Raw genomic sequence first — 57671 nt, forward strand, 5'->3', positions numbered from 1 at the left:
GAGAAATAGAGAACTACCTAGATGTTGAAACTTTAGAAAATTCTATTGCTAGTGCTCATGGTCACTTTTACAAGATAGAAGATATAGGGAGATGGTCTAACCTTCTAAAATACAAAATAAAGAAGGATGATAAAACGAGAACAGCCAACAAAGTAAAAGTAGCCAGAGCATACGTAGATAATTGTCATAATAACGTAATTTACACACCAGAATTGAAAGAAAAAATCAAATCTATAAATGATTTTATTGAACGGTCTGGGAATTAAACATAACAAGTAAATTCAGATGACGCCTACGGCGCACCTGATTTAAGCGTTACACGTCATTCATCACATCTCTAGCATTCATAGGTAGTATTTCATGAAACAAATTAAAAAGATAAAACTAAAAAACTTCAAAAAGTTCAGAAGTAGTGAAGTCAATTTCCATGAAGAAAAAAATATATTAATAGGTGATAACGAAGCAGGTAAAAGTACAATTCTAACTGCTATAGAGTTAGTGCTTGGCGGTAGTAAAAATAAAGTTGAGTCTATTGGATTGGAAAGTATCTTCAATACAGATGCAGTCAAAGAATTTCTATCTGGTGATAAAAAGGAAAGTGACTTACCAATACTCCATGTAGAGATATTTCTCAATGAACAAGATAATCCTGATTTGAATGGAAGAAATAATACTGATAATGTAGATTCAGATGGCCTTAAATTAGTTTGTGAACCTATTGAAGAATTAGGTAGTGAGATTCGTGATGTACTTGCTCAGGACGAAAGCAACTTTCCATTCGAATACTACAGTGTGAAATTCAGTACATTTTCTGGTGAAGCTTACTCAGGGTATCGAAAATTTTTAAGGCATTTGTCAATTGACAGCTCTCAGATTAATAGTGAATATGCAACAAGAGAATATATAAAAACTGTTTATGAATCTCTTGCAGAGCAAAACCAGAGAATTACACTGAGAAATGAGTATAGGCTTCAAAAGAAGAAATTTGTTGAAGAAGCTTTGGAGATAATCAATAAAGATATCGATAAATATCAGTTTTCAGTAAGAACAGGGAGTAAATCAAATCTTGAAGCAGATCTAACAATCACTGAAGATGACATTGCTCTTGAGAATAGAGGAAAAGGACGGCAGTGCTTCATAAAAACAGAATTCGCACTTACTAGAAATGGTGATGGACAAAGCATAGATGCACTTTTGCTTGAAGAGCCAGAAAACCATTTGAGCCATACAAATATGAAAAAGCTGATAAATAGAATTTCAAATTCAGAAGCAAAACAAATATTTATTGCAACTCATAACAGCTTGATTAGCACAAGACTTGATTTAAGAAACACAATCTTACTCAATAGCAATAGTGCAAGCCCTATAACCCTCGAGGCTTTACCTGAAGATACTGCCAAATTTTTTATGAAGGCACCAGATAACAATATTCTTGAATTTATATTGTCTTCGAAAGTTATTCTGGTTGAAGGCGATGCAGAATACATTCTAATTGGTGCGTTATATGAGTCAGTCACAGAAAGGACTTTAGAAGATGATGATGTTCATATAATTTCTGTTGGCGGAACAAGCTTTAAGCGCTATCTTGATTTAGCAAAACTTTTGAATATTCGTGTTGCAGTCGTCAGGGATAATGATGGTGACTATGAGAATAATTGCGCCCAAAACTACAATGATTATTTAAATGACAATATAAGCGTATTTTATGAAGAAGATAACGATAAAAGTACTTTTGAGATTTGTTTTTACCAAGATAATAAAGGTATTTGTGATGAGCTTTTCCTTCCAGGAAGAAGAACTCTCACTGCTTTAGAATTTATGCTAAAAAACAAAGCGGATTGTGCTTTTGAATTGCTAGATAAAAAAGCAGGCGAACTAATCTCACCAACTTACTTAACTCGAGCTATAGAATGGATAAACGAGTAGTTTTAGCCGTTGCTGGATCAGGAAAAACCAGTCATATAATCGATAATATTAGTGAAGATTCTCGTGCGTTAATAGTAACCTATACAGATAATAACTATAAAAATATAAAGTCAAGAATAATTGACAAGGTTGGCTTCATACCCTTAGGTGTAAGAGTAAAAACCTACTTCAATTTTATTTATGCATTTTGCTTTAAACCATTGCTAGGCAATAAAATCAAATCAAAAGGAATAAACTGGAACATTCCGCCTGCATTCACGCTCAAGTTAAAGAGAAGCAGTCCTAAATTTTATTTAGATGGCCATGGCAGGCTCTACCACAACAGAATTGCTAAGCTACTTGATCAGTGCAACATGATGAAAGAGGTTTCAGAGCGGGTAGAAAAATATTTTGATTTAGTATGTTTTGATGAAGTTCAGGACTTTGGCGGCCACGATTTCAATTTTATATGTAAACTTTCCCCAAAAATCGAAAGTTTGCTTTTAGTTGGTGATTTTTTCCAACACACTTTCGACACCAGCCGAGATGGGAACGTCAATTCAAACATCCATAAAAATATTGATACTTATACAAGAAAGCTGACTCAAGCTGGATATGCATTAGATACAGATTTACTATCGCATAGCTATCGTTGCAGTCCAACCACTTGTAGTTTTGTCTATCAGAATACAGGAATACAAATTGAATCCCATAGGGATGATGAAACAATAATTCAGTTTGTACAGTCTGCGACTTTAGCTGAAGAAATCTATTTCGATGAAGATATCGTGAAATTATTCTTTAGGGATAGTAAGCGATACAATGGATTCACAGAGAACTGGGGTGCAACTAAAGGGCTTGATTGCTTTTTAGATGTATGTGTCGTTCTAAACGCTACAACGTTGCAGCATTATAAAAAATGTAAACTGCATGAATTAGCTCCGCAAACAAAGAATAAATTTTACGTTGCATGCACTCGAGCTAAAAGGAATATTTTTTTCGTTCCTGAGAGTCTTTATAAGCACCATAAACAATGAGCATACGACGTGTAACAAGAAAATCCAGGTGACACCTACGGCGCACCTGATTTAGGTGTTAAATCCCCTCCACCTCACTCACCCTCATCACCTCCCTAGCCACCGCATCATTCAATATCCCGCGTTTGGCTTCGATCAGCGTCAGCCATTCGCGGGCGCGGGTGATGCCGGTGTACACCAGCTCGCGGGTGAGGATGGGGTTGGGCGTTTGCGGTAGCAGCAGAGCGGTGTGCTGAAACTCCGAGCCTTGGGATTTGTGTACCGTCATCGCGAACACGGTTTCTACCGCGTGTAGGCGGGAAGGCAGTACCCAGTGAATTGGGTTGTCTGGGTCACTGGTCGGAAAGGCGACTCTTAATAGCGTTCTTCCTGGTGCTCCTGATGAAGAGCGGGGATCAGGCACCGCCATGGTGATGCCGATATCGCCGTTCATCAGTTTTAGGCCGTAGTCATTTTGGGTGACCAGAACCGGGCGGCCTTCGAACCAGCCTTTCTCTAGCGTGTGGTCGTTGCCGAACAGCAGCTTTTCACGGCGCAATGTTTTGGCGATGCGCAGGTTTAAGCCTTCTACTCCCCAGGGGCCTTTGCGTAGCGCGCACAGCAGCTGAAAGCGGCTGTAAGCCTTAAGTACTTCCTTCGCCCAGGCATCATAAGCTTTACCGTTCTCTTCAAATGCCAAGGTGGTATCAGGCCGTTCACTCGCTAGGGTATTCAGGTAGTGCTGGTAGCCGGTGGGCGGTGCCATTGGCTCGCCCTTGAAATTGGTGCGGCCTTCGCCTGCGTTGGGAAATCGTTCCGGGCTGCCGGTGATCACCAGGCGCTCCAGGGCGCTGTCTTCGTTTTGTGCGTCGGGCTTCAACACCAAGTGGTGCAGGTCGGCGTAGCCGTTATTCAGTACGCCATGCACGGCTTGGTGTTTATCCCGTTCCCCCAATGCCTCATTTAGCGGCTGGTTAATCGCCTGGGCGAGCTGGCCGATGCCGCTTGTTTCAGTAAAGCGGTGGCTTACCCGCAGCATGGTAATGGCTTGGTCTAGCGGCTGGCCGTCCGGGTCGATTAATGCCTCTGGCAGCGGGTGGTCGGTGAGTTCGGCCAGCCACTGCGCCGTGGCGGGTGTGTAGTGGGCGGCGTCGGCACGGCGGCATAGGTCGCCCAGCACGGCGCCTGCTTCCACGGATGCCAACTGGTCTTTATCCCCCAGCAGCACCAGCTTGGCGCTGGTGGGCAGGGCGCTGAGCAGCGCCGTCATCATTTCGATATCCACCATCGAGGCTTCATCTACCACCAGCACATCCAGCGCCAACGGGTTGGCGGCGTTATGGCGGAAGTGGCGGGTGTCGGCGCGGGCGCCAAGTAGTCTGTGGATCGTGGTCACTTCCGTCGGAATTTCTATTGCGTTCGATGTGGAGTTGGCTGATTGCTCAGCTAATAAAGATTCCAACCCGCTAAGGGGTAAGTCTTTCACCTGCCCGGCAATGGATTCATTAAGCCGTGCGGCGGCTTTACCTGTGGGGGCGGCTAGGCGAATGCGCAGCGGGTGGGCGTTGGGCTGGGCCAGTTGCAGGGTTTGTAGCAGGGCCAGCAGGCGCACCACGGTGGTGGTTTTGCCGGTGCCGGGGCCGCCGGTGATGATCGCAAAGGGGCTGCGGGCGGCGAGGGCGCAGGCGGTTTTTTGCCAATCCAGGGTACCGGTAGCGGGGAATAACGCATCCAGCGCGCTTTTGAGTAGCGGTGATTCCTCTGATTTATACTTAGGGCTATCCACGCTAAGCCGAGCGGCAATTTCTTGGTGCAGGGTTTGCTCGAACTGCCAGTAGCGGCGCAGGTAGAGTTTGCTGGTGTTGATGCTGTGGCTTACCACCAGCGGCGTATTGCCGGGGCCGTCGCTGATCAGCGTGGGGTGATTAAGTGCGGCTTGCCACTCGGGCAGCGTTAGCGTGGCCAGCACATGGCTGGGTAGCGGCGGCGGGTCGTTCAGGTCGTCGCCTTCCGGCGGTAGCGAAAGCGCAAAATCCGGGGCTTCCAGGGTGGCGGCTATATCCAAGCACACATGGCCGCGGCCTAGCTGATGACTGGCCAACGCCGCACCCAGCAACAGCAGCGGCGGGGCGTTTTGGGTTTCGCGGTCGAGAAAGCGCACCAGGGCCAGATCCAGATCCCGTAGCCAGCCACGAGAAACCCACCGCTCACACAGTAGGAATAGCGCGGTGGTGTCGCTTAGCGCGGGGTGCGGCTGGGTAGCACTGGCGGCTGATTCTGTCGGTGGTGTTACCGATGCGGTTGAATCAGGTGCAGCGGGCGGCGCGTCATCGGCGAACAGGTCAAGATTCATGGACTCGTTCTTGGAAGCCGTGTCTCGCTTACTCATGCCAGTGCCTCCTGGTTGCTTGCTGCTGACGCTGTTGATGAGCCTGTAAAGAGTGCATCCAGCGCTTCGATCAGCGCGACCGGCGCGGGCACGGCGTGTACGCCGCGGGCGGTGGTGCGGCTGCCGCGTAGAAATACCGTCATCGAGCCGCCCAGGTGTTGGTGCGGGTCGTAGTCGGGCAGGCGCGCTTTCAATAGCCGGTGGAGAGCGAGCATATACAGCGCCGCTTGCAGGTCGTAGCGTTTTTCGAGCATGGCATCGCGCAGGGCGTCAGTGGTGTAGGCGCTGTCGTCGCTGCCCAGGTAGTTGGACTTCCAGTCGAGCACGTAGAAGCGGCCTTCATGCTCAAAGGCGAGGTCGATAAAGCCCTTGAGCATGCCGTTGAGGGTGTCGGCATCCAGTACGGGGCGTGATACCCCTGGCAGTAAGTGGTCACTGACCAGCTCATCCAGCTTGCGCGTTTGTACCTGGTGCGCGGCAAACCAGAACTCCAGTTCCACCTGATAACTTTCGAGTTCACATAGCGCCACTTGGCTGCCTTCGCTGGGCTCTGTCAGGGACTGGGACGGGGCCTGTGACAGTGAGTGAGGCAGGGGAAGCGGTGTGGCGAGCAGTTCTTCCAGCCAGCCCGCCAGGGTGTCGTGCCATGCCTGCCAGCCGCGCAGTTGCACGCGCCGCCGCAGCATGTCTTCTCTGGCGGCGGGGTCTTCTAGCGCTTTGTTGAAGCCTAGCTGGCCCGCCCACTCCAGCAATCCATGCAGGAAGGTGCCGGGGCCTGGGCCTCGCGGAAACCGGTGCAGGTGAAATGCTTCGGTGTTGATGGCGTTGTCGTGGGGTTCATCCAGCACTTCCAGGGTGGTGGCTTCCTGGGGCGTGGTGGGTTCCGGTGTGGGCGTTGGCTGCGCCGCCCCTGGCATCGCTTCTGAGACTGCCCCGGAGGTGCGCAGCGCCGAGTAGCTGGCGATCCACCACTGTTCACGGGCGGGGCGCAGCGGGGTGCGGGCGTGGCCCAGTGCCTGCTGCTCCGGCGCCGGGGTGAAGCGCAGCGCGGTGGGGTCCGGGGCGGCGCTTAGCGCGATATCGCTGCCTTTCACCAGTTCGCCTAGCGCGTGGGTAAACGCGCTGGGGGCGATGGCCTTGCCGCCGTTGATCAAGTGGCCGATGGCGCTGTTCTCGCTGCCTTTTAGCGGCGCCAGCCCCAGCCAAGTGGCGTGACGGGCGCGGGTGAGCGCGACGTAGAGCTTGCGCAGGTCTTCACCCAGGCGTTCGCGGTCGGCGGTGGTAAGCGTAGCTTCATCGGCGCTCAGGCTGAGTTGCAGTGTGCCGTCGCTGTCGTGCCAGCGCAGCGGTAGGTCGGTGTCGCTGACCGGGCGGTGGTTGGCGATAAACGGCAGGAACACCAGCGGGTACTCCAGCCCCTTGGATTTGTGAATGGTCACTACCTTGACCAGATCGGCGTCGCTCTCCAGGCGCAGCTTGTGGCTGTCGCCGTGGCTATCCGGGTCGGCAATGGCCTCGGCCAGAAAGCGAATCAGCGCGTGTTCGCCGTCCAGTTCCTGGCTGGCGTGCTGCAGCATTTCGCCCAGGTGGAGCAGGTCGGTTAGCAAACGCTCACCCTCGGCGAACTCGCCCAGCAGTCGTGCGGCGATATCAAAATCGACCATCAATCGGCGCACCAGCGGCAGCACGCCTTGGCGTTGCCACAGGCGGTGGTAGTCGCTGAACTGCTCGACCCGCGCTTCCCAGGCCAGCTCGCTCTGGTTGAGGTGGTCGAGTGCTTCAAGGCTCAGCCCAAGTACCGGGGTTGCCAGGGCGGCGCGCAGCTTGGCTTCTGCTTGGCGCGAGTTGGCCTGGGGCTCGGCGCAGGCGCGCAGCCAAATGGCTAGCTGCGGAGCGATGGGGGAGCTGAACACCTTGTCGTGATCGGAAAGGTAGACGCTCTTGATGCCCCGGCTGGCCAGCGCCAGTCGAATCGCTCGCGCTTCCTGCAGGCCGTTGACCAGTACGGCCATGTCTGAGGGAGCCAGCGGAGTGAGTGATTGCTCTCCGTTATCGTCATCGCCACCAGCGCCCTTTGCAAAGCCTGCTTGCTTTTGGCGGCCTGCTTCCACAAGCATTGTCATGTGCGAAGCGCAGCGCTCGGCCATCTCCGTTTGGTAGGCGGTTTTGGAGAGCGGCTCGTCGCTTTCCAGTGGCCACAGGGTCATCGCGGGTAGCGGTTGGCCGTTGAGTACCAGCGTTTCCTTGGTGCCTTTGGCGTTGACGGGGTTGAACGGCAGCGGGTTGTCGCCGCCATCGGCACGGAACAGGAAAGCGCCGGCATCGTGTTGGTCGGCGTAGCTGAAACAGTGGTTGACCGCCGCCACCATGGCGCGGCTGGAACGGAAGTTGGTGCCCAGCGTGACGTGGCGGCCATCGGTGTCGTACCGGGCCTGCAGGTAGGTGAAGATATCCGCGCCGCGAAAGGCGTAGATCGCCTGCTTGGGGTCGCCAATCAGCAGGATGGCGCTGTCGCGCCGGGGCGTTGCGACGTCATACACGGCGTTGAAAATGCGGTACTGGATCGGGTCGGTATCCTGAAACTCGTCGATCAGTGCCACGGGGAACTGGCGCTGGATCTGCGCGGCCAGCGCTTCTTTGTTGGGGCCTTTCAGGGCGCGATCCAGATGGGTGAGCAGGTCATTGGGGCCCATCTCGGCGCGGCGTTCCTGTTCGCGCTCTAACCGGGCGCGACACCACTGTACGGCGTGAATCAGCAGGTCGTTGCGGGGCTCGGGCAGGGCATCCAGCGCTTGCTGGAGCTGTGCCAGCGCTTCCCATGCTTGCGGGCAGGGCGGTGCACCGTCTTTCCAGATATCGGCCATGCCGACGGGCGTCATGCGTTTCCAGGCGGCGTCGGTGAGCGCAGGGCGGTCGGCATCTGTATCGCACCACTCGCGCAGTGCGCCTAGCCAGTTGGCGCGGCTTTTGGCGTTGAAGCTTTGGCCTTTGAAGGCTTTGCGCGTGGCGGCGTCTTCCAGGGCGGGCACCAGTTCGTCCAGCCAGGCGGCCCAGGGGGCTTTGAGCTCGTTGAGCTGGGCGGTGCGTTCGGCCTGGGTGGCGGCCAGGGTCTCGCTGGGTTGGGGTTTTTCGCCGCCCAGCGCTTCGCTTTCTGGCAGTAGCCGTTGTAGCGGAACGTGAAGGTCGTCCGGTGATTTCCAGTAGCGGGTGACAATGCCGAGGGCGTTGCTGTCCAGCGGGTAGTAGAAGCTGCGCCAGTAGTCGCGCACCACTTCCTGTTCCAGTTCGCGCTGGTCGTTTTCCAGGTTGAGGGAGAACAGGCTGCCGCTGTCGAAGGCGTGTTCGCGCAGCATGCGGTAGCACCAGCTGTGGATGGTGGACACCGCGGCTTCGTCCATCCATTCCGCGGCCAGCGCCAAGCGCCGTGAGCAGGCGGGCCAGGTGGCGGGGTCGTATTGGTCGCGGAGTTCTAGGAGTAACGGATCTAGTGGAACCGGGGCTTCCCCGGCGGCAAGCCTACGTGGAGGCGCTGTGAACCCATCCGTGGGCGCTACTTGAGACATCTGACCGCCATGGATGGCGGGAATGCCGGAATCGTCGGGAACATTTTCCGGCCCTGTTGAATGACCTCCACTACGGCTTGCCCCCGGCGCCCCTCTTTCTACATCCTCAGCTCGAAATACGTCTGCTGCTTCTACCAGCCGATTGCGGATACGTTCGCGTAGCTCTTGGGTGGCGGCGTTGGTAAAGGTGACGACTAAAATTTCCGGCGGCGTGAGCGGGCGTACAAACGCCGTGTCGTCGTCAATGCTGTGCCCGCCGAGTACCAACCGCACGTAAAGCAGCGCGATGGTGAAGGTTTTGCCGGTACCAGCGCTGGCCTCTATCAGTCGGCTGCCGTGGAGCGGGAGGCTTAGTGGATTGAGTGGTTCAGGCTGGCTCATAAGAAAAGGCTGTCAAACTCAGCTGAAAAGTCAGGGCTGGCGGGGTAGATACTGAGTTGCTCAGCGTTCCAGGCCACAAGACGTTGAGACGTCACTAAGAGTATGTCAGCGAGCTCGTTCAGCAGATTGAAGTGTTCGGCTATCTGTTCGTAGTCGGTCGAGTAGTCATGTGCCGCGATATTGCGGATGGCGCGGCAGCGTTGCCAATCACTTGTCGCGTTAATTACGCCTTGCTTTTCAAATAGAGCCAGTACCTTGAGAAAGCTGTCAGTGGATTCACCGGCAAGCAAAGCACTGTGCCGCATAGTCGATGCTATCGAGTCTTGCAGCTTGGCAAACCGCTCATTAATGGCGGCAAGGGTTTCGAAATAATCCACATCTTTTTTGTGTTCTGCCAGCCACTCACCGTCAATCGGCCAGGTAATTTTGTTGCGTGACTGTTGTAGAAACCAAGCACAGCGTTGGATCGCTTCCAGCAGTTGCGCAAGATAGCGTTGTTGCTCGCTGAGAACATCATGACTCATGCTGCTTCCTCACTATCGATCGGGCGTGACTGTGCCAAGGCGATTGCTTGGAAGGGCGTGGGTTCAGCCGTCGAGGCATAGGCCACTATATCCACAGGCAGTTGGAGGCGCTCTTCAAGTGCCATTTTGAGTTCGGCACGGGTAAGTAGTGGTATTGCTGTCTGGGAGATCAGTAGCAGGTCAACATCGCCGCCCCGCTTGGTATCATCCAGCCGCGAGCCAAACACCTGGACTTGCACAGAAGGCTTAATGAACTCACGTACGCTCGAAAGAATCGTGTCACGCTGTGATTGAGTAAGACGCATCAAGACAGCTCCTAGACTGTATGAGAGCCCCGCCACCTGATAATCTTGTCGCCGAGCCACTCTTGGTGCAATGAGTTTACGCTACCGGCGGCTTCGGTTCACTCTAACGATGGGATCTCATGCTGACATCGCTGCTGGATAATGACTTTTACAAGATCACGATGCAGAACGCCGTGATCAAACGCTTTCCCTATGCCCAGGCGCGCTACGCGTTTATCAATCGAGGCGAGCACGAATTTCCTGATGGTTTCGGTGCTGCGCTGCGCCGCGAAGTGGATCAGATGGCGACGCTGCGCCTGAGTGATGAGGAAAAGCGCTATCTCGAAACGACGTGCCCCTATCTCGATCCTACCTATCTCGATTTTCTGGCCGGGTTTCATTACGACCCTGCCGAGGTGATTATCGAGCAGCAGGGCAGTGACCTTTCGGTGATTATCGAAGGGCCCTGGTACCGCACCATTCTGTGGGAAGTGCCGTTGATGGCGCTGATCAGCGAGCTTTGGTATCGGCTGCGTGGTGTGTCGGTCACCCATGAGGCCGATGCGATGATCGAACAGCGCGCCCAGGAGAAGATCGAACTCTATCGCCGTCTTGGGTTGAAGATTGCCGAGTTCGGCACCCGTCGGCGCTTCTCGTTCGATGTTCATGACCGTGTGGTGGGCGCACTTTGCCACAATGGTGGCGAGGCGTTCAGCGGCACCAGTAACGTGCTGCTGGCCATGCGCCATGGGGTTAAGCCGATTGGCACCCACGCCCATGAGTGGTTCATGTTCCACGGCGCCCGCTTCGGTTTCAAGATGGCCAACAGCCTTGCCCTTGAGCATTGGGTGGATGTGTATCGCGGTGATCTGGGCATTGCCCTGACCGATACGTTCACCTCGCGGGCCTTCTTCGATAGCTTCGATAAGAAGTTCGCCAAGCTGTTCGATGGCGTGCGCCATGACAGCGGCGACCCTATTGATTTCGCCTCCCAAACTATCGCCCATTACGAGCGCCTGGGGATCAACCCGCTAAGCAAGACGATTATCTTTTCCGATGCGCTGACGCCGGAGAAGGTCGAGCATATTCACGCGTTTTGCAAAGACCGGATTGGCATGGCGTTCGGCATCGGCACCAACTTCACCAATGATGTGGGCGTCGAGCCGATGAACATGGTGATCAAGATGGTCGAGGCGCGTCCGGAAGGGCAGCAGTGGCTGCCGGTGATCAAGCTCTCCGATGTGCCGGACAAGCACACCGGCGACCCGGAGATGATTTCGCTGGCGAAGCGGGTGTTAACCCTGGGCTGGAAGAGCCATTAGGCTTGTCAGCCTTTAACAGCACGATGCAGCGGCGAATAGAGCGCTTCGGTTAGCGTGGCGAAGCCGTGACCAAGGGCTCGCTCTTTGAATAGCCTTTCGAAGCTCGGCCACTGGTGGGAAAGGTAGGCGCTTTGGGCGACTTCGCCGGTCTGGAAGCGTCCCCCTTCGTAGGCGGTTTCTGCGGCGGCGTAGGCATCGCTCTCCGGTTCGGATTCCGGCGTGCCTAGCTTCGCCAACCAGGCGAAAGCGGCCTGTGGCGCCAGCGGTAGCGGGGCCTGCATGCCATCGCACCAAGCGCTTAGCAAGTTTTGTAGCTGGTAGCGGGCGTTCTCGGCTTCTAGTGGTTCCAGCCGCACATGGCCCGCTTTGGAGAGTAGTTGGGTGGTCATCGGGCGCTCACTGTTGCCCGCCAGATGCGCAACCCAGGGCCGTAGCAGGTGTTGCCAGCGGTATTGACCACGGCCGCGCCCCTGGCTGACCAGGCTGCTGCTGAGCAGTAACAGGCGGCAGCGGTTGCCCGCTTCATCTTGGCGCAGTTCCCCCAGCCAATCTTCCAGCGCTACCTTTTCTTCAGTTCTCTCAACAACATGCACTTCCTGTGGTGCTGTTACCACGTGTGGCCACTCTTGTAACGCCTCTTCGTAGGCGCCGAACAGTGCCTCCATCGGTTCCGCCAGCGCTTCGCGCATCCGCTCGCCAAAGGCACCCACGGCCAGCACACCCTGACCCTTGAAGCGTTCCAGTGCGGCGTGCAGTGCTTCCATACGCGGTTGGCCGTTATCCACGGCGTGGCGTTGGGCGGCGATCAATTGATCCTGCAACTGCCAGTTCTGTAACCCGTCCAGGGTGAAGGGCTCGACATCCAGTTGGGTAAGCTCCTCCTGCTCGAAATAGACGCCAAGGCGGGTGTTGAAAAATGCCTTCGCGGGGTCGCGTAGAAAGCTGCCTAGCTGGGCCAGGGTTAGCGTGCTCTGCTGTTCGCTGTCTGCCTTAAGCGCTGGTGATTTTGCGTCTTGGGTGCTTTCGCCACTGGGGGTGTGCAGGACGTGCCACTCGTGGGCATAGGTGAATAGCCGTGCCTGGGCGGGGGAGTCGCTGGCCTGGGAAGAGAAGTAGCGGCGGCTAAACGGCTGCAGCGGGTGCTCGGTGGTTAACGCTTCCAGCAGCGGCTCGCCTTTTTGCGTGTGCCAGCCCGCTTCCAAGTGATCGCGCAACTGGCCGACCAGCACCGAGGGCGGCATGGGGTTGTTGTCGATCTGACTGCGGCCGACCCAACTGATATAGAGCTGTTGGCGGGCGGAGAGCAGCGCTTCCAGAAACAGGTAACGGTCGTCTTCCCGCCGCGAGCGGTCGCCGGGGCGGTAGTCGCTGCCCATCAGGTCAAAATCCAGCGGCGGCTGTGAGCGCGGGTACTCGCCGTCGTTCATGCCCAGCAGGCATACGTGCTTGAAGGGAATGGCGCGCATCGGCATCAGCGTGGCGAAGTTGACCGCCCCCGCGAGAAAGCGCTGGGAAAGACTGTGCTCGTCGATTTGCCCCAGCCAGTGCTCGCGCACCATGGAGAGCGGCAGGGGATCATAAAGCGCGGCCTCTTCGGTGCTGTCCAGCAACTGCTGTAGCGCGGTTTCCAGCTTGGTGAGCATCACGCTCTCTTGAGCGTCGTCGGTCAGGAAGTAGGTTTCCAGCAGTTCGCGCAGCCGAGCCACCCAGGTGGCGGTGTCGGTGGGCTGGCAGAAGGTCTCCCAGGTGGTTTCCAGCTTTTCCAGCAGATTTGCCAGGGGGCCTGCCAGGGAGGCTTCCAGCCCGCCAATATCGTCGAATGGCTCGATGCCTTGCCACGCCTCGGCACTGCCTACGGTATACCCCAGCAGCAGGCGACGCAGGCCAAAGGCCCAGGTGTTCTGGGTTAGGCCTTCGGGGAGGTCCAGCCGGGTGCGCTGCTCGGCATTGAGCCCCCAGCGAATGCCAGCACCCTCGATCCAGCGGCTCAGGGTGGGCAGGTCATATTCATCGATGCCAAAGCGTGCGCGCAGTGCGGGGACTTCCAGCAAGTCGAGCAAATCGCTTACCGAGAGGCGCAGTTCCGGCAGGCGCAGCAGTTTTTCTAGCGCGATCATCATCGGCAGGCGGTGGCGGCTGGCCTGATCCGAAAGTGTGTAGGGAATGTAACGCGGGTCGTCGGGTCGCGCGTTCACGTGATAGCCACCGAAAGCAGAGCGGTACTGGCCGAACACGGCTTCAATGTGCGGCGCGTAGCGGTCGATATCCGGCACCATGACGATGATATCCCGCGGGCGCAGATCCGGGTCGGCGCTGAAGGCCGCCAGCAGTTGGTCGTGAAGAATCTCCACTTCCCGCTGGGGGCCGTGGGCGATATGGAACACGATGGAGTCGTCACTGGCCGGGTCTAGCGCGGGCCAGTGAGTTTGGGTTTCTGCTACCGGCCGCAGCTCGCGGATATCGTCCTGCAGTTGGCTGAGCAGGCAGTGGCGCTCTTCGCCGCTGAAGGGCTCGAACATATCAATGCGCAGCGCCTGCTGCTCGAAGAGCGTTTGGTAGTTGCCTGAGTCGTCGTGTTCGTCGAGCAGGCGCAGGTAGTCGCGGCCCTGCTTGCCCCAGGCGGCCAGCAGCGGCTGGGCGTGCAGGTGCAAGGCGTCGTCGGCATCACCGGTGCCGAGCACATCCAGGGCGTCGGGCATGCCTGCCTTGCGTCGTTGGCGGTAGCGGCTGGCGCGGAGCAGGTCTTTGTGTTCGATGATATCCGCCCAGTAGTACTGGCAGGGGTTGTGCACGCAGAGCACTATTTGGCAGCAGCGTGAAAGCGCGGCCAGGGCTTCGAGGGTTTGCTGCGGCAGTGACGAGATGCCGAAAATGATCAATCGCCGGGGCAATCCGTGCGGGCACGCTTGGCCTTCAAGCTGTTCGGCGGCTTCCAGAAAACGGCTGTGTACCTGGGCACGGCTGCTGTTAAGGCCTGCGTCGCCTTGCGTCATCGCCACATCGTCGCGTAGCGCGCGCCATAATGCTGGCTGCCACAGTTGGTGCGCTTCCAGCGGGCGAGTTTCGCCACGGGCGGTGATCAGCACGTCGTTACCCTTGGCCCAGGCGTCCAGCCAGTCTGCGCGATACACCTGATACTGATCGAACAGATCCGCCAGCCGCTCGGCCAGTTGGTAGTGCTTACGCTGGTCGCGATCGACCTCTAAAAAGCGCGCCAGCGGCGCAAAGGCTTCCTGCTCGGCAAGGCTGGGCAGCAGGCGCAATAAGCGCCATATCAACCGTGACTGATCAAACGGCGACGTTTCCGGTACCGCGTGCTCGTCGTGGGTTAAGTGCGTCAACACCGTACGGTAGGCCTGCCATAGAAAGCGCGCGGGCAGCGTGACGTTCAATGCCGCCGCTATGCCCGCACCGCCCTGGGCCGGGTCTTCCGCCAGCGCCAGCTTTAGCCACTGCCCAATGCCGTTGCTCTGCACCAGAATAGTCTCGTTCTCCAGCGGCGAGAGCGGGTGTAGGCGCATCCACTCCACCGCCAAACCGCGCAGGTCTTCCAGGCGATTGGCGTGCACGACCATAAAGCCCGGCGTTAACGGCGTTTGTGAGAGCAGCGAGTTTGCAGACATGCACGAGGTTCCTTAATGGATGTTTCCTTCACGGCCAGGGCGGAGTGGCTAAGTGTATGGTGCCATAAGTTTAGTTCTTAAGCTTGAAACCCTAGCGTCCAGTTTCATAGCTGCTATGATGAAAATATGATGCATATAGGTTGTATATCGGCTGTATAAGCGTAGCAGGAGGTTGCCAATGGCAGTGGGCAATGTAAAAGAGTCATTGAATGAGCCTAACCGGTATCTGGTACCTGATTCGTTCGAGCGGTTTTTGGCTGACTTAAAGGGTGTTGCTCGACAAGAGCGCCACCCGTTGATTAACCCGAAGTTATTTGCCAGTGCATTGAGCATTGATATCCAAACGCTGGCCAGCCAAGCGCATGTTCATCGTACGACAATCTCACGTGCCCAAGGGGCAGAAAAACTTCAACGTTATTTGCGTGATGCACTTCGAGTGCTCGGTGCAGCGGCGGATATTAATGGTGATTTCCATGATGCTCTGTTTTGGTTTCGCAACGAGCCGCTTAGCGCATTTGACTATAAAACACCCGAGCAGCTAGTCAGTGAAGGTCGCGCAGATGATCTTCTGCGCTATGTTCAGGCGCTGCAAGCAGGTGTCGTGGAATGATTTTTTGCGTCCTCTTCCCTTGCGCGAACGCCGTGGCATCGCCAAGCTATGCGGATACCGTGAACAACGCTAAGAGAGATTTCTAATGTCAGATTCATCGCAAAACTCCCGCCGCCACTCTGCGCCTGTGGTTGATGGCCCAGGTAAAGCCGCTAGCCGCGCCATGCTGCGCGCGGTGGGCTTTACGGATGCCGATTTCAAAAAGCCTCAGGTGGGCATTGCCTCTACCTGGAGCATGGTGACGCCCTGCAACAGCCACATTAATGAGCTGGCCGAGTTTGCCCGCGATGGTGCCGATGCTGGCGGTGGTAAAGGTGTGATTTTCAATACCATCACGATTTCCGATGGTATTGCTAACGGCACCGAGGGTATGAAGTACTCGCTGGTATCACGGGAGGTGATTGCCGACTCCATTGAAACCGTAGCGGGCTGTGAAGGCTTTGATGGTTTGGTGGCCATTGGGGGCTGCGATAAGAATATGCCCGGTTGCCTGATGGGGCTGGCGCGTTTGAATCGTCCCAGCGTGTTCGTCTATGGCGGCACCATTATGCCCGGCAAAGGACATACCGATATCGTCTCGGTGTTCGAGGCGATGGGCGCACACTCCCGCGGCGATATCGACCTGATCGAGCTTAAAAACATCGAAGAAACGGCGATCCCTGGCCCTGGTTCCTGTGGCGGTATGTACACCGCTAACACCATGGCCTCTGCGATTGAGGCATTAGGCATGAGCTTGCCGGGCAGCTCCGCGCAGAATGCGATCTCTCAGGAGAAGCGCGATGACTGTAAAGCGGCGGGCGAAGCCGTGCTGGCGCTGCTAGCCGACGATATTAAGCCTTCCGATATCATGACCCGTGAGGCGTTCGAGAACGCGATTACGGTGACCATCGCGTTGGGTGGTTCTACCAATGCGGTGCTGCACTTGATTGGTATGGCGCGCACCATTGGTGTGGAACTGACCCTGGCGGACTTTACCGAGATCGGTAAACGCGTGCCGGTACTCGCCGATTTGCGCCCTAGCGGCCACTACATGATGAGCGAGCTGGTGGCGATTGGCGGTATTCAGCCGCTGATGAAAATGCTGCTGGACGCAGGCCTGCTCAACGGCAACTGCTTGACCGTTACCGGCAAAACGTTGGAAGAGAACCTGGCCAATGTAGCCCCTTACCCTGCCGAGCCGCCGATCATCGCTTCCCTCGGTAACCCGATTAAAACGGAAAGCCATTTGCGCATGCTTTACGGCAACTTGGCACCGGAAGGCGCAGTCGCGAAAATTACCGGTAAAGAGGGCACGCGCTTCTCAGGCTCGGCACGGGTCTTTGGCTCGGAAGAAGAAGCCCAGGCGCGCATTAACGATGGCACTGTCGTCGCAGGTGATGTGGTGGTGATTCGCTATGAAGGACCTAAAGGCGGCCCCGGCATGCGCGAAATGCTCACGCCTACCTCGGCGATTATGGGCCGCGGCTTGGGCAATGACGTGGCGCTGATTACCGATGGCCGTTTCTCGGGCGGCAGCCATGGTTTTGTGGTCGGCCATGTGTCGCCGGAAGCGTTCGACGGTGGCCCGCTGGCATTGGTAGAGAATGGCGATACCATCACCATTGATGCGGAGGCCGATACCATTGAGGTGGATCTGTCTGACGAAGAGTTGATGCGTCGTCGCGCAGCGTGGAAGCAGCCAGAACCCCGTTATACCCGCGGCGTGCTCGCCAAATATGCACGTCTCGTTAGCTCTGCCAGTACCGGTGCGGTAACAGACCAAGAGTAACGATTTATCGGCGGGTGTCATCAAGACGTCAAGCGCAAGGCTTAGCATATAAGCCTTGCGCTTTTTTATTGGGTAAACGGTGAGGATGGATGGTGGAGCAAACGCAGACAAGCAGGCGCATAGGCGAGGTGTTTTGGGCATTCTTAGCGCTGGGATTAACGTCTTTTGGCGGACCGGTGGCACATCTGGGGTATTTTCGTACTGCCTTTGTGGAGCGGCGTCAGTGGTTAAGCGAAAGTGCCTACGCTGATTTGGTGGCACTGTGCCAGTTTCTGCCCGGCCCGGCGAGTAGCCAGGTGGGGTTTGCGCTCGGCTTACTGCGTGCTGGTCCTTGGGGCGCGGCCATGGCGTGGCTGGCTTTTACGCTACCTTCGGCAATTATTCTGCTGTTGTTCGCATTGGGGGCTGCGGTGCTGGATGGTCCGATCGCCAGCGGTATCATCCACGGCTTAAAAGTGGTCGCGGTAGCGATCGTGGCCCATGCGGTGTGGGGGATGGCACGCAACCTCTGCCCGGATAAAGCCCGTGTAGGAATCGCCTTGGCCGCTGTGTTCACGGTGGTGGTGGTAAGCGGCCCGCTGGGACAGGTCGCCGCGATTGTATTGGGTGGTTTAGTGGGGCTGACGCTGTGCCGGAATAGTGCCGCCATAGCAGAAAGCGCACCGCTGCATTTTCCGGTTTCCCGCCGAGCAGGCTTGGTCGCGTTGGGGCTATTCGGCGGGTTGCTGATTCTACTGCCACTGATGGCGGGCGGTGCTGTTTGGCTTAACGTGATCGATGCTTTTTATCGTTCAGGTGCGCTGGTATTTGGTGGTGGGCATGTGGTGCTGCCGCTGTTAGAAGCCGAGGTAGTACAGTCGGGCTGGATAACACCGGATGAGTTCTTGGCAGGCTATGGCGCTGCCCAGGCGGTGCCAGGGCCACTATTTACGTTTGCGGCTTACCTGGGAGCACTTCTGCCCGGCATGAACGCGGTAGTGGGCGCTTTGTTGGCACTGCTGGCAATCTTTATCCCAGGGTTCTGGCTGCTGGTCGGCGTGCTGCCGTTTTGGAACCAATTTCGTCGGTGGGGCAGCGCTCAGGCGCTAATGCGCGGTGCCAATGCGGCGGTCGTGGGTATTTTAGGCGCAGCGCTTTATCAGCCGGTATGGACCAGCGCGATTATTGGCCCTTATGAGTTTGTTCTGGCACTTACGGGCTTTTTGCTGCTTAGCGTATGGAAACTGCCTGCTTGGCTGGTGGTTGCTCTAGTAGCGATAGCGGGAATCTTTATTCCTCTGCATTAAATGCTCCTTCAGCGCGCTGTGTGACGTAACCGGCACTTCTATTTTGTCGATAACCTTAACGCTGAATTTTCCCTACCTCGGCATTCTCTTCTACGCTAAATATGTCGCCAATCATGGCTAACGAGGGAGGGGGCATCATGACGGACATGGGAGTCTGTGCCTGTCCTGGCTGTGAGCATCACGTTTCCAGCGAGCAGGCGGTCATCACAGAAGGTCGCGCCTATTGTTGTAAGGTCTGCGCTGCTGGCCACCCTGGGGGAAGCGATTGTGTTCATAAAGGGTGCCCCTGTAGTGAGCTTAACCGCCCAGCCGAGGGTGAAGAGAGTGCAGGTGAAGAGGTAATGGACGGATTCAGTAACGCGCAATTTTAGCCATAGACACAGCGTAACTGCCCACATTGACAAGGAGACCACAATGTCTAGACAAGCTCGTATCGAACCGGTCATTGAAGCCAGTGATCTTAAAGAAACCATCACCGGATGGTTGGTGATTGATGAAACAGTGCCTGAAAACGAAGTCGTTGTTTCCGAGCACACCTCTAAGAAAGAGGCAATTCAGGCTGCCGAGGCGTTAGAGCAGCGCGAAGACTAACTAGTCCTCAAAACTAGCCCAGCAAATAAAAACGCCTCGCGAGAGCGAGGCGTTGATTAGCTATTGGCTATGGCGCCTCCAGCTCTAAGGTGCGACGCAGGGCGTGAAGTTCATCCACTCCCAGGTGCTCAAGCCTTCCGGCGAGCAGGTCGCTAATTTTCTGAACGGGAAGCCCTGCCCGGCGGGCAATTTCTCGGCTTCCTAAGTCTGATACAGCGATCAGACGTGTAATAATACGCATTAAACGCGTACGTTTTTCTAGTTCCCTGACATCGAGGTCAGGGCTGCTTCGCGGAGGATCTAGCTGTTCCGCAGTGGCAGTTGCGCGTGCCGTGCTCATGTGGCTCCAACAGTCTGAAATGACAAGGACACAATGCCGCCAACTCGTGCGCATTTCAATGCCTATTTTGATGAAAATTTCACGATTTCTGCAAAGCCCGCAAACGCGCTAGCTCTGGTAAACTAGGCGCCTTCCTATTTTGCTGTGTACCTGGGCCGGTACACGCCGCTTTTTCAATTTAGTATCGCTTTTATAGGCCGTTGGGCCGAGGAGTTTTGCATGTCGTCGAACAGCACACCCAAGGTGGGCGTGATCATGGGTTCTAAGTCTGACTGGCCGGTCATGGAGCACGCTGTCTCCATGCTGGAGCGTTTGGGCGTGGCCTATGAAACCCGCGTGGTCTCGGCGCACCGTACGCCGGACCTGCTGTTCGATTATGCCAAGGGTGCGGCCGAGCGCGGCTTACAAGTGATTGTGGCGGGTGCTGGTGGTGCTGCTCACTTGCCCGGCATGGTGGCCTCGCAAACGCCGCTGCCCGTGCTCGGCGTGCCGGTGGAGTCTAAGGCGCTTAAAGGCTTGGATTCGCTGCTTTCGATTGCGCAGATGCCGGGCGGCATTGCGGTGGGGACGCTGGCGATTGGTAAGGCGGGCGCCACTAACGCAGGCTTGCTGGCGGCGCAGATTGTTGGCTTACAAGATGCCACTGTGCGCAGTGCGGTCGAGGCGTTTCGCGCTGAGCAGACCCAGAAAGTACTCGATAATCCGGATCCGCGTCCCGATCCAGAAGCAGAATAAGGAGGCTGTCTATGAATATCGGTGTACTAGGCGCAGGCCAGCTAGGCCGTATGCTGGCGCTAGCGGGTTATCCGCTGGGCAATCGCTTCACTTTTTTAGATACCACGGGTAACCCCAGTGCAGGCATTGGCGACGTCATTGTCGACCCTAATAACCAGCACCTGGCTGAGTTTTTAGCCAAGGTGGATGTGGTGACTTACGAGTTCGAGCACCTGCCGGTGCAACTGGTACGGGAAATTGAGCAGCACAAGCCGGTTTACCCGAGTAGCCGCGCCATTGAAGTGTGCCAAAACCGGGTCGAAGAGAAGACGCTATTTGACCGCTTGGGAATTCCGACGCCTGCTTATCGTGTGGTGGAAAGTGCCGAGCAGCTTGAAGCCGCCGCCCGCGAGCTGGGCTGCCCGGTAGTGGCTAAATCGGTCACGGAAGGCTACGACGGTAAAGGCCAGGCAGTATTGAAACAGCCTGAGCAGGCGGCAGATGCATGGGCCGCTATTGGCCATTCGCAGCTAGTCGTTGAAGCATTTGTCGATTTCGTGCGCGAAGTCTCGATGATTGCCGTGCGCGGTCGTGATGGCGAGGTGGTGTTCTACCCTATGGCGGAAAACCAGCATGTGGATGGCATTCTGCGCTATTCCGTTGCGCCGCTGCCGGATCTGGATGCTAGCGTTCAGCAAACCGCCGATAGCTATATCCGTGCGTTGTTGGATGAGTTGGATTACGTGGGGGTGCTGGCGTTAGAGCTGTTTCAAACCCGCGATGGCAGCCTGCTGGCCAATGAAATGGCCCCACGCGTACATAACTCCGGCCACTGGACGATGGACGGCGCGGTGACCAGCCAGTTTGAGAATCATCTGCGTGCTATTCAGGGCTTGCCGTTGGGCGATACCCAGGCGATAGCCCCCACGTGCATGATTAATGTAATTGGTCGTGAGGGGGATAATGCGGCGATCCTGGCGCTTACAAACACGCACCTGCATCGCTATGACAAAGCAGAACGTGCCGGGCGCAAACTCGCCCACGTCAATATCCTGGCACCCAACCATGCCGAACTGCTTGAGAAAGTTCGCGCCTGTAGCGCTTTGTTGCCCGATGCTCCCCCTCCAGATCTCAGTTTTTCAATCAAACAGTAGTGCTCCAAAGCCGCCTGCCCCGCAAGCGGCTTTTTTGCTTACTTAATGGGTCAGTAGTTGACCGAGTACGCAACTTATATCGCTAAAATTGCCTAAATGCGCTAAAAAGGAATCACAAAAAAATCAGCTTACTAGGCTGAAACCAATAGCACTTTTTCATTAGGCGGGTAGTCGGTATGTCTCAATCCTCAACTACGAGGACTGCGTCGGGGATGCGTAGTGGTTTCCAGCGCGATCATCATGTCACCGTAAAACGCTTACACAGCGAGAAAGTACGCCTTCTGTACGATAACTTATGGCAGCCCGTGCTTAGCAGTGTGTTGGCAGGCATGTTGTTAGTGGCTGCCATGTGGCCGGTAGTGGCGAGCTGGATACTGCTGACTTGGCTTGCCGTTTTGACCTTTGTGTCGTTGGCTCGCCTTGCCTTGGCTTACTATTTTAGCCGCTTACCCGCGCAGCAACAGCAGCGCCGCCGCTGGTTACATCGGTTCAGCATTGGTGCGATTGCGGCTGGCTGCGTGTGGGGTTCTGGTGGGGTATTTCTGTTTACCGGCGAAAACCATGGCCAGGTAGCCGCGCTTTCGATTGTCCTGGCCGGTATTGCCGCTGGCGGCATCACAACGCTTTCTGCCGTATGGTGGGTTTCGCTTGGCTTTGTGTTGCCGATTATCCTGCCCTTGCTGGTGCAGTTTTTGTTGTTAGGGTCATCACTGGCAATTCTCATTGGCGCCATGCTAAGCCTGTTTTTAGGCCTGATTATTACTACCAGCCGACGCCTAAGTCGCATTATTCACGACAATATTGCCCTGCGGGTGAGTATGTCTGCTCGCGAAGTGCAGTTGCAAGAAAGCGAAAACCGCTACCGCTCTATCTTTCAACGTTCGCCGCTGGGCGTGCTGCATTTTGATGAACATGGCCAAGTAACGGACTGTAATAGCAAACTGCTGGATATCCTGGGTGTTAACCGTGCGCAGCTGCTCGGCTATCGCATGCTATCCCATTCGGCGGATAGCAGAGTGGCAAAGGCTGTGCGCAACGCACTGGCCAAAGGCACTGGCTATTACGAAGGAACCTACTATCTGCCCAAGGCTAGCGCGGGAACGCCCCTGCGTGCCTTCTTCAATGGCGTACATAGCGCGGGTAACGAGATGGTTGGCGGGGTAGCGATTATCGAAGATTTTACTGAGCGTAAGCGCGCCGACGCGATTATTTACCGCCAAGCCTACTATGACTCACTCACTGATTTGCCCAATCGTCGCCTGTTTATTGAGCGATTAGCTGCCCTCTGCAATGAGAAGCAAACTGAACAGCAGGGCGGTTTGTTGATGTTTTTAGATTTAGATCGCTTCAAGCTGATTAACGATACCTGGGGGCACGCCACCGGGGATGATTTGCTGGTGCAAGTAGCCCGCCGCCTAGAAGGCTGTCTGCGCGAAGGCGACATGGCCGCACGGCTTAGCGGCGACGAGTTTGTCCTGCTGGCACTGCTTGAAGAAGAGGCAGAGGTAGATATGGAAGCCGCTGCTGAAGTTTATATGTGCGCTGTTCAGCAGGCACTCTCTGAACCTTATCGGCTTGAAAGCCGCTGGGTGGAGGTAACACCCAGCATGGGATACACCTGCTTTATGGCCGCTGATTGTGACGATGAAGAATTGCTTAAGCAGGCCGATATTGCGATGTACCGCGCCAAAACGGAAGGGCGAGCACGCCTACGCCGCTTTAAGCCCTGGATGCGGGATGCCATGCATTAAAGCGGCGTTGAAAGAATCTTTTAGGCTATCTGTCCGCTCAGCAATAGCCATAGCGCGATTAATGCAAAGTGGCCGGGATACCACGCTAACCATAGACGCCGCGGCATCGCCAAGTTAATGGCAGGAATGCGTTGGGCGGCCCCTGCGGCAAGTATCAGCACCACCACACAAGTGCCTACGGTAAATGACTTGGCCATGTCAGACGCATTCATTTGACCGGCAATCCAAAGTGCCGGAAACGCTGCTAACCCGGCCCACAGGCGCGACTGAAAGTCACTGTCCGCTTGGCTCAAGGCATGCATGGCAAACATCAATAGCGGAATCAGCAACAGCCCATTGTGGCCATACTCGACCCAGAACCCCAGCAGATACCACACCGTAACGCCTAGTGCGGCACCAGCTAACAGCCAGGGCATGGTGAGGGTTTGCTGCTGGTAGTGCTGCCAACCTTGGCGCACGAGCGCGCCCAGGGCCAAGCCGCTGGCGAGAGTAAAACAGACATTCAGAATGAAGGCGTCTGACGTCCGCGGCATCATCATATAGGGAAGCTGGGCGACCAAACCGATAATCAAAATCCGCCGCGAGTAGCGTAGCGGATTGCGGGTATTAAACAGCCCGTGCCAAGCCACCATGGCGGCAAACAGCGGAAAGGCGATACGGCCAATGGAAGACCCGGCCCAGCTCAAATCCCAGTCGCCGGGTAATATGTAGCGAGTGAGGTGGTCAATGGTCATGGTGAACAATGCCAGCCACTGGCCCCAGCCTGTCCAGTGAGAAGAGGGGCGAGGTAGCGTGCCTGCATGTGGGATAGTCGGGTGAACCATAAAACCTCCGTGTTGGACATGCGCGATGATACACAGACAGAGGTAGCTTTACCTAGTTCACTGAATTTTCAGCATTAGATAGAAACGCATCACCCCGGCAATTGCCGGGGTGATGGACATTAAGGCGTGCTGTGATGCTTACTCTTGCCCACCGAAATAACGGGTGTAGATCTCGTCGTAAGTGCCGTCTTCTTTCACTTCAGCCAGGGCTTCGTTGAACTGCTCGGCGAGTCCTTCGTCGCGTTGACGGAAAGCGATACCAAAGCCATCACCAAAATACTCTTTAGGTTCGGTTAGCATCTCGCCGACAACAACGTAGTTGCCTTCTTCGCTATCCAGTAACGTGGACTTACCGACTGGGTAGTCGAGGAACAGGATGTCCAAACGCTCGGATTCCATGTCCAGCACCATGTCATCGGCGGTAGAGTAGCGGTTGATGTCGGCGACATCTCCGTACATGTCGGTGACGTAATTGTCCTGCAGAGTGCCGCGCTGAACGCCGATGGTCATGCCGGCGAGCGACTCTTCATTGGTTGCATCAAGGTCGGTGCCTTCAGGAGCAAACCAGGCGGACGGCGGGGTGATGTAGGGGTCAGAGAACAGCACTTGCTCGCGACGGTCATCATTGATCGTCATGGAGGACATAATAGCGTCGTATTTGCGTGCCATGAGGCCCGGGATAATGCCGTCCCAGCCCTGTACCACCCATTCACATTCAACGCCGATACGCTCGCAGAGGGCGTTGCCCAGGTCGATATCAAAGCCGGTCAGCTCGCCATCCGGCGTGCGATATTCCATCGGCTCGTAAGGCACATCAACCCCGATACGTACTTGGTCTTCTTGCGCCTGGGCGGCGCTTGCTGCAACGGCTAAGCCTAGCAGTGAGACAGACAGCAGTTTTTTCATTATGTATCTCCTTGGAAGCAGAGTTCATCTAAGCAAGCACCGCGTAATGATGGCGTTGACCACGTTAGTCACAGGTTGCTTTGTGATGATCATTAATAACTTATCCTAACTCGGCGTTGACGAAAAGCGCTTAATGATTCGTAAACCAACGTTTGTTTCACACTAGGAGTTCTGTGGCTGTAGATGTGCGAGCAACTTTTTCTCTAGATAACGAAAGAAATACAGGATGGTGAAGGTTAAACACAGGTATATCGCTGCCACAAACAAGAATGCGTCAAAAGGTGCATAAAAACGCGCATAGACAAAGCGCGCCGCGCCGGTCAGATCCATAATCGTCACTACGCTGGCAATAGCGCTGGCATGTAGCATGAAAATAACTTCGTTGCCGTAGGCCGGTAGGGCGCGACGAAAAGCGCTGGGGATAATAATGCGCCGCATGGTCTGCTGAGGTGACATGCCATAGGCGCGAGCCGCTTCAATTTCACCTTTCGAGGTAGACTTAATCGCGCCGCGAAAAATCTCGGTCGTATAGGCGGCGGTGTTGAGGGTAAATGCAATGAGTGCTGGAACGAATGGTTCTTCAAGTATCACCCATAGCCAGGTTTCTTGGATTCCGTCCACAAACACCACGCCGTAATAAATCAGGTAGAGTTGGATGAGTAACGGTGTGCCACGAAAAACATAGGTGTAAGCAAAAATAGGCCACTTAATCCAGGCATGTTTTGAACCACGCCCAATGGCAAGGGGGACGGCGGCGATTAAGCCAATGACCAGCGATAAAAAGACCAGTTGCACCGTGGTGGTCAGCCCATCGCCATAGTAGGAAAGCGTTTGCAGCGTGAAAATACTGTTCTCGGCAAGCTGATTTTCTAGCCATGTCATGAAAGCGGTCATTAGTCTGCCTCCCCATAGCCAATGTTGTAGCGTTTTTGCAGACGAGCGAAGATCCACTCCGAAACGCTGGCGATGAGCAGATAGATAAGCGCGACAATAATCATGAAAGTGAAAGGTTCGCGCGTCGCTTTAGAGGCTTCTGAGGCGACACGCACCATATCAGAAAGCCCGATTACCGAGACCAGTGCTGTGGTTTTGAGCAATACCATCCAGTTGTTGGAAAGGCCGGGCAGCGCATGGCGCATCATCTGCGGAAAACGGACGCGACGAAAAACCAGCCCATCGCTCATGCCATAGGCTTTACCTGCTTCGATTTGCCCGTTATCGACCGCCATAAAAGCGCCGCGAAAGGTTTCCCCCATATAGGCCCCGAAAATTAGCCCAATGGTGACAACGCCCGCTACGAAGGCATTAATATTGATAAAAATATCGATATCGAACGAGTAGTAAAGCCAGTCGGTGATCATGTTGACGCCAATTTGGCCGCCGAAAAAAAACAGCATCATCAACACCAGATCGGGCACACCGCGAATAAGTGTGGTGTAAAGCGTGGCAAGACGATGAGCTAACCAGCTGCGCGACATCTTTGCGCTGGCGGTCAGTAGCCCTAAAATAATCGCTAAAATTAACGATAGCACCGCCAACTGAACAGTGACGCCAGCCCCTTCTAATAGCCGGGGCCCATAGCCTTGCAAATCAATCATGGTGAGCCTCGCGGTTCAGTATTTAGGTGCCAGGAACTGCTGCAGGCGCGGTGATTGCGGGTTGCCTAGCACTTGATCCGGCGGTCCCGCTTCTTCCACTAGGCCCTGGTGAAGATAGATCACTTGGCTGGAGACATCGCGGGCGAAGCTCATCTCGTGTGTCACTACCACCATGGTGCGACCCTCTTCGGCCAGCCCGTGCATGACCTTCAACACATCACCTACCAACTCTGGGTCGAGGGCAGAGGTGGGTTCGTCAAATAGCATGACTTCCGGATCCATCGCCAGTGCGCGCGCGATGGCGCCACGCTGCTGCTGGCCGCCGGACATCTGTGCCGGGTAGGCGTTGGCACGGGCGCTTAAACCCACGCGATCGAGCAAGGCGTGGGCGTGTTCCAAGGCCTCTTTTTTGGGCTTTTTCAGCACATGGATCGGCGCTTCAATGATGTTTTCCAGCAGCGTCATGTGTGCCCACAGATTAAAGCTCTGGAACACCATGGATAGCTTGGCGCGCATCTGTACTACCTGCTTCCAATCTTCAGGTTCGCGGCCGTGCTTGGTGGTTTTAAAGCGAACCGGCTCGCCGTGGACAATCAGGTCGCCATCGTCGGGTTGTTCAAGCAAGTTCATACAACGCAAAAATGTACTCTTACCCGACCCAGAGGCACCAATCATGGTAATCACGTCGCCCTTTTGGGCTTGCAGTGAGAGACCTTTCAGAACTTCCGTATCGCCAAAGCGTTTTTTAATATTACGCACTTCAAGGGGAGTAGGCGTAGCGGCCATAACATTGGCTCCAGTACAGAGTTGCCGCAGCAACGGGTTATCAGCGGTAGTTTATCAATAACGGGCTGTGATGCGGCTGGCGCGAAAAAAGGGGCGATTCTATCAGGCTGGACGCATAATGCGCGCCCTACTTATCACATTAAACATTCGACGTTAGTTGTATCAACGCCGAGCAGCCTGTTGTCGCCTCACCATTATTATTGTCAATCTCTCTAACGTTAGGAGGGTCTTTAGGAGCGCCTTAACGCTTAACCCTACGTAACCGGTGCCACCAACAGTGCCGCACGGGCACCCACTTCTACATTGGCGTTAGGGAAGACCACGTGAAGGGGCGTATCACCCACTCGGAACTCTCCAGCTTCTCCATCTTGCGCCAGCAGCGTGCCAGGCTCAAAACGGTTGAAGTTGGCCGTGTCTTCGGCAAAACAGAGCTGAAAGTCATCTGAGTGGCGAATCAGCTCATGCTGTACCTTAAAAAACTGCATTTGCGAGGCTGGCTGGTGGGCCGGAGAGTGCCCTTCACTTAACGCTGTGAGCAGGGCACCCATAGGTTTTAGAGACGCCATATCGTTTTGACCGAAGGGCGCCACGCGGCCCAATTCAAACGTGAAGGCCTGGGCGGCGTGATAGTGCTTGCTGTAGTGGGAGAATGTCCAGCTGTGCTGATGTTGGTGTAGCACCGCCTGCATACCCGCAGCGGCGAGCCAGTCCCATTGCTCAGCGTCGGTAGAGGAGTCGTCAAAAGGTTCGACAACGAAGCGGGGATAACGGCTATCCCGGATGGCGGTGTGTAGGTCGTAGTGCAGTTTGGGTAGCCCTGAATGGCGGTCGTAAAAGTCATCCACGGCGGCCATTAATATTCGGGCGCGTTCCGGTTCTTCGCCTTCAGTGTGTAATTCACGCTTAAACAGCCGGTTCAGATTAGTGGTGATGAAACGCTGCTGTGCTTTAAGCGCGGGTAGGTTCCCAAGGATGACCAGCACGGGCGCGCCAAGTATGGCGCTACCGGCTTCCAGGCGGCTGAGCCATTCACCGATCAGTTCAACGGGCGCGGTTTCATTACCGTGGATAGCCGCTGAAAAAATGCACGCGTGAGCCGCGTTGCTTGCTGTATTTGGTGTGAGCTCCAAAACGCCCGGTGCATACAAGTGGTAGCGACCGCTTGGGAAAACGCCTTGCTTTTTGTCCGGGAGCTGCCCGTCAAGCGACCAGTCGAGCCATTGGTCTAGCATTGTCAGCTCCTTAGTCTCTGTTTTTAGTGTCGTTGTCGTTATAAAAAGTGAGCCTAGCATCACCACGCTAACTGTTTGTCACAAGACACTAGGTCGTTCGCATGTAAAAGCCCAGCGTATTCGTGAAAAGCATAAGGGAACTGGCATCAAAAAAAACGCCCATGCGATGCATGAGCGCTTTTTCAAGCTGTGTGTCGGGTTACGCTGAGCGCTGGCGCTCCATTTCCTGCTGATACTCACTGGCAAGGGAGGTTTTTTGTTTGTCTGGTAGACCTCGGCCTGCCAACTGGAACACTTCCTGCTCTTCTTCATCAAGGTGATGAGTCACTAAATGCTGTAGCTGTTTCGCATGGGTCAGCCAATTAGTGGCGCTATAGTCGGTTTCATCGAGAAGTTCTATAAGCTCATCAATTTCATGATGTTCGGCCACGCTGTGACGAGCTTTCTCCTGGGTCAGATCCATTTCCATCAGCGGAATGTAGAAAGCGCGCTCTTCGGCTGCAGCATGACCATGCAGCTCTTTTTTTACTTGCTTGTAGAGTGAGTCGCGCTCGTCGCTATCTCCATGAGTCTCAATCAAGCGGGCAAGCAGATCACGCTGAATATCATGATCCTTGCGCAGGGCTTCAAAAATCGTCATTCCAGACTCCTTGGATACGTTTAGGTAGGCAAGACCAAAGCTAGTGGGGGTTTGCGTAAAGTGCAAGCTGGCGTTCGTCGATGAAATCGATGCCCGCGGACGAAAACATTCGCTTTTATCTACGTTTGAGTGCGCTATGTTGTAGGTACAGTTTATTGAGAAAGCCCAACGCACTGCTAAGTTAGCTATAAGCCACACATCGCTAAGGAGATATCCATGACAAAGGTTCTGGTACTTTATTATTCCATGTACGGTCATATCGATACGATGGCGCACGCCGTTGCAGAGGGCGCAAAAAGCGTCAGCGGCGTTGAAGTCACCGTTAAGCGCGTGCCTGAAACCATGCCCGCGGAAGCCTTTAAAAACGCAGGCGGCAAGCAGGATTACGATACGCCGGAAGCTACGCCGCAAGAACTTGCTGATTACGATGCGATTATCTTCGGTACTCCAACCCGCTTCGGCAATATGACCGGGCAAATGCGTACTTTCCTGGATCAAACCGGTGGCCTATGGGCTAACGGCGCACTTCGCGGCAAAGTTGCCAGCGTGTTTACGTCTACCGGTACGGGCGGTGGTGATGAAATGACCATTACCTCTACATGGACCACGTTGGCCCACCACGGCATGATCATTGTACCGATTGGTTATGGCCTTGAAGAGCAGTTCGATATTTCCAAAGTGAGCGGCGGCACGCCCTACGGCGCTGCAACCCTTGCTGGCGGCGATGGCTCTCGCCAGCCCGATGAGCGCGAGCTCAAAATTGCTCGTTTCCAGGGTGAGCTAGTCGCCAAGACAGCGGCTAAACTAGCCAGCTGATGAAGTGGTAGCTCATAACGTAAAAGCCTCGCTGGCATTGTCCAGCGAGGCTTTTTTATGGGTGATATCGACACTGCTAGGCGCCGCGAGCCGCGGTGTAAATGGTGTAAACGGATTGGCTGGCGGTCATAAATAACCGGTTACGATTCGCACCAGCAAAACATACATTGGAACAGACTTCAGGCAGCAAAACCCGCCCCAGCAGCGTGCCTTCCGGCGAGAAAACCACGACGCCATCGATACCTTCGCCACCGTTGGCGCTCGACCAGATATTGCCATCCATGTCGCAGGTCATGCCGTCGAAAATGGTATCTTCGCTGGTAACGATCACTTGGCGATCACTGACACTTTTGCCATCTTCGCCAAGCGTCCAGCGAATGATTCGCGCAGGCTCTTCGAAGTGAGTGGGGGCACTGTCACTGGCGTAGAAACCCTTGCCATCCGGTGTTAGTACAATACCGTTGGGTTTAAAAATATCGTCGGTCAGCATGATAGGTTCATCAAGGCTGTCATCGACGTAATAGATGGCGGTTTCAAGTTCCAGATCACGCTTCTTGCCCTCGTAGTCGAAGTGGGCGCCGTATCCGGGATCGGTAAAGATCACACCACCCGACGGGAGCGCCACCACGTCATTGGGAGCATTGAGTGGCTTGCCTTGATAGCGCTCGGCAAGCACCGTGGTGCTGCCATCCCATTCGTAGCGTAACACCCGAGAAGGGTAGTGCTCGCAAGCAATTAGCCGGCCCTGGTGATCAAAGGTATTACCGTTAGAGTGGCCAACGTTGTCTCTTAAAACGCTGACCTGACCAGTCGCTTCGTCCCAACGCATCTGCTTGGCTCGGGGGATATCGCTGAACACAACGTAACGGCCCACGGCATTCCAGGCCGGCCCCTCTGTCCATAGTCCGCCACTCCAGTGGCGCTCCAGCGGGCTATTAAAAATCATGTAGTCACTGAAGCGCTGATCCTCAACTTTCCAGGCATCAATGGGGTAGCGAGCGGGAGCGGGCCCTGGCGAGGCCTGCATGGCAAACAGCTGGGGGGTGGTGCCGACTGCGGCTAGAGCGGCCGTTGCCGAGAGAAACTGACGGCGTCCAAGTTTCATAGCATTGTCCTGAGTTTGTTTGTTGATGTTGTTATGAGCGAAGAGAAACTGACGTTTTCTTCACCTTCAGGACAAATGTAGAACATAGGCGTGTAAAAAACATACATTGTCTGCCCAGTTGGGCTCAGCCGGGCAGACAATCGCTATAGCAGATGAACGTCAGCGCGTAATAGCGTCAGCAATTGCCTTGCCTAAGCTTTCCGTTGTGCCTTGGCCACCCACATCGCGGGTGAGGACTTGGCTGTCGCCTGTGCTCAACACTTCCTCAATGGCGCTTACCAGCGCATCACCGGCTTCCTTGTAGCCAAGGTGCTCAAGCATCATGGCACCGGACCAGATCTGGCCGATAGGGTTGGCGATGCCTTTGCCAGCGATATCCGGTGCGCTGCCGTGTACCGGCTCAAACAGGCTGGGAAAGTGGCCTTCTGGGTTGATGTTGGCTGATGGGGCAATGCCGATTGTGCCGGTGCAGGCAGGGCCCAAGTCGGAAAGGATGTCGCCGAATAGGTTGCTGCCCACGACCACATCGAACCAGTCTGGGTGAAGGACGAAATTGGCGGTCAGAATATCGATATGGAATTTATCCACCGCGATCTCAGGGTAGCCCTTCGCCATTTCGACGACGCGCTCATCCCAGTACGGCATGGTGATGGAAATGCCGTTGGACTTGGTGGCAGAAGTAAGCTTTTTGCGCGGGCGGGTTTGAGCCAGTTCAAAGGCGTACTTCAGGACGCGGTCCACGCCGGTGCGGGTCATGACCGTGTCTTGAATCACCACTTCACGGTCAGTGCCTTCAAACATTTTGCCGCCAACGCTTGAGTACTCGCCTTCGGTGTTCTCACGCACTACATAGAAATCGATATCGCCGGGTTCGCGGCCTGCCAACGGGCTTTTAATGCCGGGCATCAGCTTGCAGGGGCGCAGGTTGATGTACTGATCAAACTGGCGGCGGAACTGCAGCAGCGAGCCCCATAGGGAAATATGGTCGGGTACTTTATCGGGCCAGCCAACTGCGCCATAAAACAGTGCATCGAAGCCTTTTAACTGCTCAAACCAATCATCCGGCAGCATCTTGCCGTGTTCGAGGTAGTAGTCGCAGCTACCAAACTCAAAAGTAGTGAACTCAAGGTCGATATTAAAACGCTTGGCGGTTGCCTCGAGGGCACGAATGCCTTCAGGCATGACTTCGGTACCAATGCCGTCGCCGGCGATAATGGCGATACGATGAGCCATGGTGCTTCCTTCTCTTGTTAGTGGCTGACAATTGCTGGTAAGTACTGGGTCTGGCAAATACTGAGTAAAGTGTAGCGGCTATTTTGGTGGAGATAATCAGGCTACTATTCAAGCTATTGTTGCGTAAAAGTGAAGAGTGGCTAAGGGGTGTATGGCACAACTGGATGATTTGGCGTTTTTTCAACACCTGGCACGGGCGGGCAGCTTAACGGCAACCGCCCGTGAATTGGGGCTATCGCTCTCCGCCGTGAGTAAGCGGCTGAAACTTTTAGAAGCGCGTTTGGGGGTCGAATTGGCCGCCCGTACCACTCGGCGGTTGACGCTGACGGCGGAGGGCGAGCGCTACCTTGCCCGTGGCACGCTCATTTTGGATGAGCTTGCCGAATTGGAGAGCTCCCTGGGTGAGCGTTCCAACCAAGCCCTTAGTGGTCGGTTGCGTGTTAATGCCACGTTTGGCTTTGGCCGCCGCCATATTGCGCCGTTACTATCGCGTTTTTGTGCTGAGCATCCTGAGGTGGAGGGCTGGCTAGAGCTCACCAACTTTCCGCTCAACCTAAGCGATCACGGCTTTGATATCGGCATTCGTGTGGGTGAACCCCCAGAGTCGCGTTTAGTCGCGCGACGCATTTTAGCGAATCGACGCATACTCTGCGCATCGCCTGGCTATATCGCTCACTCGTCGCCCCTTCAGACACCGGCTGGTTTGCAGCAGCATGCTTGCCTAGTCATTCGTGAGAACGACAGTGATTTTCCGCTGTGGCGCTTTGAACGCAGCGAGCCGTCCAAAAAGGAGCAAACGGTAAAAGTCAGTGGCCGGTTAGCCAGCAATGATGGTGAGGTGATTACCCGTTTGGCGTTGGACGGCCATGGCGTGATGCTGCGCTCTTGGTGGGATGTAAACGAGCACCTTGCCAGTGGCGCGTTAGTTGAACTGCTGCCTGGCTGGCAGAGTGTACGAGCGGATTTCTATGCGGTCTATGAGCAGCGCAGGCATGTGCCCGCCCGGCTGCGTGCTTTTATTGCCTTTGTTCAGCAGGAGATGGCGGGGCGGGTGTCGGCGCTGCCGGAGTCTTCCTGACTAGCGATTAGGGCAGGCTTCGCCCTGGGCGACATCGATCAGTTCATCGGTAGGAAAGTCCAGCTCCGCTGCACGCTGGCGCAGGCGGGACTCCGTCGCGCTATCCATTTCCGGTGTACGCGAGAGTATCCATAGGTAGTCTCGGTTAGGTCCCGCTACCAACGCCCACTGGTAGTCATCGTCAAGTTCAAGAATGTTATAGCCGCCGTAAAAGGGGCCAAAAAAGCTCACTTTCAAACGGCCCACATTTTTATCATCAATAAAGTAGGCGCGGCCTTCGGCTTCATCCCACGCTTGCTCTTCCAGGTTGTAGCCACGGTTGATGACGCGTACGCCGTCGTCATCGCGCAGGCTATAAGTGGCGGTGACGCAATCAAGGCCACGCTCAAATGAGTGGTCCAGGCGCGCTATCTCGTACCATTGGCCCAGGTAGCGATCTAATGCAAAGTCACTAACCGGCTCGGTTCCCTCGGGAATGCCGGTGCAACCGGTAAGTAAAGCCATACTGATGACGCTGCTTCCTAGCAAATGTTTCATTTAAGCGCTCCTTGGCGATGAGTCTTTGGCGATCGGCTATGTTGTGTACTATCAGACGTTACATTCTGTCGTCATTTTGCCATATAAGAAGGACACGCTGATGCCGTGTCGCTAATGAGATAGCAAACACAGGAGTGTTTATGTGGTGCCAACAAGAAATTCATTTACCCGAGATGACGCGCGGTTTCCATCTTATTACCGATGACGTAGCCAGGGCGCTGCCGTGTTTAAACGATGTTCATATTGGCACGCTGCACCTTCAGTTGATGCACACCTCCGCCTCGTTAACGCTTAACGAGAACACTGACCCCGATGTGCGCCACGACTTAGATGCCTTTCTGCGCCGCCTGGTGCCGGAAGACTTGCCCTATTTTCGCCATACGCTGGAAGGCCCTGATGATATGCCAGCCCACGTGGCCGCCAGCCTGCTGGGCACTCAGCTCACCTTGGCCGTGCGTGACGGTCGCCTAGCGCTGGGCACCTGGCAGGGCATATGGCTGGGGGAGCATCGTCATCAGGCCGGGCCGCGGCGTTTATTGGCCACCCTAAACGGGTGCGACGCTGGTTAACCTGGGGCATCACCTGAACGCGGGGTTGCTGTATAGTTAGGGCGTTTTAAGGCTTGAGCCGCTGCAGTACCGGTTCATTCTGCATTTACCATGGAAAAAGCGCTTTTAAATGCCACGACGCTCCGTTTTTCATCTTTCCCGCCAGCGATGGTTGCGGCTGTTTTTCTTTCTCAATCTTACCTTGGTGGGTGTGCTCATTGCGCACCAAATTTGGTTATACGTGGCGGAGCCTGAGTTTGAGTCAGTCCATACGCTTCAGGTGGCGGATATTCGCGAGGTATTGACGGAGCGAACCGACTACCGCTTTGCGGTGGTCGGTAATATCAATAACTCGGTGAGCGTCTTTCAAAATGAAATTGTGCCGCTCATCAACCAGGGCGGCATCGATTTTCTTATCTCGGCGGGTAACGCCGTTAATGGCGGGCGACAAGAGAGCTATCAGGCGATCTATCACAGCTTGGAACAGCTCAATGTGCCTTACTTGCTAACCTATGGTGATAAAGAAGACAGTGACTTTGGTAGTTACCTGTTTTATGAATATTTTGGCCCGCATTTCTACTCCTTCGTTGCGGGCGATAGCCACTTCATCTTCCTGGACGGTACGGGCAAGTCGTCCACTTCCTGGCAGCTTGATTGGCTTTCCAGGGAACTGGCTGCATCTGAAGCGCAGCATCGGTTTTTGTTTATTGGTTTGCCGCTGCACAACGTAGTGAGCGATGCGCCGCTGTTTGAAGCCGACAATTATCTCAATGACCCCCGGCTGGCCGAAGGCATTATGGCGCTGGCGGAGGAGTATGATGTTGATACGGTATTCTCCGCTAACCTAACGCTCTTTTCAGAGCAGACGATTAATGGGGTGGATTACGTCACCACGGGCGGTGCGGGCGGTATTCTGATTGATGCCGACAGCAGCTTTCATCACTACGTTATCGTCGACATAGAAGGTGAGGATGTCGCCATTGCACCGGTGCGTTTAAATGTGGATAGCCCCGGTTGGTGGCGGGTAGTGAGTAGCGTTGGATCAACGATTTACGCCTTCTTTTACGTCAGCTATACCCGCTTTTTACTGATTGTTGGTTTGCTGACGCTGTTAGCGCTGCGTTTATATCGGCTGATTTTTGAAGACCGCCATTATTATCCCGATTTTGATATTGATCCGACGCCTTTCCTGGGTAAGTCACTTCGAGTGGCGATGGTATCCAATAATTACTTTCCGTTTGTGTCTGGCGTATCGGTGTCGGTGGACCGTTTGCGCAATGGTTTACGTGATTTAGGGCACTCGATTCAACTGCTAGTGCCCCGTTATCGTGACGCATGGCAGGACGATAAAGCGATCAAACGTATCCCGACTTTGATGGCGTTTGGTGAAAAGAGGGAGTTCCGTTTAACCAACCCGTTCAGTGTGCGCTTTCGCCGCTGCCTGCGTGCCTTTAAGCCCGATTTGATTCATGTTCATCATCCTTTCTGGCTTGGTTCCATGGGGCTGTTTATGGGGTGTCGGCTTAAGGTGCCGGTGGTCTACACGTATCACACTCGCCTGGAGCACTATGCCCACTTTGTACCGTTACCCGGTGCGCTTTTTCGGAATTTGATCTCGCACTCTCTGATTAAGCACTTTTCTAACCGCTGCCAAGGGGTAATCGTGCCTACCTACTCCGCAGAGGAGTATCTCCGCATGATCGGGGTTAAAACGCCCTCGCTGGTGCAACCCACGGGAATTGATGTGGAGCGTTTCGCGCATGTCGAGGCGGGGGAGTTAGAAGCGCTGCGTGAGCGGCTAGCGATTGATCCCGCGCGCAAAATATTGATTAGCGTCTCGCGGATAAGCAAAGAGAAAAATATTGGCTTTATGCTGGAAGCACTTGCCGAGCTGCAGAACCAAGGGCACGAGGATTTTCATCTGCTGCTCATCGGTGATGGGCCAGATCGCGAGGCCATTCAACACCAAATCGATACCTTAAAACTGGCTGCACGGGTAACGTTAGTGGGCGCGGTGCCGCCTGATCAAATGGCGCTTTACTATCACCTAGGCGATATATTTGTATTCGCTTCTACATCGGAGACCCAGGGGATGGTCATTTTAGAGGCGATGTCGGCGGGCTTGCCCGTGGTGGCGGTGCGTTCAAGTGGTATTGATGATGTGGTGCGCCAGGGGGTGAACGGCTTCAAAACGCCGCAAAATCGTCAAGCGTGGGGGCAAAAAGTCGTCGAGCTAAAAGATAGTGAAGAGCTACGCCAGCAGTTGGGTAAACAGGCCAGCCACTTTGCTGAAGAGTTTGATATTGCCAACTTTGCCACCGCGGTAGCCACCTTTTACGCCGAAGTGCTCGCTAAGTATCACTCCCCTTCACGCTGAGGCCGTTTTTTGGCTGCTTGGCGCCGGTTGGCATCTTGACGCTGACTGGTATAGTACTTAAGCCCGACAAGCAGACCAACGCCAGCGGCAAGCCCTACGCCTGCCAACACGAGTTCTTTTGTGGAGGCCGCAGTGAAAAGGGCGCCTAACTGGCTACCCAAAAGAATCACCGCTGCGAGCCCTGGCACAATGCCGAGGGTGGAGCCGATCATATAATCGCGGAACTTAAGGTGGAAAGCGCCTGCCAGCATATTCGTCAGCGTGAACGGGGCGAGGGGCAGCAGGTTGATGACCGTCATGGTGCGAATGCCACGCTTGGATAAATAGCCCGAAAGGCCACGCAAATGACGGCCGCCATAGTGCATCAGCGCCTCTCGACCTAGCCAGTGCCCCACCCAATAAGACACTACCGATGAAGTCAATGTACCGAGCGTGGCGTACGCCAGCCCCCATGCTGGGCCAAACAGTAAGCCTGTCACTACCACCAGTAGGCTAAGCGGAAACATCACCAACAGCGCGCCAGCGTAAACGGCCATCACCGCCGCAAACATCCAGGGCGCGTTACGCCACTGGCGGATGGTATCGATCAGCTCGCTCAGGCGCGCCTGGGTTAGTAGGTCGTAGCGCTGTAGCAAATGCCACATAGCACCTAACAGCACGACGGCTACCAGCAGGCCAACGCCCTTGCTCAATGTTCGCGACATGCCCACTCCCATCGACTAAAAAAGCGCTAGCATACGCTAGCCGTGCGATGGGATGAAGGCGCTTATTAGGCGAACGATTAGTTGTTGAGTTCTGCTTCAATCACCGGCCAGGCGGGCTCACCGTCGGTGGTGGTCACGTCAGCCAGCATGGCTTCAATGCGCTCGGGGTGATCATTGATCCACTGCTCGGCGACCTCAGTAAGATCGCGCTCTTCCTGGCCAAATGCCTGAATCATCCAGCTCTGCTCTTCGGCGGAGAAGGTGAATTGCTCAAAGAACGCCACGACGTTGGGATTGGCCTCGGCATAGTCACTGCGCAGAAGGGTCAATACGTCGCTTTCGCCGTTGTTCTCGCCGAAAAGATCTTCGGGATCTTCCAGGTAGCGCATCGGCAGTTCAAGGTTCATCCAGTGAGGCGTCCAGCCCACCCAGACAATCGGCTCTTCCCGGGAGATCGCATTGCGTGCGGCGGAAAGCATGGCGACTTCGCTGGTATCGACTAATTGCCAGTCGCCGAGTCCCCAGGTGTCGTTATCAATGGCGTTGTTAAGAATTTCGCTGGCCGCTGAACCGGCACCAAAACCATGAATCTCGCCATCCAGCTGGTCGCGGTAGTCATCAAGGTCGGCAAAGCTTTGCAGGCCGTCATCAAAGAGGTATTCGGGAACCGCCAGAGTCATTTGTGCGCCATCAACATTGTTCGCCACATCAATGAGCACGCCCGATTCTTTGCGGGGATTGAACATCTCGCGTTGGGCAGGCAGCCAAGCCCCCAGGAAGACGTCTATATCGCCGCTTTCAATACCCTGATAAATCACCTGCAGGCCGATTTCCTGGACGCTGGTCTCGTAGCCGAGCGGATTCAATAGCTGCTCAGCAATAGCGGTTTTAACCGTAATGCCGGGCCAAGAGGGTACGCCGAAATCGAGGGTTTGATCATCGGCTTGTACGGTCGTGGCCAATAGTGCAGTGGTGGCAAGGGCAATGCCCGAGGCGAGAGGTTTAAAATGTGTCATACGATCTCCTTGCTAGGGGGTCTTGTCAGATAAGTGTTCTTGTCAGATAAACGCTGTTGCTAGATAGGTGCTTAAACTCGAAAGCCGCTAAACGTTGCGGGCTAGCACGCGAAGGCGTGAGGCCAGCATATCGCGGTCTAGATAGGTGCCTTGTAAATGACGAGCGCCACTATTGGGGTCGAATTCGCGGCGTCCGTGCAGTACGCGGCGGTTATCAAACGCAATCATCTGCCCAGGGCGGAGGGTGAACTCCAGCTGGTGCGCTTCGCTGTGAAATAACTTCCACAATAGGGCATAGGCGCTATACCAAGCATCCATTTGCTCTACCGGTAAATGAAGTGCGTCGCGAATCCAGTTGTTCAAGCGCATCTCGACCAGGTTACCTGCGCTGTCCAGCGTGACCACCGGCGCTCGCATGGAAATATCGTGGCTCTCATCCTGAAAGCGAAAGTCGATGGGCGTTTCGCTGAGTATGGCGAGCGCTGCTGGGTTTTGTTGGCGCAGGGCTTCTACTACGCGGGCGCCGTCGGCAAATAGCGATTCACCACCGCTGGCTTCGTTTTGCAGGCAGTAGAGCAACTGAATATCGGGCGGTTGTTGCCAGTTGGGCAAATCGACATGCAGCGGCAATCCTACCGCGGTATACGCCGCGTTATTGGGGTTGGGCTTAGAGCGCACATCAAAGCGGGCACCAAAATTGGTGGCGCGCAGTGGGCCAATACGCTCAGCCAGCCGGCTGACTTCTTCTTCTACCAAAGGGCCGTCGGTGATCAGTGCCAGGCCATCGCGCAGCATAGCGGTTAACCAGGCTTTTTCGCCTTGGGGCGTGAGGAAGTCGCTATGATTTATGCGCTCAGGCGCGAAGTTATCGACCCACGGTTTGGCATTGGGGACGGCTGAGGTAAGGCTCGCCTCTGGGCGACGCTGATAAAGCCAGCCACTGTGAAATGCACTAACGTGACCGTCCTGCCAGTTCAAATGCAGGTGGCCATCCAGTAGCGCCACGGTTGGCGGCTCGGAAATCGCTTCAAGCGGCAGGTAAAGCCGTTCACGGGTCTGCGGATGACGGCAAGCGTGGCAGGCACAGTGATCGCGTAGCCAGAGCAGGGGCAGGGTGGTTTGCTCGCCATCTTGCCACTCAAGTGCAACACCTTGTTGGGTGAGCATTGCCTGAGTGAGTGCGGGGCCGGTTTGGTAGGGGGTTAATTCGCCCATGTCTGGGGCTTGAGCGTTATTCGTTGTTGGTATCGTTGTCGTTTGTACTGCGCTATTCATGATGACTCCGAATCGCTCCCTTTGCGGCAGAGCCAGATGGCTGTGCGTTAGGGGTGTGCTTAAGTGTTAACCAGGATGAGGAGTAGCAGCGCCAGTGACAAACGATTAATCTGGCCCCTAAGACATCATTTTATTTATAGGTCTCTTTTTCATGAGTCAGTTACCGCCATTGTTATGGCTGCAAGCCTTTGAATCCGCAGCGCGTACCTTGAGCTTCACTGCCGCAGGCAATGAGCTTGGAGTAACCCAGGCGGCGATCAGTCAGCGCGTTCGATTGCTGGAAGACCGTGTCGGGCAGAAGTTGTTTGTGCGCCATGCCCGCAGTTTAACGTTAACCCCAGCGGGGCAAGCGTGGCTGCCGAGTATTCATGACGCCTTTGTCCGAATCAGCGAAGGAACCTTGGAGGTTTTTGGTAGCACAACCGAGCAACCGGTCACACTGCGTGCCACGCCTGCCATTCAGCAGTCGTGGCTGGCGCCGCGTCTGATTGCCTTCCACCGCGCCCACCCGCAGGTGGCGATTCGTTTGGTCAGCGCTATCTGGCCTGATGACTTTGGCCCTGAAGGGGCTGATATCGAGATTCGCTATGGCAAAGGGGAGTGGACCGGCGTTGAAATGCAGCCGCTAGGGGAAGAGCATTTGCTGCCGGTGTGCTCCCAGGCCTTGGCAGAGACGCTCGCTGCGCCGAGTGATCTGGCCGGGCACACGCTGCTGCACGCCGTGGGGTTTGGAGTGGGGTGGCCGGGCTGGTTGCAGGAAGCGGGTGCTGCCCATGTAGAGGCGCAGTGTTGGTCGCTCACCTGCGATAACCAGGTCATGACGTTGGCACTTGCCAGCCAAGGTGGCGGCATTGCGCTTACTCACCGGCGTTTAATGGAGCAACGTGGCGATTTAGTGGCGCCCTTTACTATTAGTGTGCCTAGCGACGAGCGCTTTTGGCTGGTACGGCCAAGCCGCCGCCACGTTAGCGATGAAGCAGGGTTGGTCTGGCAGTGGCTTTGCAACTCGATGGGATGAAGAGCCATGTTGGCTGCGACTGCCCGCTGGCTTGATCGGTGAATGTGTGAAAAGTATGTGAATAAAACAGAGCACACTCGCATAATTCGATTTAATCGAATACAAGTCGGAAAACGTTGCGCTTTTGCTTATCGGAAAGCGCCGTAGAATAGCTTCCAATTCATCAACCTAATGATCCTTGGAGCTTACAATGACGACGCGTGCCCTGGTAATCACCTCTTCTATCCTGGCGGAAAACGGCCAATCCAATGCGCTGGCTCATCGCTTTATCGAGCAAGCTAACGCTCGCGACGGTATCGATGTCACCCAGCGTGATGTGGTGAAAAACACGCTGCCACATCTGGATATCAACGAGCTGGGCGCCTGGCAAGTGGCGGCTGCAGAACGCAGCGCCGAGCAACACGAGTTGGCTGCTCATTCGGAAACGCTGCTGGCAGAGTTGCGTGCTAATGATGTGCTGGTGATTGCGGTGCCGATGTATAACCTGGGTATTCCTTCGCAGTTGAAAGCATGGTTTGACCGTGTGCTGCGGGCTGGAGAAACATTCCGTTATACCGAAAACGGCCCTCAAGGTTTGGTAGAAGGCAAGCGGGCGATTATTCTGGCAGCCCGTGGCGGCCAGTACGCAGGGACCGAAATGGATAGCCAAACGCCGCACCTCAAAGCCATGCTCGGCTTGATGGGGATTAAAGATACCCAGGTGGTCTATGCTGAAGGTTTGAACATGGGTGAGCAGCATCGCGACGCTGCGCTCAAAGAAGCTTTTCAGGCGATTGACCAATTGGTTGAGGGGCTTTAAGCCTCCTCTTGCGTTAGAAGGAATTCCACATGCCCCGGCCCGAATTACTCGAACAGATTTACACGATTGTCGATCAAATTCCGCCGGGCCGTGTGACTACCTACGGCCGCATTGCGGCGATGACCGAAGGCGCTACTCCGCGCATGGTGGGTTCGGCGATGCGCCACCTGCCGGATGGCCATCAATTGCCTTGGCATCGCGTGATTGCAGCATCCTTAAAGCTTGCCGACCATGGTGGCGCCGAGCGTCAGCACCGAAAGTTGCGCGATGAAGGTATTCTGTTTGATGCCAAAGGCCGCGTACCCGCGCATCTTGTTTGGCCTGATTGAGCTGCGCGAAGCCCTAACTTTCATTGTGAGGAGCTCGCGACGAAGCAATCTATGCCGCGGAGACAATTAACTCTAGATTGCTTCGCTTGGCTCGCAATGACATTAGCGAAATCTGGCGCGAACACAAAACGCCGCCCAAATTGGGCGGCGTTTTGTATTTATGGATGGCGTTGGTGAGTTTTCTCACGGTTTACTTCACTCTTCCAGGTTAGCACCCGATTTCCACGACCAGTCGCGCCAGCGTAGATCAAATAGATCCTTGCGGCGGTCTTTCAGGTTGGTCACCGAGCCTTCGGCACGCACTACCGTCAAACGGGTCAAGTCCAAGTCTGAGAAGAAGATCATCTCGGTATTCGGCGTGGTTTCAGCAAGTACCGCATCGTGGGGAAAGGCGAAATCAGAAGGTGAGAACACCGCGGATTGCGCGTACTGGATATCCAGGTTTTCAATCGAGGGCAAGTTGCCGACGCTGCCGCACAGCACTACGTAGCACTCGTTTTCAATTGCCCGCGCCTGGGCGCAGTGGCGCACGCGCAGATAGCCGTTTTTGGTATCGGTCCAGAAGGGTACGAACAGGATGTCCATGTCCTGGTCGGCCAGCAGGCGACCAAGCTCTGGGAATTCCACGTCGTAGCAGATCAGGATGCCCACGCGCCCAGCGTCGGTATCGAACACCTGCAGCTCATCACCACCCTCAATGACCCAATCGCGGCGCTCTTGAGGTGTTATGTGCAACTTGGCCTGGCGCTCAACGCTGCCGTCGCGGTGGAATAGGTACGCGATGTTGTAGAGGCGGTCATCCTCACCGACCTCAATCATCGAACCACCCACAATGTTGATGTTGTAGGAGACCGCCATGCGCGAGAGTTCCGCTTTAAAGCGCTCGGTGAAACCCGCCAAAAAGCGAATGGCGCCCATTTGATCCTGCTGGGCGGCGCGGTCTTGAAGGCCCATCAAGGGCGCATAAAACAGTTCTGGGAATACCGCAAAATCGCTCTGGTAGTCAGACAGCGCATCAACAAAGTACTCAATCTGCTGAAGCGCGGCTTCCACCGAGGAGAACTCACGCATTTGCCACTGCACAGCACCTACACGTACTTGGGTAGGCTTGTTGTCGAGCACGCTGGCAGCAGGCTCAAACAAAATATTGTTCCACTCTAGCAGAGTGGCGTAACCCCGCGACTGCTCATCTTCCGGCAGGTACTTACGCAGCAGGCGCTTGACCTGGAAGTCATTAGCCTGCTGGAAAGAGAGAATCGGATCGTAAATCTCTTTGCGCGAGACTTTATCAATGTACTGAGCGGGCGTGAGTTCATCAGCGTGCTGGTGATACTCGGGAATACGCCCACCGGCCAGTATTGCGCGCAGGTTCATCGAGCGGCACAACTCTTTACGCGCTTCGTAAAGGCGGCGGCCCAAGCGATAACCACGGTAGTCCGGGTGAATCAGCACATCCAAGCCGTACATGGCGTCGCCATCCTCATCATTGAGGATGATCTCGCGGTGGCCGATCAGGTCATCGTACTTATGCGGGTTGGAAAATTCGTCGTAATCCACCTGCACGGTGAGCGCCACGCCCACTAACAGTCCATCGTCCTCAATGGCGATTTGACCATCAGGGAATTCCTGAATTAATTTGTCGATCGTGCGCTTCGGCCAAGCTCCACCGATATCGTGATAGACAGCGTCCATCAATGCCTTGAGCTGATCGTAGTCATCGCTCATTAGGTTGCGCAGATTAAGATGCAGTTCTTCCAGGGACATATCAGGGCTTCCCAACGTCAGAAGTAAACGCCCATTCTAGCATTATTGGGCGTTGCTCGGCTTATCTGGTGTTAACTCGCGGGTTAACGGCCGTGTTAGTGTTTGCGCCATGATCACCCCGGCAAGGATGAGTAGCCCACCTGCAAAGTGGAAACCAGCCACTCGCTCGCCTAAAAAGATCATGGCAATGACTGCGCTAAATAGCGGCATCAGGTTGATAAAAATACTCGATTGATTGGCACCGATTTGACGCACCGCCCGCATCCATAGAAACGTGGTGATGACTGAGGCGGGAATGCCTGCATAGAGAATCAGCCCGATATTCTGCCCATCAATCGGCGTCATTGGCCCCATTAAATAGGGCGGCAACAAGAACAGGACGGCAAAGCAAACTTGAGCATAGAGCATCACCCAAGGCGGTAAGTTCATTGACCAGCGCTTGAGCATCACGCCATATAGCGCGTAGCAGGTTGCTGCGACCACCATCAGCGCATCGCCCAGGGCGACCTGGAGTTGCAGTAGCGAAAGCGGATTGCCACGCCCTAGCAATACGGTGACGCCCACAAACGCCAGCACCCCGCCCAAAACACCGCCTAAGGTCGGTGGTTCGCGGAGAATAAGCGCGCTAAGTAGCACCGTTAGCAACGGCACCATGGCGGCAAGAATGCCCATATTGGTGGCGGTGGTGGTTTCTGCCGCCACATAGGCAAGCCCCTGCCATAGGCCCATGCCGAGTAACCCGAGTAGCGCAAGCTTCGGCCATTGGCGACGAATCTCGTCACGGTGACGCAACACCGCAGGCAGCACAAAAGGTGTCATCACCGCGAGTGCTAATAACCAGCGTAAAAAGGCGATACTACTGGGCGCAATGGCGCCTACGCTAAGCTGATTAATGGTCATATTGCCCGACCATATCAATACAGTGGCGAGCGGCGGCAAAAAGTAAATCAAGGGCATAGCAACTGTTCCTTATCGTTAGCCGGGTAATGTGACGCGGATTCGCGCGCTGGGCAAGCGGTTGGCAAAAGATCGAGGGGCTAGATTGAAGGACTAGATCTAAGGGCTATACGTGATGCTCAGGATGTCATACGCTTGTTTGAATTTGCCTTGCAACGCTACTAATAAGATTCAGGAGACCCGTGATGACCCAGACGCCCGCCTATCCGCATCTTTTCCGACCGCTAACGATTGGTCATTTGACGCTGCCTAACCGCGTCTTAATGGGCTCGATGCACACCAATTTGGAAGAGGCGCCGAATGGCTTTGAACGGCTAGCCGCTTTCTATGCCGAGCGGGCGCGGGAGGGGGTTAGCCTGATTGTCACTGGCGGTATCGCCCCCAATGCAGAAGGCGCGGTTTTTCAGGGGGCCAATGCGCTTGTTGACGAAGCGCAACTGCCGGAGCACCGCCAAGTGGTTGATGCGGTGCACGCTGAAGGCGGCCACCTGTGTATGCAGATTCTGCACGCCGGACGCTACGCCTACTCACCGGATCTCGTAGCACCTTCGGCGATACAGGCCCCGATCAATCCGTTTATGCCACGGGCGCTAAGTAGCGACGAGGTGGAGCAGCAAATTGCCGACTACGTGCGCTGCGCGAGTCTGGCCCAGCAGGCAGGCTATGACGGCGTGGAGGTGATGGGGTCTGAAGGCTATCTGATTAATCAGTTTATTTGCCGACGCACCAATCAGCGCGAGGACGAGTGGGGTGGGGCGTTTGAAAACCGCATGCGCTTTGCCGTGGAGATTGTGCGTCGTGTACGCGAGGCGGTAGGTGAACGTTTCGTGATTATTTTCCGCCTCTCGATGATTGATCTGGTCGAAGAGGGCAGTACCTGGGAAGAGGTGGTTACCCTTGGGCAAGCGATTGAAGCTGCTGGTGCTAATGTCATTAATACCGGCATCGGTTGGCACGAAGCGCGGGTGCCCACGATTGTGACCAGCGTGCCACGAGCGGCCTTTACCGAGGTGACTAAGCGCATCAAGTCGGCGCTCTCGATTCCATTGATCACCACTAACCGCATCAACATGCCCGAGGTCGCCGAGCGGGTGCTGGCAGAGGGCCACGCCGACATGGTTTCCATGGCGCGGCCTTTTCTGGCTGATCCCGCCTGGGTGCGTAAAGCCCAGGAAGGTTTAGCAGACGAGATCAATACCTGCATCGCCTGTAACCAAGCCTGCCTGGATCACACCTTTGCCGGCAAGCTGACCTCCTGTTTGGTTAATCCTCGCGCCTGTCATGAAACTGAGCTGGTAATAGAGCCTGCGCAAACGAGTAAAAGAGTCGCGGTGGTTGGCGGCGGTCCGGCGGGGCTGGCAACGGCTGTGACGGCCGCTAGCCGGGGGCATAACGTGGTGCTGTTTGAACAGCGCAGTGAACTCGGCGGGCAGTTTAACTACGCGCGGAGAATCCCCGGTAAGGAGGAGTTCAACGAAACCTTGCGCTACTACCGCGTAATGCTAGAGAAGTATTCGGTAGAGGTGCGCTTGAACACCACGGCAACCGCAGAAACGCTTGCCGATTTTGATGAAGTGGTGCTATCCACCGGCGTTCGACCCCGCGAACTAAGCCTGCCGGGCCACGACCATTCAAAGGTACTGAGCTACGCCGAGGCGATTGAGTCGCCCGAGAGGGTCGGGCGTAAAGTAGCCGTGATCGGCGCGGGGGGAATTGGGTTTGATGTCTCTGAGCTGCTGGCACACCAAGGACACCCCGCGTTGGATATTGCTGACTGGTGCGACGAATGGGGCGTTGATTTAGCAGTGGGCGAACGCGGCGGTTTAAAAACACCGACACCGCCAGACGTTCCCCGCGAGATCGTGATGCTGCAGCGTAAAAGCTCCAAACCGGGTAAAAACCTGGGTAAAACCACGGGCTGGGTGCACCGCGCCTCGCTTAAAGCCCGTGGGGTCACCACGCTAACGGGCTGCGAGTACCTGAAAATCGACGACCAAGGGCTGCATATTCGCCTCGAGGGCGTTGACCAAGTGTTGGCGGTAGACAGCGTGGTGGTGTGCGCCGGGCAAGAGTCGGTGCGGGAGTTACTGGCGCCGCTGGAGCAGGCAAAAGTAGCGGTGCACATTATTGGCGGTGCCGATGAAGCCAGCGAACTGGATGCCAAACGGGCGATTGAGCAGGGCACACGTCTGGCCGCTATCCTGTAATCGGGTCAAAACTTTCACTAGGTGTGAGGGCAGGTTGAAGAGAGGGTCTTTCGCCATGGCCGGAAAATGTTCCTGACAATGACGGCATTTCCGCCATCCATGGCGGTCAGATGGCGAAAGTAGCGCCCATGGATGGGTTTACAGCGCCGTCTCGGAAGCATGCTCTCGACACCGATGTATTTGATATAGTTCTAGACAAGCTAGTAGAGCGGGTGACGTTTACCCATTAATGGCGATAGACTGAATGTCCTGTTATTAAGGGATTTCTTGGCCTGGCTATTAAGCATAGCTAGGCATTAAAGGCACTGGTGGCACCCAGCCTGTGCCGTAAGATCGCCAGATATAAGGACAACTGTCATGACCTCGGAGTGTAGCCCGCGTTTTTTAGCCAGTGATAACACCTCCGGTATTTGCCCGGAGGCGATGGAATATCTATTAGAAGCCAACCGCAGCGATGATTTGGCTTACGGTAACGATACCTGGACGGCCCGTGCCGCAGATCGCTTCCGCGAAATGTTTGACTATGACTGTGACGTCTTCTTCGTTTTCAACGGCACCGCTGCTAACTCACTGGCCCTTTCAGCGATGGGACGTAGCTACCACAGCGTTATTTGTCATGAGCTGGCGCATATCGAAACCGACGAGTGTGGTGGCCCGGAGTTCTTCTCCAACGGCGCAAAACTGCTGACCTCACCCGGCGCCAATGGCAAGCTTACCCCGGAAGGTATCGAGGCGCTGGTCACCAAGCGCAGCGATATTCACTACCCCAAACCCAAAGTGGTCTCGCTGACCCAAGCGACCGAAGTGGGCACGCTTTATTCCCGCGAAGAGCTGATGGCGATTCGCGCCATTGCTGATAAACATGACCTGCGGTTGCATATGGACGGTGCCCGCTTTGCCAACGCCTGTGCAAGTCTAAATGCCACCCCTGCCGAACTGACCTGGCAGGTGGGCGTGGATGCGCTGTGTTTTTCAGGTACCAAGAACGGTCTAGCGTTTGGCGAAGCGATCCTGTTTTTTAACCGTGAGTTAGCCGAAGATTTCTCCTACCGCTGCAAGCAGGCAGGCCAGCTGGCATCGAAAATGCGCTTTATCTCAGCGCCGTGGTTAGGGTTGTTAGAAAGCGGCGCCTGGTTAACCAATGCCCAACACGCCAATGCCATGGCGAGCTACCTCTCAGAAGGCCTGCAGGCGTTGCCGGGTGTCTCTCTTATGTTCCCTACCCAGGCCAACAGCGTTTTCGTTGAATTGCCACTCCCGGCAATTGAAGCGTTGAAAGCCAAAGGCTGGACCTTCTATACCTTTATTGGCGCTGGCGGTGCCCGATTTGTATGTGCCTGGAACACCACCGTTGAATTACTTGATGAGTTATTAGCGGATATTCGTGCCGTGCTTGAGCGTTAAGCGCGAAAACAGCACCTCTTTTGCCGCTGTTTAGTACCTGCCATCTAGTTACGCCGTTGCCCTGGCAGCGGCGTAACTGCTCTAGTGCACTCCCTTTCGTCGCCCGTTGCTTTATTTAACGCAACTAATCCCCTGAATAATTCTCTTAACTGTATCGCCGCTGCGTTGAAGGTTTTAGTCATCACTTTTTGCTAATGCTGACTACGCTAAAAAAAGCGACACCTCGTTTGGCACACCGTTGCGAAACACTTGGCTTGGCGGTGACTGCCTGGGGTTAGGCCACAGGAGAGTTCCATGAGTATCTTTGATCACGTTCAAGACCGATTTGCCCGCGTTCAGCAAGAAGACATGAGCCTTGAGGAGTACTTGGCGCTTTGTCGCCGTGACTCGAAGGTTTATGCCAGCGCCGCCGAGCGCATGCTGGAAGCCATAGGCGAGCCTGAAGTGATCGACACGGCGAAAGACCCGCGTCTGTCACGCATTTTTTCCAACAAAGTGATTCGCCGCTACCCTGCCTTTGCAGAGTTCCACGGTATGGAGGAGGCTATCGAGCAAATCGTTGCCTATTTCCGCCATGCTGCCCAAGGGCTTGAAGAGCGCAAGCAGATCCTCTACCTGCTGGGGCCAGTGGGTGGCGGTAAGTCATCACTGGCAGAGCGCTTGAAGTTACTGATGGAACGCATCCCGTTCTATGCCATTAAGGGCTCGCCAGTTTACGAGTCGCCACTTGGTTTATTCTCTCCCGAGGAGGATGGCGAGCTGTTAGAGAAAGAGTACGGTATTCCTCAGCGTTATCTGCGCAGCGTGATGTCGCCCTGGGCGGCGAAGCGGCTCAAAGAGTATGGCGGTGATATTTCCCAGTTTAGGGTGGTGCGTTTGTACCCCTCACGGTTGAATCAAATTGCCATTTCGAAAACCGAGCCGGGCGATGAGAATAACCAGGATATCTCCTCGCTGGTGGGTAAGGTCGATATCCGCCAGTTGGAGCTTTACTCCCAGGACGACCCAGATGCCTACAGCTTCTCTGGTGGCTTATGCCGTGCCAACCAGGGGTTGATGGAGTTTGTGGAGATGTTCAAAGCGCCGATCAAGGTGCTGCATCCACTGCTCACCGCAACGCAGGAGGGCAACTACAATCCCACCGAAGGCATGGGAGCAATACCCTTTGATGGGGTGATCCTGGCGCACTCTAACGAGTCTGAATGGCAGGCGTTCCGCAACAATCGTAACAACGAGGCATTTCTTGACCGGGTCTATATCGTCAAAGTGCCTTATTGCCTGCGAGTCACCGAAGAGATCAAAATCTATCAAAAACTACTAGAGGATTCTTCACTAAATGCCGCGCCCTGCGCGCCGGATACGCTGCGCATGCTGGCGCAGTTTTCGGTGTTGTCACGGCTCAAGGCACCTGAAAACTCCAATATCTATTCCAAGATGCGCGTGTACGACGGTGAAAACCTGAAAGACACCGATCCGCGTGCCAAGTCGATTCAGGAGTATCGCGACGCGGCTGGCGTTGACGAAGGCATGCAAGGGCTCTCCACTCGTTTCGCCTTCAAGATTCTTTCTAAGGTATTCAACTTTGATAGCACCGAAGTGGCTGCCAACCCGGTGCATCTACTTTATGTGCTGGAGCAGGCACTGGAGCGTGAACAGCTGCCCTCAGAAGTCTTTGAACGCTACTTGGGTTTCATCAAAGAGTATATGGCGCCCCGCTACGTGGACTTTATTGGTAAGGAGATTCAAACCGCTTACCTCGAATCCTACAGCGAATATGGTCAAAACATTTTCGACCGCTACGTAACCTACGCTGATTTCTGGATACAGGATCAGGAATACCGTGATCATGAAACCGGCGAGCTGTTGAATCGCCAATCGCTGAACGAAGAGCTGGAGAAAATCGAGAAACCGGCAGGAATCTCCAACCCGAAAGACTTCCGCCATGAGGTGGTCAATTTTGTGCTGCGGGCACGGGCGCAAAATAACGGCATGAATCCGAGCTGGCAGTCGTATGAAAAGCTAAAAGGCGTTATCGAACACAAAATGTTCGCCAACACCGAAGAGCTACTGCCGGTGATTTCGTTCAATGCCAAGGCCTCCCGGTCAGACCAGAAGAAGCATGAAGACTTTGTGGCGCGGATGGTTGAGCGCGGCTACACCGAAAAACAGGTTCGATTACTGTCCGAGTGGTACCTGCGCGTGCGTAAGTCCCAGTAAGGGACAGATAGTTAAGGGCTGTTGTTAAAACAGTGCTTAAGAAAAGCGTCTAAGGAGGTCGTATGACCTACTTTATTGATCGAAGGCCTAACGCTAAACATAAAAGCGCGGTGAACCGTCAGCGCTTTTTAGAGCGCTATCGCAAGCATATCAAGCGTTCGGTTGAAGAGGCCGTTAATCGCCGCTCCATTACTGATATGGAGCGCGGTGAAAAAATATCTATTCCGGCGAAGGATATCTCTGAGCCAGTGTTTCAGCATGGTCCGGGCGGGGCACGCAATATCGTCTCGCCAGGCAACAAGGAGTTTGTAGCGGGCGACAAAATACGACGGCCTAGCGGGCAGGGCGGTGGCAGTGGTGCGGGAGAAGGCGGCGCCTCTAATCAGGGGGAAGGGGTGGATGAGTTCGCCTTCACCCTCAGCCGCGAGGAGTTTCTGGAATTTGTGTTTGACGGGCTTGAGTTACCCCACTTGCAGCGCAAACCATTGAAGTCGCTGGAAGAGGTCAAAATGGTGCGGGCGGGATTGTCTAAAGATGGCGTGCCTTCCCGGATCAGCATTACCCGTTCGATGCGCGAAGCCTACGCTCGGCGCATTGCCATGCGCGCGCCGATTAAACGGGCGCTTAAGGAAGCTCATGAGGCCCTGGAAGCCGAAGAGCGTAAAGACCCGGTATTGCGTAATCCGGCCCGTATTGCCGAGCTGAAAACTGAAATCGAACGCCTGGAAAAACGTATTGCTGGCGTGCCGTTCATTGATACCTATGACCTGCGCTACCACCAGTTAAGCGCCCAGCCGCAGCCTTCTAATCAAGCGGTCATGTTTTGTGTCATGGACGTTTCGGGGTCGATGACCCAGAACCATAAAGATATCGCTAAGCGCTTTTTCTTACTGTTGTACCTGTTTTTGGAGAAACACTACGAAAAAGTCGAACTGGTGTTTGTGCGTCACCACACCGCTGCTCGGGAAGTTAGCGAGGAGGAGTTTTTTTACTCACGCGAAACCGGCGGTACGATTGTTTCTAGTGCGCTGAATCTGGTCAATAAGATCATTGAAAAGCGTTATCCAGTGGGGCAGTGGAATTTATATGTGGCCCAAGCCTCCGATGGCGATAATTGGGATGACGACTCGAATATTTGCCGCGACTTGCTGATCAAACAGCTAATGCCACAGTTGCAATACTACGCTTACGTTGAGATTACGCCTCACGACCATCAATCGCTGTGGCATGAGTATGCAAGTGTGGTCAAAGAATTTCCCGAACGCTTTGCCATGCGGCAAATTATAGAGGCGGGCGATATTTATCCGGTCTTTCGCGAACTGTTCAAGCGTCGCTTAAGTCAGTCTTAGTGACCGTGTATAGAGGCTAGTGACCGTATGACCGTGTAATAGAGGAGTGGGCTATGAGTGCGACCCGCAAGCGCAAGCCGATTGCCACCGGCTCCGATTGGAACTTCAACCTGCTGGAGCGCTTCGATGCGGAGCTGGCAAGGCTCGCTGATGAGTATCGTCTGGATACTTATCCCAATCAGATAGAAGTGATCACCACGGAGCAAATGATGGATGCCTACGCCAGCGTGGGCATGCCGGTGGGCTACCACCACTGGTCATTCGGAAAGCAGTTTCTAGCCGTTGAAGGGGCTTACAAGCGTGGCCAGATGGGCCTGGCTTATGAGCTGGTCATTAACTCTGACCCTTGTATTGCCTACTTAATGGAAGAGAACACGCTGATGATGCAGGTGTTGGTGATGGCCCACGCCTGCTACGGTCATAACTCCTTTTTTAAAGGTAACTACCTGTTCCGTACTTGGACGGATGCCTCTTCTATTGTCGATTACTTGGTGTTTGCACGTAAGTATATCGCCCAGTGCGAAGAGCGCCACGGCGTGCAGGCTGTCGAGCAGCTGCTGGATGCTTGCCATGCGCTGCAAAACTACGGTGTTGACCGCTACAAACGCCCCTCACCGATTTCTGCAGAAGAGGAAGCGAAGCGCCAGGATGAGCGGGAAGCCTATCTACAAACCCAGGTTAATATGCTCTGGCGAACCATTCCCGAACCACCCACTGGGGAGTCTTCGCTGCCGGGTAGTTTGCACAATGCCAATGGCGATGACCCGTTAGGCTTACATAGCGGCGGGCTTTACCCTTCAGAGCCGCAGGAAAATCTGCTCTACTTTATTGAGAAAAACGCCCCGTTGCTGGCGCCTTGGCAGCGTGAGATTGTGCGAATTGTGCGCAAGCTGGCGCAGTATTTTTATCCCCAGCGGCAAACGCAGGTGATGAATGAGGGCTGGGCGTGCTTCTGGCACTACACGTTAATGAATCGACTCTACGACGACGGCAATGTCGATGAAGGGCTGATGCTGGAGTTTTTGCAGTCTCACGCCGCTGTAATTAATCAGCCAGCCTTTGATAGCCCTCACTTTAGTGGGATTAACCCTTATGCGCTTGGTTTCGCGATTTTTATGGATATCAAGCGCATCTGCGAAAACCCTACCGACGAGGATCGTGAGTGGTTTCCAGATGTGGCGGGCACACCGTGGCGGGAAACGGTGGAGTTTGCGATGCGCAACTTTAAGGACGAGTCTTTTATTCAGCAGTTTCTGTCGCCGAAGGTGATGCGCGACCATAAGCTGTTTTTAGTGGTGGATGATGATCAGTTAGAGGCCCTTGAAGTAGCGGCGATACATAACGAACAGGGCTATCGTCAGGTTCGTGAAGCGCTCGCGACGCAGTATGCGCTCTCTGTTCGCGAGCCCAATATTCAAGTGGTCGAGGCAGCGATTCGTGGGGACCGCTCTTTGACGCTTCATCACGTGCAGGATAATCGCCGCCCGCTGGGGCGCAGCGTTTATCCGGTCATTCGCCATTTACAGCAGCTATGGGGTTTCCCCGTACATCTGGTCTCAATGGAGGAGGGGCAAGTGACGCGACGTTTTCACTGGCCGGTTGAAGATGACAACCATGCTTCTTAATGCGTAAGCCAGCTTTTTAAAGTAGCCTTTAAAAAACGACTACCCCGCGCAAAGCGCGGGGTAGTCATTAGTACAGCAGTATCCGCGTTAAACGGCAGCTGTTTAGGCTTGTGCAGTCCAAGACTGACACCAGCCCGCAGGCTCAACACTGTTCTCAGGAAACAACTGGCAACCTTGTGTCTCTGCATTGAAGAACATGCAGTTATCGCAGCGCTCGCCCTCTTCATAAGCAGGGTGATCGCTTGCTTCACTGGCGTCTTCGACGTAGTTAAGCGCTTGAGCGTTGCTTGAGGAAGGATCAAGACGCGGCAGCTCTTGAGCGAAAGCAGTCTTGGAAAGAATACCTGCACCCAGCGGAAGGGCAGCTAGCCCTAACATGCTGTTGCGCATGAAGTCACGACGGCTCTTATTAGCCATGATTTCTCCTTATCGTCACGGTCTGACGTTTGGTCACGGTTGTCGGGTGGTGATCCACCTCTATTAGTGCTCCGAATAAACTTATAAGTCGGAGTTCTCTTTTACATGCTAGCGGATGTGCAAAGCTTGTGCGAATGCCTTGAGATGTACAGCGACAATTGGTCACGCTGTTGCTGGGTGCTGCGCTCGCTTCCTAGTCGCTGCTATACTCTGCGCAGCTTAAAGACGACATTTTGTTGCCATTATTTTCTCTTGAGGGGCACGCTATGCAAAACGCAGTCATTTTAATCAATACCGATAAAGGCCAAGTGAAAGCCGTGGCCGAACGCTTAGCTGATGTAGAAGGCATTAGTGAAGTTTATTCTACCTGTGGCCGCTACGACTTGGTGGCGATTGCCCGTACTCGCGATTTTGAAAGCTTGGCTGAGCTGGTAACGGAGCGCTTAAATGCCGTAGAAGGTATCAGCGATACAGAAACCCTGAATGCTATGCAGGTGCACTCTCGCCACGATCTTGAAACGATGTTTTCACTAGGCTGGTAATTGGGACCGCTTTTATCGCCACGGTGGTAGTAGCTTTAAGCGAAATAAAACGATAGGCGCACGTCAGCGCTAACCAGGGAGTAAGAGTGTTGGGAACATCGCTTTCGAGCTGGCGTCGGCAGGGTCGACGCTTGGGTATTGCCGTACTGTTTGTTGCCGTTGGTACGGGGCTGTGGGAATTCCAAGAGCGCCAGCATAAAGATGCTTATACGTGGATGGGAGTGCCTACCTGGGAGGAGTTTCGTCCCACTACGATTCACCGAGTACTACGTAACGATGGCTATTTAGTTGGCTGGTCTGATGTGCGGGTTAATCCGCTCTGGGTAAGCTATCAGGTAGAAGCGGTAGACGATTCAAGCATTGGTTCCCGGCCAAATTTTCAAGCCGATTGGCGCACACTGTGGCCGGTAGGCACGGATAGCTACGCAGGCAGTGGTTACGACCGAGGCCATCTGGCGCCCAATTATGCGATTGCTGCCGTGCACGGACGCAGCGCTCAAGTCGATACTTTCTTGATGAGCAATATGACGCCGCAACGACCTCAGTTGAATCGTCAGCTGTGGCAGCGTTTAGAAGCGGCGGTGATGGATCACTTTGCGCCACGCTTTGATCGTTTGCAGGTGATCACAGGACCCATATACCCCGAACGCTTTATGGATAACGTGTTTAATCGGGTAGGGCTGGTCGAAGTGCCCTCGGCATTTTATAAAATTATTGTCGCGCCACACAACGAAGCACCGTTAGCGCTGGCGTTTATTATGCCGCAGGATGTCCGCGGAAATGAGCCGCTGGATGATTACTTGGTAACGATTGATGACGTAGAAGCGCGGACGGGGCTTAACTTCTTCCCAGAGTTAACGACCGAAGTAGAGTCAGTGCTGGAGGGAGAGTTGCGTATACAAGGATGGGCACTTGAAGAAGTGGCACGACGCCCAGGGCGTTTTCAGTAAAGAGGAGGTGCTTTTAGAAAGGTACGGTACTTGAGAAAGGTGCGGTGCTTTAAGAAAAGCGAGTAAAACGGAGAGGATTAAAAGAGAAAAACTAATAATGATGCGGACTGGCCCATGTAACTCATGGTGCCCAGGAGAGGACTTGAACCTCCACGTCCATACGGACACTAGCACCTGAAGCTAGCGCGTCTACCAATTCCGCCACCTGGGCGCATCATCTAACGCTTAAATTATCTACTATCGTTTGTGCTCATATGGTGCCCAGGAGAGGACTTGAACCTCCACGTCCATACAGACACTAGCACCTGAAGCTAGCGCGTCTACCAATTCCGCCACCTGGGCGAACACAAACTTGTTGCTACTTACGTTGACTGGCTTATTGCCTGTACTTGCTTAGCACTGAACTGCGTATACAAAAAGATAGTATAAAAGCAGTTTGGTGCCCAGAAGAGGACTTGAACCTCCACGTCCATACGGACACTAGCACCTGAAGCTAGCGCGTCTACCAATTCCGCCATCTGGGCAAGTGGCGCGTATAATACCGGGGTGATGGTTAAATGCAAGACCCCTTATGCGCTTTTTATAAAGCTAATTGTATAAACAACGTCTAAGACGGTTGGGTGATTGAACGTGCAGCGCTATACTGCGCCTATGACTAAACAAAATCCTATTCATTTCAGCTTTTCAAACACTGAAATATCCCGCCCGCAACGCACTGCGTATGCGCTTTTTTTATGCCTCTCGCAAATGACGCCATCAAGGATGTTGCTCGTATGAAGTATTGGACGTTAAGTGATGATCCGCACGCCGAGCGCGAGGCGCATAAATATGGTAACCCAGCGCCGAGCCGGGAGTATTTGCTTGCTGCCTTAGAAACGTATGGCAAGCCGATTACCCATGAAAATATGAGCCGCCTGCTGGGTCTGGAAGACGAAGAGCTGATCGAAGCTGTCCGTCGCCGTTTGGCGGCGATGGAGCGCGATGGGCAAGTGCTGCGTGATCGTCGGGGCGCCTATGCGTTAATCGACAAGCTCGATCTGATCAAAGGCAAAGTGCTGGGGCACCGCGATGGGTTTGGCTTCCTCTTGCGGGATGATGGCAAAAAGCCGGACTTGGTATTGCCGCCGCGCCAAATGCGGCGTGTTTTTCACGGCGACCATGTGTTGGCACGCGTTAGCGGTCGTGATCGCCGTGGCCGTGATGAGGCGACGATTGCCGAAGTGATTGCACGTAACACCCAAACCATCGTTGGTGTTTACCGTAGCAATACCCCTGAGTTTGGCATTCTAATACCGGAAAATCCGCGCATTACTCAGGAAGTGATTATTCCGCATAGCGCCTGTGGTGGCGCTAAAGATGGCCAGGTGATCTCGGCCAAGATCGTTCAGCAGCCAGCCACCCGTGTACAGCCGGTAGGCGAGGTGATTGAAGTGTTGGGTGAGCGTATGGATCCCGGCATGGAAATTGATATTGCGATTCGCAGTTACGATATTCCTGCAGAGTTTCCGCCTGAAGTGCTCGACCAAATTTCTGGCATTTCAGCTGAAGTGCTGGAAGAAGACAAGCAGCACCGCGTTGACCTGCGTGATATACCGCTGGTTACCATCGACGATGAGTCTGCCAAAGACTTCGATGATGCGGTGTGCGCGTGGAAAACCAAATCCGGCAGTTGGAAACTGCTCGTCGCGATCGCGGACGTTTCCCACTATGTGCGTCCCGGCACGCCGTTGGATAATGAAGGCCGCACGCGGGGTAACTCGGTCTACTTCCCTGGTCAAGTGGTTCCCATGCTGCCGGAACTATTGTCCAACGGGCTCTGTTCGCTGAATCCCCACGTGGATCGTCTGGTGCTGGTGTGCGAGATGAATATTTCGCAAACCGGTGCGATTAGCCGCTACCGCTTCTACGAAGCCGTCATGAACTCTCACGCTCGCCTTACCTATAACAAGGTGGCGGCAATTCTTGATGAGAAGAGCGAAGAGGGCGAGGCGCTACGGACAGAGCACAGCGAGCTAGTAAAGCCGCTGAAGAATCTGGAAGAGCTTTACTACTTGTTGCGCGAAGCGCGCGCTGAGCGTGGTGCGATTGATTTTGATACCACTGAAACGGCGATCATCTTTAATGATGAGCGTAAAATCGAGAAAATCGTTCCGCGTAGCCGTAACAACGCGCACAAGTTAATTGAAGAGTGCATGTT

General features: G+C 54.7%; 49 protein-coding genes and 3 tRNA genes (1 of these 52 running past the window's edge). 27 read left to right on the top strand and 25 right to left on the bottom strand.

Features of this window, described 5'->3' with window-relative positions; genetic code table 11:
* From CXF87_RS22195 to CXF87_RS18910, 3 genes are all read left to right on the top strand, one after another.
* The coding region (locus tag CXF87_RS22195) for a hypothetical protein (protein ID WP_232774966.1) at window positions 1-266 on the top strand (266 nt) is incomplete at its 5' end.
* A gap of 94 nt (window positions 267-360) precedes the next feature.
* Complete coding sequence (locus CXF87_RS18905) at window positions 361-1926, top strand: ATP-dependent nuclease (protein WP_101147778.1); 1566 nt, start codon at window positions 361-363, stop codon at window positions 1924-1926.
* Window positions 1911-2942, top strand: a complete 1032-nt coding sequence (locus CXF87_RS18910) for a DNA helicase UvrD (protein WP_101147779.1) — start codon at window positions 1911-1913, stop codon at window positions 2940-2942. The genes CXF87_RS18905 and CXF87_RS18910 overlap by 16 nt, the downstream gene beginning before the upstream one ends.
* A 58-nt stretch (window positions 2943-3000) precedes the next feature.
* Here CXF87_RS18910 and recD read toward each other — a convergent pair whose 3' ends face one another.
* From recD to CXF87_RS18930, 4 genes are read right to left on the bottom strand one after another with little or no spacing between them, the layout of a single operon-like run.
* Window positions 3001-5274, bottom strand: coding sequence for an exodeoxyribonuclease V subunit alpha (gene recD / locus CXF87_RS18915; protein WP_101147908.1), 2274 nt, complete (start codon window positions 5272-5274; stop codon window positions 3001-3003).
* A gap of 32 nt (window positions 5275-5306) precedes the next feature.
* Entirely contained in the window at window positions 5307-9254 is a 3948-nt protein-coding gene (gene recB, locus CXF87_RS18920) for an exodeoxyribonuclease V subunit beta (protein ID WP_101147780.1), read from the bottom strand.
* Window positions 9251-9778: a hypothetical protein gene (locus CXF87_RS18925; protein WP_101147781.1), complete on the bottom strand. Its 528-nt coding sequence runs from the start codon at window positions 9776-9778 to the stop codon at window positions 9251-9253. Before CXF87_RS18925 ends, recB begins: the two co-directional genes overlap by 4 nt.
* Entirely contained in the window at window positions 9775-10083 is a 309-nt protein-coding gene (locus tag CXF87_RS18930) for a nucleotidyltransferase domain-containing protein (RefSeq protein ID WP_008958935.1), read from the bottom strand. Before CXF87_RS18930 ends, CXF87_RS18925 begins: the two co-directional genes overlap by 4 nt.
* A 119-nt stretch (window positions 10084-10202) precedes the next feature.
* Between CXF87_RS18930 and pncB the strand changes: the two genes are divergently transcribed.
* Window positions 10203-11384: a nicotinate phosphoribosyltransferase gene (pncB, locus tag CXF87_RS18935; RefSeq protein ID WP_008958936.1), complete on the top strand. Its 1182-nt coding sequence runs from the start codon at window positions 10203-10205 to the stop codon at window positions 11382-11384.
* A 5-nt stretch (window positions 11385-11389) separates the two neighbouring features.
* On the opposite strand, the gene recC is transcribed toward pncB, so the two are convergent.
* Window positions 11390-15007 (bottom strand): exodeoxyribonuclease V subunit gamma, encoded by a 3618-nt coding sequence (gene recC, locus CXF87_RS18940; RefSeq protein ID WP_101147782.1) that lies wholly within the window; start codon window positions 15005-15007, stop codon window positions 11390-11392.
* A 178-nt stretch (window positions 15008-15185) separates the two neighbouring features.
* Here recC and CXF87_RS18945 point away from each other — a divergent pair, with 178 nt between their 5' ends.
* The 5 genes from CXF87_RS18945 (at window position 15186) to CXF87_RS21830 (ending at window position 19262) form a co-directional block, all read left to right on the top strand.
* Window positions 15186-15617, top strand: a complete 432-nt coding sequence (locus tag CXF87_RS18945; protein WP_101147783.1) for a DUF2384 domain-containing protein — start codon at window positions 15186-15188, stop codon at window positions 15615-15617.
* 85 nt (window positions 15618-15702) lie between these two features.
* Entirely contained in the window at window positions 15703-17385 is a 1683-nt protein-coding gene (gene ilvD, locus CXF87_RS18950) for a dihydroxy-acid dehydratase (RefSeq protein ID WP_101147784.1), read from the top strand.
* 89 nt (window positions 17386-17474) lie between these two features.
* Complete coding sequence (gene chrA, locus CXF87_RS18955; RefSeq protein ID WP_101147785.1) at window positions 17475-18671, top strand: chromate efflux transporter; 1197 nt, start codon at window positions 17475-17477, stop codon at window positions 18669-18671.
* Window positions 18672-18808: 137 nt separating this feature from the next.
* A complete protein-coding gene (locus CXF87_RS18960) occupies window positions 18809-19042 on the top strand; it encodes a hypothetical protein (RefSeq protein WP_083832267.1) in 234 nt (77 codons plus the stop codon).
* A gap of 43 nt (window positions 19043-19085) precedes the next feature.
* Window positions 19086-19262: a hypothetical protein gene (locus tag CXF87_RS21830; RefSeq protein ID WP_008958941.1), complete on the top strand. Its 177-nt coding sequence runs from the start codon at window positions 19086-19088 to the stop codon at window positions 19260-19262.
* A 67-nt stretch (window positions 19263-19329) separates the two neighbouring features.
* Here CXF87_RS21830 and CXF87_RS18965 read toward each other — a convergent pair whose 3' ends face one another.
* Window positions 19330-19602 (bottom strand): XRE family transcriptional regulator, encoded by a 273-nt coding sequence (locus tag CXF87_RS18965; RefSeq protein ID WP_008958942.1) that lies wholly within the window; start codon window positions 19600-19602, stop codon window positions 19330-19332.
* A 219-nt stretch (window positions 19603-19821) separates the two neighbouring features.
* On the opposite strand from CXF87_RS18965, the gene purE reads away from it, so the two are divergent.
* From purE to CXF87_RS18980, 3 genes are all read left to right on the top strand, one after another.
* Window positions 19822-20337: a 5-(carboxyamino)imidazole ribonucleotide mutase gene (gene purE, locus CXF87_RS18970; RefSeq protein ID WP_008958943.1), complete on the top strand. Its 516-nt coding sequence runs from the start codon at window positions 19822-19824 to the stop codon at window positions 20335-20337.
* Window positions 20338-20348: 11 nt separating this feature from the next.
* Window positions 20349-21470, top strand: coding sequence for a 5-(carboxyamino)imidazole ribonucleotide synthase (locus CXF87_RS18975; RefSeq protein WP_008958944.1), 1122 nt, complete (start codon window positions 20349-20351; stop codon window positions 21468-21470).
* Window positions 21471-21646: 176 nt separating this feature from the next.
* Entirely contained in the window at window positions 21647-23221 is a 1575-nt protein-coding gene (locus CXF87_RS18980) for a sensor domain-containing diguanylate cyclase (RefSeq protein WP_198556146.1), read from the top strand.
* A gap of 20 nt (window positions 23222-23241) precedes the next feature.
* On the opposite strand, the gene CXF87_RS18985 is transcribed toward CXF87_RS18980, so the two are convergent.
* The 7 genes from CXF87_RS18985 to CXF87_RS19015 all read right to left on the bottom strand — a co-directional run bounded on the left by CXF87_RS18985 (window position 23242) and on the right by CXF87_RS19015 (window position 29207).
* Window positions 23242-24045 (bottom strand): TraX family protein, encoded by an 804-nt coding sequence (locus CXF87_RS18985; protein ID WP_008958946.1) that lies wholly within the window; start codon window positions 24043-24045, stop codon window positions 23242-23244.
* Between the two features lie 138 nt (window positions 24046-24183).
* Window positions 24184-24951: a transporter substrate-binding domain-containing protein gene (locus CXF87_RS18990; RefSeq protein WP_101147787.1), complete on the bottom strand. Its 768-nt coding sequence runs from the start codon at window positions 24949-24951 to the stop codon at window positions 24184-24186.
* A gap of 162 nt (window positions 24952-25113) precedes the next feature.
* A complete protein-coding gene (locus tag CXF87_RS18995) occupies window positions 25114-25845 on the bottom strand; it encodes an ABC transporter permease (protein WP_008958948.1) in 732 nt (243 codons plus the stop codon).
* The gene (locus CXF87_RS19000) at window positions 25845-26549 is read right to left on the bottom strand and encodes an ABC transporter permease (RefSeq protein WP_101147788.1); all 705 of its coding nucleotides are present in this window, start codon (window positions 26547-26549) and stop codon (window positions 25845-25847) included. The genes CXF87_RS18995 and CXF87_RS19000 overlap by 1 nt, the downstream gene beginning before the upstream one ends.
* 15 nt (window positions 26550-26564) lie before the next feature.
* Entirely contained in the window at window positions 26565-27335 is a 771-nt protein-coding gene (locus CXF87_RS19005; RefSeq protein WP_035556746.1) for an ABC transporter ATP-binding protein, read from the bottom strand.
* Window positions 27336-27589: 254 nt separating this feature from the next.
* On the bottom strand, window positions 27590-28567 hold the full coding sequence (locus tag CXF87_RS19010; protein WP_101147789.1) for a succinylglutamate desuccinylase: 978 nt from the start codon (window positions 28565-28567) through the stop codon (window positions 27590-27592).
* A gap of 199 nt (window positions 28568-28766) precedes the next feature.
* Window positions 28767-29207 (bottom strand): hemerythrin domain-containing protein, encoded by a 441-nt coding sequence (locus CXF87_RS19015; RefSeq protein ID WP_101147790.1) that lies wholly within the window; start codon window positions 29205-29207, stop codon window positions 28767-28769.
* 216 nt (window positions 29208-29423) lie between these two features.
* Between CXF87_RS19015 and wrbA the strand changes: the two genes are divergently transcribed.
* Entirely contained in the window at window positions 29424-30023 is a 600-nt protein-coding gene (wrbA, locus tag CXF87_RS19020) for an NAD(P)H:quinone oxidoreductase (protein WP_008958954.1), read from the top strand.
* Window positions 30024-30099: 76 nt separating this feature from the next.
* Here wrbA and CXF87_RS19025 read toward each other — a convergent pair whose 3' ends face one another.
* Together CXF87_RS19025 and CXF87_RS19030 are read right to left on the bottom strand one after the other, a co-directional pair.
* Entirely contained in the window at window positions 30100-31128 is a 1029-nt protein-coding gene (locus CXF87_RS19025; RefSeq protein ID WP_101147791.1) for an SMP-30/gluconolactonase/LRE family protein, read from the bottom strand.
* Between the two features lie 159 nt (window positions 31129-31287).
* Window positions 31288-32361, bottom strand: coding sequence for a tartrate dehydrogenase (locus tag CXF87_RS19030; RefSeq protein ID WP_101147792.1), 1074 nt, complete (start codon window positions 32359-32361; stop codon window positions 31288-31290).
* 151 nt (window positions 32362-32512) lie between these two features.
* Between CXF87_RS19030 and CXF87_RS19035 the strand changes: the two genes are divergently transcribed.
* Window positions 32513-33439, top strand: coding sequence for a LysR family transcriptional regulator (locus CXF87_RS19035; RefSeq protein WP_101147793.1), 927 nt, complete (start codon window positions 32513-32515; stop codon window positions 33437-33439).
* On the opposite strand, the gene CXF87_RS19040 is transcribed toward CXF87_RS19035, so the two are convergent.
* Complete coding sequence (locus CXF87_RS19040; RefSeq protein WP_101147794.1) at window positions 33440-33976, bottom strand: lipocalin family protein; 537 nt, start codon at window positions 33974-33976, stop codon at window positions 33440-33442.
* A 140-nt stretch (window positions 33977-34116) separates the two neighbouring features.
* On the opposite strand from CXF87_RS19040, the gene CXF87_RS19045 reads away from it, so the two are divergent.
* Both CXF87_RS19045 and CXF87_RS19050 read left to right on the top strand, forming a co-directional pair.
* Window positions 34117-34545, top strand: a complete 429-nt coding sequence (locus CXF87_RS19045; protein WP_008958959.1) for a secondary thiamine-phosphate synthase enzyme YjbQ — start codon at window positions 34117-34119, stop codon at window positions 34543-34545.
* Between the two features lie 109 nt (window positions 34546-34654).
* A complete protein-coding gene (locus CXF87_RS19050; protein ID WP_101147795.1) occupies window positions 34655-36901 on the top strand; it encodes a glycosyltransferase in 2247 nt (748 codons plus the stop codon).
* On the opposite strand, the gene CXF87_RS19055 is transcribed toward CXF87_RS19050, so the two are convergent.
* The 3 genes from CXF87_RS19055 to CXF87_RS19065 form a co-directional block, all read right to left on the bottom strand.
* Complete coding sequence (locus tag CXF87_RS19055) at window positions 36883-37605, bottom strand: TVP38/TMEM64 family protein (RefSeq protein ID WP_101147796.1); 723 nt, start codon at window positions 37603-37605, stop codon at window positions 36883-36885. The genes CXF87_RS19050 and CXF87_RS19055 overlap by 19 nt on opposite strands.
* A gap of 77 nt (window positions 37606-37682) precedes the next feature.
* Window positions 37683-38621 carry an ABC transporter substrate-binding protein gene (locus CXF87_RS19060; protein WP_101147797.1) on the bottom strand — a complete coding sequence of 313 codons (939 nt, stop codon included), beginning with the start codon at window positions 38619-38621 and terminating at the stop codon, window positions 37683-37685.
* An 87-nt stretch (window positions 38622-38708) separates the two neighbouring features.
* Window positions 38709-39896 carry a TauD/TfdA family dioxygenase gene (locus CXF87_RS19065; RefSeq protein WP_101147798.1) on the bottom strand — a complete coding sequence of 396 codons (1188 nt, stop codon included), beginning with the start codon at window positions 39894-39896 and terminating at the stop codon, window positions 38709-38711.
* A gap of 151 nt (window positions 39897-40047) precedes the next feature.
* Here CXF87_RS19065 and CXF87_RS19070 point away from each other — a divergent pair, with 151 nt between their 5' ends.
* The 3 genes from CXF87_RS19070 to CXF87_RS19080 all read left to right on the top strand — a co-directional run bounded on the left by CXF87_RS19070 (window position 40048) and on the right by CXF87_RS19080 (window position 42042).
* Window positions 40048-40914, top strand: a complete 867-nt coding sequence (locus CXF87_RS19070; protein ID WP_101147799.1) for a LysR substrate-binding domain-containing protein — start codon at window positions 40048-40050, stop codon at window positions 40912-40914.
* Between the two features lie 190 nt (window positions 40915-41104).
* A complete protein-coding gene (locus CXF87_RS19075) occupies window positions 41105-41713 on the top strand; it encodes an FMN-dependent NADH-azoreductase (RefSeq protein ID WP_008958965.1) in 609 nt (202 codons plus the stop codon).
* Window positions 41714-41742: 29 nt separating this feature from the next.
* Entirely contained in the window at window positions 41743-42042 is a 300-nt protein-coding gene (locus CXF87_RS19080) for an MGMT family protein (RefSeq protein ID WP_008958966.1), read from the top strand.
* A 195-nt stretch (window positions 42043-42237) separates the two neighbouring features.
* Here CXF87_RS19080 and CXF87_RS19085 read toward each other — a convergent pair whose 3' ends face one another.
* Window positions 42238-43806 (bottom strand): bifunctional GNAT family N-acetyltransferase/carbon-nitrogen hydrolase family protein, encoded by a 1569-nt coding sequence (locus tag CXF87_RS19085; RefSeq protein ID WP_035565024.1) that lies wholly within the window; start codon window positions 43804-43806, stop codon window positions 42238-42240.
* A 42-nt stretch (window positions 43807-43848) separates the two neighbouring features.
* Window positions 43849-44763, bottom strand: coding sequence for a DMT family transporter (locus tag CXF87_RS19090; protein WP_101147800.1), 915 nt, complete (start codon window positions 44761-44763; stop codon window positions 43849-43851).
* Window positions 44764-44948: 185 nt separating this feature from the next.
* Here CXF87_RS19090 and CXF87_RS19095 point away from each other — a divergent pair, with 185 nt between their 5' ends.
* The 5 genes from CXF87_RS19095 to CXF87_RS19115 all read left to right on the top strand — a co-directional run bounded on the left by CXF87_RS19095 (window position 44949) and on the right by CXF87_RS19115 (window position 53565).
* On the top strand, window positions 44949-46970 hold the full coding sequence (locus CXF87_RS19095) for an NADPH-dependent 2,4-dienoyl-CoA reductase (RefSeq protein WP_101147801.1): 2022 nt from the start codon (window positions 44949-44951) through the stop codon (window positions 46968-46970).
* 357 nt (window positions 46971-47327) lie between these two features.
* A complete protein-coding gene (locus CXF87_RS19100) occupies window positions 47328-48374 on the top strand; it encodes a threonine aldolase family protein (protein ID WP_008958970.1) in 1047 nt (348 codons plus the stop codon).
* 294 nt (window positions 48375-48668) lie between these two features.
* Complete coding sequence (locus tag CXF87_RS19105) at window positions 48669-50591, top strand: PrkA family serine protein kinase (protein ID WP_035565019.1); 1923 nt, start codon at window positions 48669-48671, stop codon at window positions 50589-50591.
* A gap of 62 nt (window positions 50592-50653) precedes the next feature.
* Complete coding sequence (locus CXF87_RS19110; protein ID WP_101147802.1) at window positions 50654-51940, top strand: YeaH/YhbH family protein; 1287 nt, start codon at window positions 50654-50656, stop codon at window positions 51938-51940.
* 53 nt (window positions 51941-51993) lie between these two features.
* Window positions 51994-53565: a SpoVR family protein gene (locus CXF87_RS19115; RefSeq protein ID WP_101147803.1), complete on the top strand. Its 1572-nt coding sequence runs from the start codon at window positions 51994-51996 to the stop codon at window positions 53563-53565.
* A gap of 102 nt (window positions 53566-53667) precedes the next feature.
* Here the strand turns inward: CXF87_RS19115 and CXF87_RS19120 are convergent, their stop codons facing one another.
* Window positions 53668-53982, bottom strand: a complete 315-nt coding sequence (locus tag CXF87_RS19120) for a high-potential iron-sulfur protein (protein WP_008958974.1) — start codon at window positions 53980-53982, stop codon at window positions 53668-53670.
* Between the two features lie 266 nt (window positions 53983-54248).
* Between CXF87_RS19120 and CXF87_RS19125 the strand changes: the two genes are divergently transcribed.
* Window positions 54249-54524 carry an Lrp/AsnC family transcriptional regulator gene (locus tag CXF87_RS19125; RefSeq protein ID WP_008958975.1) on the top strand — a complete coding sequence of 92 codons (276 nt, stop codon included), beginning with the start codon at window positions 54249-54251 and terminating at the stop codon, window positions 54522-54524.
* 89 nt (window positions 54525-54613) lie between these two features.
* Window positions 54614-55474, top strand: coding sequence for a DNA/RNA non-specific endonuclease (locus tag CXF87_RS19130; RefSeq protein ID WP_101147909.1), 861 nt, complete (start codon window positions 54614-54616; stop codon window positions 55472-55474).
* A gap of 124 nt (window positions 55475-55598) precedes the next feature.
* Here CXF87_RS19130 and CXF87_RS19135 read toward each other — a convergent pair.
* The 3 genes from CXF87_RS19135 to CXF87_RS19145 all read right to left on the bottom strand — a co-directional run bounded on the left by CXF87_RS19135 (window position 55599) and on the right by CXF87_RS19145 (window position 55998).
* A tRNA-Leu gene (locus CXF87_RS19135) sits at window positions 55599-55685 on the bottom strand.
* A 44-nt stretch (window positions 55686-55729) separates the two neighbouring features.
* Window positions 55730-55816, bottom strand: a tRNA-Leu gene (locus CXF87_RS19140).
* 95 nt (window positions 55817-55911) lie between these two features.
* A tRNA-Leu gene (locus tag CXF87_RS19145) sits at window positions 55912-55998 on the bottom strand.
* A 249-nt stretch (window positions 55999-56247) separates the two neighbouring features.
* Between CXF87_RS19145 and rnr the strand changes: the two genes are divergently transcribed.
* Window positions 56248-57671, top strand: partial view of a ribonuclease R gene (rnr, locus tag CXF87_RS19150; RefSeq protein WP_101147804.1) — the 5' portion only. Its footprint extends 1009 nt past the window's final position; 1424 of the gene's 2433 nt are visible here — the first part of the coding sequence; it begins with the start codon at window positions 56248-56250; the stop codon falls past the right edge of the window.

Origin of the sequence: Halomonas sp. MES3-P3E (assembly GCF_002836035.1) — a bacterium.
In the GTDB taxonomy this organism is placed as follows: Bacteria; Pseudomonadota; Gammaproteobacteria; order Pseudomonadales; family Halomonadaceae; genus Vreelandella; species Vreelandella arctica.

Coding starts and splice junctions, on each gene's coding strand:
- recD (WP_101147908.1), bottom strand. CDS start 5,274: ATGAATCTTGACCTGTTCGCCGATGACGCGCCGCCCGCTGCACCTGAT.
- CXF87_RS19100 (WP_008958970.1), top strand. CDS start 47,328: ATGACCTCGGAGTGTAGCCCGCGTTTTTTAGCCAGTGATAACACCTCC.
- CXF87_RS18985 (WP_008958946.1), bottom strand. CDS start 24,045: ATGGTTCACCCGACTATCCCACATGCAGGCACGCTACCTCGCCCCTCT.
- CXF87_RS19010 (WP_101147789.1), bottom strand. CDS start 28,567: ATGCTAGACCAATGGCTCGACTGGTCGCTTGACGGGCAGCTCCCGGAC.
- CXF87_RS18965 (WP_008958942.1), bottom strand. CDS start 19,602: ATGAGCACGGCACGCGCAACTGCCACTGCGGAACAGCTAGATCCTCCG.
- CXF87_RS19085 (WP_035565024.1), bottom strand. CDS start 43,806: ATGTCCCTGGAAGAACTGCATCTTAATCTGCGCAACCTAATGAGCGAT.
- CXF87_RS19040 (WP_101147794.1), bottom strand. CDS start 33,976: ATGAAACATTTGCTAGGAAGCAGCGTCATCAGTATGGCTTTACTTACC.
- CXF87_RS19075 (WP_008958965.1), top strand. CDS start 41,105: ATGACGACGCGTGCCCTGGTAATCACCTCTTCTATCCTGGCGGAAAAC.
- CXF87_RS18930 (WP_008958935.1), bottom strand. CDS start 10,083: ATGCGTCTTACTCAATCACAGCGTGACACGATTCTTTCGAGCGTACGT.
- CXF87_RS18960 (WP_083832267.1), top strand. CDS start 18,809: ATGACGGACATGGGAGTCTGTGCCTGTCCTGGCTGTGAGCATCACGTT.
- CXF87_RS18980 (WP_198556146.1), top strand. CDS start 21,647: ATGTCTCAATCCTCAACTACGAGGACTGCGTCGGGGATGCGTAGTGGT.
- ilvD (WP_101147784.1), top strand. CDS start 15,703: ATGTCAGATTCATCGCAAAACTCCCGCCGCCACTCTGCGCCTGTGGTT.
- CXF87_RS19090 (WP_101147800.1), bottom strand. CDS start 44,763: ATGCCCTTGATTTACTTTTTGCCGCCGCTCGCCACTGTATTGATATGG.
- CXF87_RS19095 (WP_101147801.1), top strand. CDS start 44,949: ATGACCCAGACGCCCGCCTATCCGCATCTTTTCCGACCGCTAACGATT.
- wrbA (WP_008958954.1), top strand. CDS start 29,424: ATGACAAAGGTTCTGGTACTTTATTATTCCATGTACGGTCATATCGAT.
- CXF87_RS18910 (WP_101147779.1), top strand. CDS start 1,911: ATGGATAAACGAGTAGTTTTAGCCGTTGCTGGATCAGGAAAAACCAGT.
- purE (WP_008958943.1), top strand. CDS start 19,822: ATGTCGTCGAACAGCACACCCAAGGTGGGCGTGATCATGGGTTCTAAG.
- CXF87_RS18905 (WP_101147778.1), top strand. CDS start 361: ATGAAACAAATTAAAAAGATAAAACTAAAAAACTTCAAAAAGTTCAGA.
- chrA (WP_101147785.1), top strand. CDS start 17,475: ATGGTGGAGCAAACGCAGACAAGCAGGCGCATAGGCGAGGTGTTTTGG.
- CXF87_RS19080 (WP_008958966.1), top strand. CDS start 41,743: ATGCCCCGGCCCGAATTACTCGAACAGATTTACACGATTGTCGATCAA.
- CXF87_RS19055 (WP_101147796.1), bottom strand. CDS start 37,605: ATGTCGCGAACATTGAGCAAGGGCGTTGGCCTGCTGGTAGCCGTCGTG.
- CXF87_RS19105 (WP_035565019.1), top strand. CDS start 48,669: ATGAGTATCTTTGATCACGTTCAAGACCGATTTGCCCGCGTTCAGCAA.
- CXF87_RS18995 (WP_008958948.1), bottom strand. CDS start 25,845: ATGACCGCTTTCATGACATGGCTAGAAAATCAGCTTGCCGAGAACAGT.
- CXF87_RS19065 (WP_101147798.1), bottom strand. CDS start 39,896: ATGAATAGCGCAGTACAAACGACAACGATACCAACAACGAATAACGCT.
- CXF87_RS19050 (WP_101147795.1), top strand. CDS start 34,655: ATGCCACGACGCTCCGTTTTTCATCTTTCCCGCCAGCGATGGTTGCGG.
- recB (WP_101147780.1), bottom strand. CDS start 9,254: ATGAGCCAGCCTGAACCACTCAATCCACTAAGCCTCCCGCTCCACGGC.
- CXF87_RS19005 (WP_035556746.1), bottom strand. CDS start 27,335: ATGGCCGCTACGCCTACTCCCCTTGAAGTGCGTAATATTAAAAAACGC.
- CXF87_RS19045 (WP_008958959.1), top strand. CDS start 34,117: ATGTGGTGCCAACAAGAAATTCATTTACCCGAGATGACGCGCGGTTTC.
- CXF87_RS18990 (WP_101147787.1), bottom strand. CDS start 24,951: ATGAAAAAACTGCTGTCTGTCTCACTGCTAGGCTTAGCCGTTGCAGCA.
- pncB (WP_008958936.1), top strand. CDS start 10,203: ATGCTGACATCGCTGCTGGATAATGACTTTTACAAGATCACGATGCAG.
- CXF87_RS19060 (WP_101147797.1), bottom strand. CDS start 38,621: ATGACACATTTTAAACCTCTCGCCTCGGGCATTGCCCTTGCCACCACT.
- CXF87_RS19070 (WP_101147799.1), top strand. CDS start 40,048: ATGAGTCAGTTACCGCCATTGTTATGGCTGCAAGCCTTTGAATCCGCA.
- CXF87_RS19125 (WP_008958975.1), top strand. CDS start 54,249: ATGCAAAACGCAGTCATTTTAATCAATACCGATAAAGGCCAAGTGAAA.
- recC (WP_101147782.1), bottom strand. CDS start 15,007: ATGTCTGCAAACTCGCTGCTCTCACAAACGCCGTTAACGCCGGGCTTT.
- CXF87_RS21830 (WP_008958941.1), top strand. CDS start 19,086: ATGTCTAGACAAGCTCGTATCGAACCGGTCATTGAAGCCAGTGATCTT.
- CXF87_RS18975 (WP_008958944.1), top strand. CDS start 20,349: ATGAATATCGGTGTACTAGGCGCAGGCCAGCTAGGCCGTATGCTGGCG.
- CXF87_RS19025 (WP_101147791.1), bottom strand. CDS start 31,128: ATGAAACTTGGACGCCGTCAGTTTCTCTCGGCAACGGCCGCTCTAGCC.
- CXF87_RS19030 (WP_101147792.1), bottom strand. CDS start 32,361: ATGGCTCATCGTATCGCCATTATCGCCGGCGACGGCATTGGTACCGAA.
- CXF87_RS19000 (WP_101147788.1), bottom strand. CDS start 26,549: ATGATTGATTTGCAAGGCTATGGGCCCCGGCTATTAGAAGGGGCTGGC.
- CXF87_RS19110 (WP_101147802.1), top strand. CDS start 50,654: ATGACCTACTTTATTGATCGAAGGCCTAACGCTAAACATAAAAGCGCG.
- CXF87_RS19015 (WP_101147790.1), bottom strand. CDS start 29,207: ATGACGATTTTTGAAGCCCTGCGCAAGGATCATGATATTCAGCGTGAT.
- CXF87_RS18945 (WP_101147783.1), top strand. CDS start 15,186: ATGGCAGTGGGCAATGTAAAAGAGTCATTGAATGAGCCTAACCGGTAT.
- CXF87_RS19120 (WP_008958974.1), bottom strand. CDS start 53,982: ATGGCTAATAAGAGCCGTCGTGACTTCATGCGCAACAGCATGTTAGGG.
- CXF87_RS19115 (WP_101147803.1), top strand. CDS start 51,994: ATGAGTGCGACCCGCAAGCGCAAGCCGATTGCCACCGGCTCCGATTGG.
- CXF87_RS19035 (WP_101147793.1), top strand. CDS start 32,513: ATGGCACAACTGGATGATTTGGCGTTTTTTCAACACCTGGCACGGGCG.
- CXF87_RS18925 (WP_101147781.1), bottom strand. CDS start 9,778: ATGAGTCATGATGTTCTCAGCGAGCAACAACGCTATCTTGCGCAACTG.